Annotated in this window: 46 protein-coding genes, 1 tRNA gene, 1 other RNA gene and 1 pseudogene (1 of these 49 only partly in view); 13 read left to right on the forward strand and 36 right to left on the reverse strand. The window is 52.7% G+C overall.

Features of this window, described 5'->3' with window-relative positions; translation table 11 throughout:
• The 3 genes from metF to QGH09_06225 form a co-directional block, all read right to left on the reverse strand.
• On the reverse strand, positions 1–675 hold the 5' portion of the coding sequence (metF, locus tag QGH09_06215; protein HJO17775.1) for a methylenetetrahydrofolate reductase [NAD(P)H]. Its footprint begins 246 nt before the window's first position; only the first 675 of its 921 coding nucleotides appear in the window; the start codon lies at positions 673–675; its stop codon lies beyond the left edge, outside the window.
• A 127-nt stretch (positions 676–802) separates the two neighbouring features.
• On the reverse strand, positions 803–1384 hold the full coding sequence (locus tag QGH09_06220) for a hypothetical protein (GenBank protein ID HJO17776.1): 582 nt from the start codon (positions 1382–1384) through the stop codon (positions 803–805).
• Between the two features lie 38 nt (positions 1385–1422).
• The gene (locus tag QGH09_06225; protein ID HJO17777.1) at positions 1423–1743 is read right to left on the reverse strand and encodes a cupin domain-containing protein; all 321 of its coding nucleotides are present in this window, start codon (positions 1741–1743) and stop codon (positions 1423–1425) included.
• A 326-nt stretch (positions 1744–2069) separates the two neighbouring features.
• Between QGH09_06225 and QGH09_06230 the strand changes: the two genes are divergently transcribed.
• Positions 2070–2474, forward strand: coding sequence for an NfeD family protein (locus QGH09_06230; GenBank protein HJO17778.1), 405 nt, complete (start codon positions 2070–2072; stop codon positions 2472–2474).
• Here QGH09_06230 and QGH09_06235 read toward each other — a convergent pair.
• The 13 genes from QGH09_06235 to QGH09_06295 all read right to left on the reverse strand — a co-directional run bounded on the left by QGH09_06235 (position 2456) and on the right by QGH09_06295 (position 15461).
• Positions 2456–3400: an SDR family oxidoreductase gene (locus QGH09_06235; GenBank protein HJO17779.1), complete on the reverse strand. Its 945-nt coding sequence runs from the start codon at positions 3398–3400 to the stop codon at positions 2456–2458. The genes QGH09_06230 and QGH09_06235 overlap by 19 nt on opposite strands.
• 28 nt (positions 3401–3428) lie before the next feature.
• Positions 3429–3842: RNase P RNA component class A (rnpB, locus tag QGH09_06240), an RNA gene on the reverse strand.
• A gap of 224 nt (positions 3843–4066) precedes the next feature.
• Complete coding sequence (ligA, locus tag QGH09_06245; protein ID HJO17780.1) at positions 4067–6088, reverse strand: NAD-dependent DNA ligase LigA; 2022 nt, start codon at positions 6086–6088, stop codon at positions 4067–4069.
• 17 nt (positions 6089–6105) lie between these two features.
• Entirely contained in the window at positions 6106–7101 is a 996-nt protein-coding gene (locus QGH09_06250) for a polyprenyl synthetase family protein (GenBank protein ID HJO17781.1), read from the reverse strand.
• 120 nt (positions 7102–7221) lie between these two features.
• A complete protein-coding gene (locus tag QGH09_06255) occupies positions 7222–7998 on the reverse strand; it encodes a TatD family hydrolase (GenBank protein HJO17782.1) in 777 nt (258 codons plus the stop codon).
• A gap of 12 nt (positions 7999–8010) precedes the next feature.
• The gene (metG, locus tag QGH09_06260) at positions 8011–8397 is read right to left on the reverse strand and encodes a methionine--tRNA ligase subunit beta (protein HJO17783.1); all 387 of its coding nucleotides are present in this window, start codon (positions 8395–8397) and stop codon (positions 8011–8013) included.
• Positions 8398–8440: 43 nt separating this feature from the next.
• Positions 8441–9961 carry a methionine--tRNA ligase gene (metG, locus tag QGH09_06265; protein HJO17784.1) on the reverse strand — a complete coding sequence of 507 codons (1521 nt, stop codon included), beginning with the start codon at positions 9959–9961 and terminating at the stop codon, positions 8441–8443.
• Between the two features lie 14 nt (positions 9962–9975).
• Complete coding sequence (larC, locus tag QGH09_06270; protein HJO17785.1) at positions 9976–11235, reverse strand: nickel pincer cofactor biosynthesis protein LarC; 1260 nt, start codon at positions 11233–11235, stop codon at positions 9976–9978.
• A 209-nt stretch (positions 11236–11444) separates the two neighbouring features.
• Positions 11445–12272, reverse strand: a complete 828-nt coding sequence (gene dapF / locus QGH09_06275) for a diaminopimelate epimerase (GenBank protein ID HJO17786.1) — start codon at positions 12270–12272, stop codon at positions 11445–11447.
• Between the two features lie 33 nt (positions 12273–12305).
• Positions 12306–12878 carry a CPBP family intramembrane glutamic endopeptidase gene (locus tag QGH09_06280; protein HJO17787.1) on the reverse strand — a complete coding sequence of 191 codons (573 nt, stop codon included), beginning with the start codon at positions 12876–12878 and terminating at the stop codon, positions 12306–12308.
• A gap of 11 nt (positions 12879–12889) precedes the next feature.
• Complete coding sequence (gene dtd, locus QGH09_06285; GenBank protein ID HJO17788.1) at positions 12890–13339, reverse strand: D-aminoacyl-tRNA deacylase; 450 nt, start codon at positions 13337–13339, stop codon at positions 12890–12892.
• Positions 13340–13423: 84 nt separating this feature from the next.
• Complete coding sequence (locus QGH09_06290) at positions 13424–14467, reverse strand: glycosyltransferase (GenBank protein ID HJO17789.1); 1044 nt, start codon at positions 14465–14467, stop codon at positions 13424–13426.
• Between the two features lie 49 nt (positions 14468–14516).
• Positions 14517–15461, reverse strand: a complete 945-nt coding sequence (locus QGH09_06295) for a glycosyltransferase family 2 protein (protein HJO17790.1) — start codon at positions 15459–15461, stop codon at positions 14517–14519.
• A 262-nt stretch (positions 15462–15723) separates the two neighbouring features.
• Here QGH09_06295 and QGH09_06300 point away from each other — a divergent pair, with 262 nt between their 5' ends.
• The 3 genes from QGH09_06300 to QGH09_06310 are packed head-to-tail and all read left to right on the forward strand — an operon-like array spanning position 15724 to position 19603.
• A complete protein-coding gene (locus QGH09_06300; GenBank protein ID HJO17791.1) occupies positions 15724–17496 on the forward strand; it encodes a PQQ-dependent sugar dehydrogenase in 1773 nt (590 codons plus the stop codon).
• The gene (locus QGH09_06305) at positions 17489–18403 is read left to right on the forward strand and encodes an SMP-30/gluconolactonase/LRE family protein (GenBank protein HJO17792.1); all 915 of its coding nucleotides are present in this window, start codon (positions 17489–17491) and stop codon (positions 18401–18403) included. The genes QGH09_06300 and QGH09_06305 overlap by 8 nt, the downstream gene beginning before the upstream one ends.
• A 30-nt stretch (positions 18404–18433) precedes the next feature.
• On the forward strand, positions 18434–19603 hold the full coding sequence (locus QGH09_06310; GenBank protein HJO17793.1) for a histidinol-phosphate transaminase: 1170 nt from the start codon (positions 18434–18436) through the stop codon (positions 19601–19603).
• A gap of 49 nt (positions 19604–19652) precedes the next feature.
• On the opposite strand, the gene QGH09_06315 is transcribed toward QGH09_06310, so the two are convergent.
• Both QGH09_06315 and QGH09_06320 read right to left on the reverse strand, forming a co-directional pair.
• Positions 19653–20255, reverse strand: coding sequence for a VTT domain-containing protein (locus tag QGH09_06315; GenBank protein ID HJO17794.1), 603 nt, complete (start codon positions 20253–20255; stop codon positions 19653–19655).
• On the reverse strand, positions 20255–21061 hold the full coding sequence (locus QGH09_06320) for an inositol monophosphatase family protein (GenBank protein ID HJO17795.1): 807 nt from the start codon (positions 21059–21061) through the stop codon (positions 20255–20257). Before QGH09_06320 ends, QGH09_06315 begins: the two co-directional genes overlap by 1 nt.
• 181 nt (positions 21062–21242) lie before the next feature.
• On the opposite strand from QGH09_06320, the gene aroA reads away from it, so the two are divergent.
• The 3 genes from aroA to QGH09_06335 are packed head-to-tail and all read left to right on the forward strand — an operon-like array spanning position 21243 to position 23867.
• A complete protein-coding gene (gene aroA / locus QGH09_06325) occupies positions 21243–22556 on the forward strand; it encodes a 3-phosphoshikimate 1-carboxyvinyltransferase (protein HJO17796.1) in 1314 nt (437 codons plus the stop codon).
• Positions 22557–22599: 43 nt separating this feature from the next.
• The gene (locus QGH09_06330; GenBank protein HJO17797.1) at positions 22600–23100 is read left to right on the forward strand and encodes a shikimate kinase; all 501 of its coding nucleotides are present in this window, start codon (positions 22600–22602) and stop codon (positions 23098–23100) included.
• The gene (locus QGH09_06335; protein HJO17798.1) at positions 23085–23867 is read left to right on the forward strand and encodes a metallophosphoesterase family protein; all 783 of its coding nucleotides are present in this window, start codon (positions 23085–23087) and stop codon (positions 23865–23867) included. Before QGH09_06330 ends, QGH09_06335 begins: the two co-directional genes overlap by 16 nt.
• On the opposite strand, the gene QGH09_06340 is transcribed toward QGH09_06335, so the two are convergent.
• From QGH09_06340 to QGH09_06385, 10 genes are all read right to left on the reverse strand, one after another.
• Positions 23854–24024, reverse strand: coding sequence for a hypothetical protein (locus QGH09_06340; protein ID HJO17799.1), 171 nt, complete (start codon positions 24022–24024; stop codon positions 23854–23856). The two genes, QGH09_06335 and QGH09_06340, sit on opposite strands and share 14 nt — an antisense overlap.
• Positions 24025–24063: 39 nt before the next feature.
• Positions 24064–24405 carry a CcmD family protein gene (locus QGH09_06345; GenBank protein HJO17800.1) on the reverse strand — a complete coding sequence of 114 codons (342 nt, stop codon included), beginning with the start codon at positions 24403–24405 and terminating at the stop codon, positions 24064–24066.
• Complete coding sequence (gene ccsA / locus QGH09_06350; protein ID HJO17801.1) at positions 24398–25057, reverse strand: cytochrome c biogenesis protein CcsA; 660 nt, start codon at positions 25055–25057, stop codon at positions 24398–24400. The genes QGH09_06345 and ccsA overlap by 8 nt, the downstream gene beginning before the upstream one ends.
• 13 nt (positions 25058–25070) lie before the next feature.
• Positions 25071–25754, reverse strand: a complete 684-nt coding sequence (locus QGH09_06355; GenBank protein ID HJO17802.1) for a heme exporter protein CcmB — start codon at positions 25752–25754, stop codon at positions 25071–25073.
• Positions 25751–26515 carry an ABC transporter ATP-binding protein gene (locus tag QGH09_06360; protein ID HJO17803.1) on the reverse strand — a complete coding sequence of 255 codons (765 nt, stop codon included), beginning with the start codon at positions 26513–26515 and terminating at the stop codon, positions 25751–25753. Before QGH09_06360 ends, QGH09_06355 begins: the two co-directional genes overlap by 4 nt.
• 25 nt (positions 26516–26540) lie before the next feature.
• Complete coding sequence (locus QGH09_06365; protein HJO17804.1) at positions 26541–27767, reverse strand: hypothetical protein; 1227 nt, start codon at positions 27765–27767, stop codon at positions 26541–26543.
• Positions 27764–28348 carry a zinc ribbon domain-containing protein gene (locus tag QGH09_06370; protein HJO17805.1) on the reverse strand — a complete coding sequence of 195 codons (585 nt, stop codon included), beginning with the start codon at positions 28346–28348 and terminating at the stop codon, positions 27764–27766. The genes QGH09_06365 and QGH09_06370 overlap by 4 nt, the downstream gene beginning before the upstream one ends.
• Entirely contained in the window at positions 28326–30800 is a 2475-nt protein-coding gene (locus QGH09_06375; GenBank protein HJO17806.1) for a cytochrome c-type biogenesis CcmF C-terminal domain-containing protein, read from the reverse strand. The genes QGH09_06370 and QGH09_06375 overlap by 23 nt, the downstream gene beginning before the upstream one ends.
• A 93-nt stretch (positions 30801–30893) precedes the next feature.
• Positions 30894–31328, reverse strand: a complete 435-nt coding sequence (locus QGH09_06380) for a cytochrome c maturation protein CcmE (protein HJO17807.1) — start codon at positions 31326–31328, stop codon at positions 30894–30896.
• Between the two features lie 123 nt (positions 31329–31451).
• Positions 31452–32036: a Maf family protein gene (locus tag QGH09_06385; protein ID HJO17808.1), complete on the reverse strand. Its 585-nt coding sequence runs from the start codon at positions 32034–32036 to the stop codon at positions 31452–31454.
• Between the two features lie 391 nt (positions 32037–32427).
• On the opposite strand from QGH09_06385, the gene QGH09_06390 reads away from it, so the two are divergent.
• From QGH09_06390 to QGH09_06400, 3 genes are read left to right on the forward strand one after another with little or no spacing between them, the layout of a single operon-like run.
• Complete coding sequence (locus QGH09_06390; protein HJO17809.1) at positions 32428–33630, forward strand: acetyl-CoA C-acetyltransferase; 1203 nt, start codon at positions 32428–32430, stop codon at positions 33628–33630.
• Between the two features lie 54 nt (positions 33631–33684).
• A complete protein-coding gene (locus tag QGH09_06395) occupies positions 33685–34545 on the forward strand; it encodes a 3-hydroxyacyl-CoA dehydrogenase NAD-binding domain-containing protein (protein HJO17810.1) in 861 nt (286 codons plus the stop codon).
• Between the two features lie 13 nt (positions 34546–34558).
• Positions 34559–35008 (forward strand): GNAT family N-acetyltransferase, encoded by a 450-nt coding sequence (locus QGH09_06400; protein HJO17811.1) that lies wholly within the window; start codon positions 34559–34561, stop codon positions 35006–35008.
• 23 nt (positions 35009–35031) lie between these two features.
• Here the strand turns inward: QGH09_06400 and QGH09_06405 are convergent, their stop codons facing one another.
• From QGH09_06405 to QGH09_06425, 5 genes are all read right to left on the reverse strand, one after another.
• On the reverse strand, positions 35032–36396 hold the full coding sequence (locus QGH09_06405; GenBank protein ID HJO17812.1) for a DUF4340 domain-containing protein: 1365 nt from the start codon (positions 36394–36396) through the stop codon (positions 35032–35034).
• Positions 36396–39131: a Gldg family protein gene (locus QGH09_06410; GenBank protein HJO17813.1), complete on the reverse strand. Its 2736-nt coding sequence runs from the start codon at positions 39129–39131 to the stop codon at positions 36396–36398. The genes QGH09_06405 and QGH09_06410 overlap by 1 nt, the downstream gene beginning before the upstream one ends.
• A 12-nt stretch (positions 39132–39143) precedes the next feature.
• A complete protein-coding gene (locus QGH09_06415; protein HJO17814.1) occupies positions 39144–39920 on the reverse strand; it encodes an ABC transporter ATP-binding protein in 777 nt (258 codons plus the stop codon).
• A 90-nt stretch (positions 39921–40010) separates the two neighbouring features.
• A complete protein-coding gene (locus QGH09_06420; protein HJO17815.1) occupies positions 40011–41444 on the reverse strand; it encodes an amidohydrolase family protein in 1434 nt (477 codons plus the stop codon).
• A gap of 4 nt (positions 41445–41448) precedes the next feature.
• Positions 41449–43626: a multicopper oxidase family protein gene (locus QGH09_06425; protein ID HJO17816.1), complete on the reverse strand. Its 2178-nt coding sequence runs from the start codon at positions 43624–43626 to the stop codon at positions 41449–41451.
• Between the two features lie 337 nt (positions 43627–43963).
• Here QGH09_06425 and recA point away from each other — a divergent pair, with 337 nt between their 5' ends.
• From recA to QGH09_06440, 3 genes are all read left to right on the forward strand, one after another.
• Entirely contained in the window at positions 43964–44995 is a 1032-nt protein-coding gene (recA, locus tag QGH09_06430) for a recombinase RecA (GenBank protein HJO17817.1), read from the forward strand.
• Positions 44996–45045: 50 nt separating this feature from the next.
• A complete protein-coding gene (locus QGH09_06435) occupies positions 45046–45612 on the forward strand; it encodes a phosphatase PAP2 family protein (protein ID HJO17818.1) in 567 nt (188 codons plus the stop codon).
• Positions 45603–45678, forward strand: a tRNA-Phe gene (locus tag QGH09_06440). Before QGH09_06435 ends, QGH09_06440 begins: the two co-directional genes overlap by 10 nt.
• Before the next feature lie 88 nt (positions 45679–45766).
• Here the strand turns inward: QGH09_06440 and QGH09_06445 are convergent.
• From QGH09_06445 to QGH09_06455, 3 genes and pseudogenes are all read right to left on the reverse strand, one after another.
• Positions 45767–46105: pseudogene (locus QGH09_06445) on the reverse strand (tyrosine-type recombinase/integrase).
• A gap of 35 nt (positions 46106–46140) precedes the next feature.
• Positions 46141–48549 (reverse strand): DUF5916 domain-containing protein, encoded by a 2409-nt coding sequence (locus QGH09_06450; GenBank protein HJO17819.1) that lies wholly within the window; start codon positions 48547–48549, stop codon positions 46141–46143.
• A 270-nt stretch (positions 48550–48819) separates the two neighbouring features.
• On the reverse strand, positions 48820–49299 hold the full coding sequence (locus tag QGH09_06455) for an EVE domain-containing protein (GenBank protein ID HJO17820.1): 480 nt from the start codon (positions 49297–49299) through the stop codon (positions 48820–48822).
• Positions 49300–49477: the final 178 nt, after the last annotated feature.

Below are 49477 nucleotides of genomic sequence, written 5' to 3' on the forward strand. Positions count from 1 at the left end.
AATAGGAAGCACTCCAGGACAAATGGGAACCGTCACACCAAGCTTTTGCTCCATGTGATCTCTAAACCTGAAGAAGTCGGCATTGTCGAAGAATAGCTGGGTCAAAATAAAATCTGCCCCGCTCTCGACTTTCTGCTTCAGGTAACCCCAGTCCACTAGTTTTCCCTGCCGACACGCTATGTGCCCCTCAGGGAACCCTGCTGTGCCGACACAAAATGTTCCTGCACGCTGGATGAACTGAATCAGCTGATACGAATACTCAAAGCCATTCTCGGGTTTGATGAACGTTTCTTGGCCCACCGGCGGATCGCCACGTAACGCTAGGATATTTCTGATACCGAGGGACTTTGCCTCTTTAAGAATTCCAGCGATGTCGCTCTCCGTATGCCCGACACAAGTTAAATGAGCCATCGCTGTCAGTCCGTAACGCCGCTGAATTAAATCCACCAGGGTTAGCGTCTTAGTCCTCGTGCCACCTCCGGCACCGTAAGTCACTGAAACATAGTCAGGCTTCAGCATAATTAGCTCCGGTAGCGTGTTCTCTACCAATTTCCGATCACCCTCAACGGTCTTGGGCGTAAAGAGTTCGAAGGAAATCACCGGACGCTCGCTCAGCCGTCGACCCAAATATAGGTCCCGAACCAACTGAGCAGGAAAATCACCGGACCGCGTCATCAGGACAGTCTATAGAACCTATAAAAAATTCGCACCTAAACGCTATCTTCGGAATGTGATCGACCCTATTGAGCCCTCGAGCCAAAAGTGCCACCCATGTATTGAAGCGTTCTTCATCCTGAAAAGATCACCGATGAGTACCTAGTTTAGGTCGAAGAACCAGCGCCGCAATTGTTCCGCTGGCTAAGAACATGTAGACAGGATAGACAGCAATGGCGAAGGACCACGTCTCAATAGCAAAAAGATTTAGAGTGTTTCCAGAAATGAACAGGATCCAAGCTACCCGATCTTCGCTCTCAGGTGCGTGATAAGCCTTGCGAATGGTCGGCATTGCCCCGGCGAAATCAACAGACAAACCCATGACTACCGTGATGATTGGAGAATGAAACACCCACCAAACCAATAAACCTAAGGTGGCCCCAAGTAAGCAAGAGCGGTCAAACGAACTCCAGCCTCCTTCTCCATAACGGAGCGCCAAAACTGCAGTTAAGAGTGACCCCACAAAATAGCCAACAGCCACCCAAACCGTACTCTCAGCCCCAGACGCGTAGTAACTCGCAAGTAGAATTAGTCCATTAGTCGTCCATATCCACCAAGTGGCTCGATTGGGCTTCGTTGCACCCTTTATGATTGCAATTATGTACGGCACAAAAGCCGCAAGAGAAAGCAGGCCGGCAAGGAGTCCAACGTTTAGAGTAGATGTGGACATGGTTAATCTTGAGCCCTCCAGTGCGCCACGCTAAGTATCTATTGATAATCGTCTCGAACCGGACTCCAAACGTCGAACGCTCGACACAAGGTTAGAGCGCGCCCTTTATGAACCGTGTTGGAAGGAATCACAGCAACCGAGCCCTCTACCATTTGATGAGGCTGACCGTCGATCACCATCTCAAACTCACCACTGAGTATCGTTGTAATCTGTTCCTGTGAGTGCGAGTGCTCAGGCAACACTGCTCCCTCAGCGATGTCCCACCGAACGATCGTCATTCGATCGGTATGAACAAAGCGACCCTTGAAGCCCGGTATCTGCTCTTTTTCCACCAACTCGTCAAACATATTCACAGTCATTGATTACCCCTTTCTCTCTACTCAATATCCCGCCAAAGTGAGCACTATACAGCGACCACCGACCCAGCGCGGTCCGAACAGTGGTACGTGTAATACAATGCAGAGAATTACCGCCGTGGACCCTGTTCCGCGTGCGATGAAACGAGCGTGGCTTTATACCCGGAACCCATCTTGGAAATTTCGGAGTCTGTCGTGCCGGGAGGTGCCAATATGCAGCACTGTACGTGGAGGAAGCACTAATTTACTAGAATATTGGCCGGGCGTTAAAACGCCCGGCCTCCTCCGTTTCACCAGATTTTACCTTCGAACGGCTAAATCTCGATCAGGTGAAAAAGAGTTTCACTCAAACACCCATCGTTCGCTACATACTCCTTCAGCTCCCTGGTGCAGGATTAGTATTGGGGTTCCTGTGGTGGTTGCACGCCTCAGCGAGTTTGGCGCTATGGATCGCCGTCGCCATTTTCCTCTTATGGATTGGAAAAGACGTTGCCCTCTATCCAGTAGTTCGACGGGCATACGAATCTACCCCGCCTCCTCTCGAACGATTAATTGGTCTTCAGGCACACGTTATTCATGGCTTCGATCGCTCAGGATTGGTGCGCTTGGGGTCTGAATTGTGGCAGGCTGAACTCTTGGAAAAAAGTAGACCAGTCAGCGCCAACGATGTCGTTATTGTAGAGTCCACACGAGGTCTAACCCTAATGGTCTATCGTCAAGCTGATGAACTTTGACGGTACCACTCTACTGTGAGACGCAACCCATCCTCGAAGTTTACGGATGGTTGATATCCCAGCAGTTCCTTCGCTTTCGTGCAATCCGCTAGCGAATCCCGTACATCTCCGGGTCTGGACGATTCGTATATTGGTTCAATTTCCACGTTAATGATTGCACAGAGTTTCTGAAATAACTGATTGAGAGACACGCGGTCGCCAGTAGCCACATTGATTACTTCGCCACTCGCACGAGGTGCAGTGCATGCTGCGAGTACGGCCATCGCGACATTATCGATATAGGTAAAGTCCCGCGTCTGTTCTCCATCACCGTAGACTACCGGGGAATCACCCTGGAGAAGTGCTGTAATAAACCGAGCGATTACCCCTGAATACTGAGAATTCGGGTCTTGTCGAGGCCCAAACACATTGAAATATCGAATCGACACTGTCTCAAGACCGTAGAGTTGGGTAAACAGGCGAGAATATTCCTCGCCAACAAGCTTCTGGAGCGCATAGGGAGACCGCGGTGCTGGCTGCATAGTCTCTACCTTTGGTAACGTGGGTGCGTCCCCGTATGCCGAAGAGGAAGCTGCGTAGATAACCCGACGAACACCTGCCTCGCGAGCCGCTAAAAGCAGGTGAAGCGTGGCATCAACGTTGGCCCTGTGAGAGACCCATGGGTCCGTGACCGAGCGAGGAACAGAAGGGATCGCTGCCTGGTGCAGTACGTAGTCCACGCCCACAACAGCTTGACGTGCAATCTCAGGATTAGCCAAATCACCTTCAAGCAACTCAACGTTAGACAGTCCTAGCAAGTTCTCTCGATTACCCGTTACGAAGTTATCGACCACGCGTACAGCCGCACCACGGAGCACAAGATGCTCAACAAGGTGCGACCCGATGAATCCAGCGCCGCCAGTAACGAGATAAGTTTCGGAAGCCAAGGTTTAAAAGTCTAAAAGAGAAAAGGTCCGCCGCAGACGTGCAGTAAGCCGAATTCTGTGTCTCCAAGCCACCACCTAACAGCGATGGTACGGAGATAACGACCATTCCTCTAGCCCCACCATTACTGGTAAAGTCAAGCAACCTACCCGAAGGCTTCAGACGGGCAGTCCTCAAACGCCTTCCTATTTGGCCTTGCTCCGTGCGGGGTTTAGCCTGCCACCCGCCTTACGGCGGATGCGGTGCGCTCTTACCGCACCATTTCACCCTTACCCCAACGAGCACTCCTGAGAACGCTCGAATTGCGGCGGTATATTTTCTGTGCCACTTTCCTTCAGGTCACCCTGACCGGGAGTTACCCGGCGCACTGCCCTACGGAGTTCGGACTTTCCTCCCCGCCAACACGATTTCTCGTACCTGCGCGGCGGTCGTCTAGCGGTCTGCGACGGATTGTCAAAGAGCTCACTAACTAATTCGACGATTCCAACTTCAATCCTGCCACCCAGCTTCGTCTAGCAGCTAACAAACGAAGGGCGGCCGACAGTCGGAAACGTCAAACCATTCATCAAATAACCACTAACATTATGGGCACCCGCCAACCTAGCGTCAACCTTCTCAAGCAATCTCTGACCACAAATTCGGCACCAACCTGCAGGTCCTCATCCAAACTATTCAACCAGCAGGGTCCGGAACGCTTCTTCGTCGAGGATTGATGTTCCGCGCTCACGAGCCCTATCAACATTTCCGCCCGGCTCTTTCCCGACAATCAGAAAGGATGTCTTCCTGCTCACAGACGTAGTAACTTTTCCACCGAATTTCTGAATTGCTGACTTCGCTTCCCCGCGAGTCATCCCACTTAAGACTCCAGTAAGCACGAAGGTAAGGCCAGAGAATTTCTGACTCGCAATGGACTCTCCAATCTTCGCTTTACAGGTGAGGCCGGCGACTTCAAGACTCTCTATCAGCAAGCGATTATCCCGGTCCTGAAAAAATCTCTGCACCGACTGAGCTACGACCGGTCCAATCTCAGGAACCGCCTCTAGCTGTTCAATTGAAGACTTCATCACAGCATCTATCGAGCGGAAGGACCTGGCAAGCAACTGGGCCACACCTTCACCAACGTGCCTAATCCCTAGGCCATGAATAAGTCGCCAGAGCTCAACGGACTTGCTTTTCTGTAATTCATTCAGAAGTTTTGATGCCGACTTTTTCCCCACCCTATCAAGTGCTTCAAGCGCGCCAGCGTTAAGATTGTATAAATCCGCGACACTTTGAACCATGTCTGCCTCAATCAATTGCGCAACGAGAGACTCACCCAAGCCCTCTATATTCATCGCCTGGCGGGACGCAAAATGCAGTACACGCCTGGAGAGCATTGCCGGGCAAGAGGCATTGACGCACCTCCATACCACTTCATCATCTGCCCGATCGAGACTGCCATTACACTCTGGACAGCGACTCGGCATCTTGTACGGTTTAGGGGCAGCTGCACCTTTTACCCTTCGACTGATGACGGCTTTAACGACCTTTGGTATGACATCTCCGCCCTTTTCTATCACCACGATATCGCCCACGCGTAAGTCCTTACGGGCAATATCTTGATCGTTATGTAGCGTTGCTCTCGAAACCGTCGAACCGGCCAATCTAACTGGCTCGAAAAATGCAAAAGGAGTCACCGCACCTGTGCGCCCCACATTCACGTCGATACTGATCAATCGAGTGGTCGCCTGCTCCGGCGGGAATTTAAAGGCAACCGCCCAACGGGGAAACTTTGCCGTGGACCCAATCTGAAGCCGTTCTGCAAGAGAATCGACCTTGATCACAACTCCATCAATATCGAAACCTACGGTATAGCGGTTTTCCGACCAATACCGGCAGAAATCAAGCACGGCCTGAATGTCAGAACAGTGCCGCCAATTGGGCTCAACCGGTAAGCCCCAACTCTTTAACGCTTCCAGCTTCACATGATGGGTGCCACTTAAGACTCTCTCTGGACCTAGCACCTCACCGATATCGTAGATATAAGCACCTAGTCCCCGAGAGGCGACCAGGCTCGGGTCTAACGTTCGCATCGACCCAGCAGCTGCGTTTCTCGGATTCTGAAACGGAGATTCCCCAGAGGCCTCTCTTTCAGCATTAACTCGATTAAACGCAGCTCTTGGTAAATATATTTCTCCCCTCAACTCAATTTTCCTAGGAAAATCTCCGGCAAGACCCAGCGGCAAAGCTCGAATGGCACGAACATTCGAGGTCACGTCATCACCACTGACGCCATCGCCGCGGGTGACACCTCGATAAAGCAATCCATCTTCGTATGTGAGAGCAATGCTAAGTCCATCGATTTTCAGCTCAGCAACAAAAGACAGCTCCTTATCCTGGCCGAGCTCCTTTCGTAACCTCTCATCAAAATCGATAACTTCGTCTTCGCTGTAGGCATTCTCCAAGCTGAGCAGAGGTATAGCGTGCGGAACGGTCTTGAAGCCGTCAACTGGTTCACCGGCCACGCGCTGCGTTGGGGAATCAGGCGTCACGAGCGAAGGATGCTCTCGCTCAAGTGCCTCAAGTTGCTTCAGGAGATAATCAAATTCCGTATCGGAAATCTCGGGATCATGCAGAACATAATAACGCTCCTCGTGATGACGAATTGAGGCGCGAAGCCCGTCAAGTGTTATTGCCGCGCTCTTCGACACGATAAGGGAAGAACTCCTCAGTGTTCCCGAGCAAGCACGTAGTCCGGTAAGGCCATAAGCGCCTCACGCTCTGGCGACGGTGGAAATGCATTGAGGTTGCGCTGCGCCGCTTCAGCAGACTCCCGCGCCTTCTGATAGGCACTATCAATCACCCGATGTTGCGAAATAAGAAGTGAGAGCTCCTGCCATTCAGTTGGAGTCGCTGCTCCTGTTTCAACAATATGTCGCACCAGATCACTAGCACCCTTGCCATCCCTTTGAAGCAAATAGATTACTGGGAGGGTAACCTTGCCTTCTCGCAAGTCACTACCGATCGGCTTACCAAGCTCTGATTCGGTTGCGGTGTAATCCATTAGGTCATCAATAACTTGGAAGGCCACGCCCAGATTGAATCCGTACTCTCGGAGCGCCGCAGCCTGCTCCTCAGGCACCTGGCCAAGACGACCACCGATTTCAGCACAGCCACCAAACAGATAAGCCGTCTTTCGTCGAATAATATCGAAATGTTGTTCCTCGCTGATATCAACATCTCCGTTCTTGGTCAGTTGATACAACTCCCCTTCGATCATTCGCAGGGTAACCTCGCACAGCAACCTCACAACATCAAGCGAGTCGTGGCTCAGCGCCATACCCATTGATTTAATATAAAGGTAATCACCTAAGAGAACGGTTTTCTCATTGCCCCATCGTAGATGCACAGCCTCTTGGCCTCGCCTCACCTGGGAATCATCAACGATGTCATCATGGACCAACGTGGCTGTGTGAATGAATTCAACGACCGAGGCGAATAGGACCGCCTGATCGCCACGATAGGCCGCTAGGCGCGAAGCCATCAAAAGCAGAGCCGGTCGGATCCGCTTCCCGCCACTTCGTTGAATATATTTGCCAATTTGCGGGATCAATTCGACCCGCGATTCAACCTGGCGAGCGTATTCCCGCTCAACCGCTTGAAGGTCAGCGTGAATCGGTTGAAAAATCTGTGCGAGGTCAATCAGCGATTCAGTATTGGGCACACCAGAACTCGAGCGAAAGCACTTAAATGTCCAGCTCGAACATCACCAAAAAAGGATCACACCATACTCACGCGAAGAGTGTCAATGAGACAAAAGCTCCCCTTCTGGGTATGAAGGCAACTACACCCTGAACAGAGCACTGAAGTTCCGCTGGACCGCCGCCGCAATCAAACCCGGGTCGACCCTTCGGGCTCCCGCTACCACCTCAACGACTCTCTGTACCCAGGCAGGCTCATTCCGATGCCCTCGATGAGGAACAGGCGCTAAGTACGGTGAATCCGTCTCGACCAACAATCGGTCCTCTGGAATCCAACCAGCAATGTCCCTAAGCGCCTCAGCACGGGAGAACGTAACAATTCCTGAAAATGAAATATGGAGGCCGAGTGCCAGGGCTTGCTCTGCCGCCTTAGCGTCGCCTGTAAAGCAATGGAACACTCCGGCGACCTCATCGCCAGCCTCTCGAAGAATGGCCCAGGTGTCAGCCTCAGCTTCCCGGCTGTGAATAACCAGCGGCAACCTAAATTCTCGAGCCAACGCGACCTGACTAGCAAACACCTTTCGCTGAAGCTCAATGGGCGCGAAATCGTAATGGTAATCCAACCCGATTTCACCAATCGCTCGGACATCGTTCTGCTGTTCGACAATTCCGCGTACATGTGCTGCCAAGTCATCCTCTCGGCCAGCCCAGGTGCTCGCCTGATGCGGATGGATTCCGCAGGCAAAGCTCACTGAGGGCCATAAATCGCGTAAAACCTCTGCCCTAGCCTCTTCGTCAGCATCACCGGCAGCCAGAATGCACAATGCGGTCTCAACTCCAGCCTGTTGAGCCCGAGTGACCACCTCCGGTAAATCATCGCGAAAGGCTTCGTCTGCTAAATGACAGTGAGAGTCGAGCATAACGAACACTAATTACCGTACCCGAGTGCCAGGGAGCGGTGCTGGCTCATCAAAACTGATAAGCCAAGGCCTGTCGCCCTCAAGGTTTGCCGCAAGAATCATTCCATTCGATTCGACACCCATCAATTTCGCAGCCTTAAGATTGGCTACAACCACGACGGTCCGCCCAACCAACTCAGAGGGCTCGTATACCTCTGCGATCCCAGCAACAATCGTCCGCTGCTCTGATCCTAAGTCCACTTCAATCTTGATCAGCTTCCTCGATTTCTCAATCTTTTCAGCCGCAAGGACCTTCGCAACACGTAAGTCGACACCCATGAACGTATCAATAGTGATCCGAGAGTCATCCTCAGCAGCTGGTAGTTTCTCCTCATCTGGCTTTGGCTCTTGATTATTCATCAACCTGCACCCTTCCTATGTCAAAGGATTTCAGACTCAAACATCATCCTCTCGTCGATCGAGGCCACAACGCGGGGCCTCTAACGAGTGTCCGCTCTATCTGTGTTGACCATCTCGTTGCCTGATCGAATCGACGCTCTCCAGTAACCGCTGGGTCTCCCATACGCTCAAGGATAATTTCAGCCGACATAGGCATCACAGGCAATAAAAGAACGGCGGCAATACGTACAGCCTCGACTAACTCACTCAAGACTTGATGTAGTCGATCCGACTTCGATGAATCTCTTGCGAGAACCCACGGTTCGGTCTCAGCGATGAACTCATTGGCCGCATCAATAAGTGTGTAGGCTGCAAACGCCGCCTCGTGTAGCGCCAGACGTTCCATTGCCTCAGAATACTTTCGCACGGCTACTTCGGCCACTTCTGCAAGTCGTCCCGATTCAGAAGTCACGGGACCAAGGCGACCGTTCCTGTATTTCTCGGCCATTGCTACCACCCGACTTACCAAGTTGCCAAGATTGTTAGCTAGGTCAACGTTGTATCGCTCCTCAAATCGCTCATAAGAAAAATCTCCGTCTTGTCCGAAAGGAATTTCTTTCACGAGATAAAGCCGGAGCGCATCAACGCCGAGACGCTGCACCGCCTCAAGTGGGTCAATGGTCGTCCCGAGTGATTTGCTCATCCGCTCTCCGCGATGATGAATCCAGCCATGACCAAACACCTGGAGAGGCAACACCAACCCAGCACTCATTAGCATAGCTGGCCAAAACACACTATGAAATCGGGTTATGTCCTTACCCACGATATGCAGGTCAGCAGGCCACCACTTGTCACACAGCTCTGCATTACTCCCATAGCCAACCGCCGACGCATAATTAATGAGCGCATCAAACCAAACGTAAACCACGCTGTCTGGATGATCCGGCATGGCAATACCCCAAGCCTGGCCGGTGCGACTAACCGAAATGTCTTCGAGTCCACTTTCGAGAAGTCGCAGGATCTCATTTCTGCGCATTTCAGGTTGAAGAAAATTCGGATGCTTCTGGAAGTGGGTCAGGAGTGCATCTCGATATTTAGATAAACGAAAGAAATAATTCTTCTCCCGTAGCCATTTAGGCTTAATACGATGCAGCGGACAGTCACCATCCACTAAATCCTTCTCCTGCTTGAAGGCTTCACACGATACGCAGTACCAGCCTTCATAGAATCCTTCATAGAGGTCGCCGCTCTCCTTGATCCGTTGAAGCATTCTTGTTACACCGCTCTTATGCCGCTGCTCTGTCGTACGAATAAAATCATCGAACGACACCTGAAGGGCACTCCAAACGGCCCTAAACTCTTCTTCCATCTGATTGCAATAGGCGATTGGCTCCAGACCAAGTTCTTGCGCTCTCCGATGCACATTTTGCGAGTGCTCGTCATTGCCCATAAGAAAATGGGTGTTAACTCCACTCAGACGCTGGTATCGAGCAATCACATCTGCGGTCACCTTTTCGTAGGCCGTACCAAGATGTGGCCGACTATTCACATAGTCAATTGCCGTTGTCAGATAGAACTGAGGCATGGAATTAACCGAAACTAATCGCCTGAAGCCCTCTCGAGGTATGCCTTGTGCGCAAGCGCTTGCACCTCTTTCACTGGAATGTCGCAATTTGTCGCCAATCGGACACAATCCTCGAATTCTGGTGCAACGTTGATGATTCGCCCACCGCGCTGAGCAACCTTCACTCGCACAGGCCCAACTAGAGTGTCAACTGTTGTCGTGGAACGGTCTAGACACTCTCGAGTCATCTCAGAGAAGCGCAGACCAATCGACGTGCTTTCACGAAATATAATTTCGCTCAAAACCTCTCGGCGATTTGGAGACGCGATGACCGTGACCAGTGTTCCAGGTCGATTCTTCTTCATCTGCACTGGAACATAAAACACGTCAAGGGCCCCTCCATCATACAAACGATCCATCAATACGCCGAATAACTCTGGATTCATGTCATCAATTTCGCATTCCATGACCAAGACTCTTTGCAATGATGTGTCAGCCGTTGAATCACCGATCATTAAGCGTAAAACGTTCGGAGACCCTTTCTGATCACGCTCTCCGGCACCGTAGCCAATCTGTTTCACGCACATATCTGGTAATGGACCATACGATGACGCGAACTCCGTGACGAGTAAGGCCCCCGTCGGTGTAACTAATTCCCCCTGTACTCCACTCGAATAAATCGGAGCATTCTCTAATAACTGTGCCGTCGCCGGTGCCGGCACCGGAAATTCTCCATGCGCACAACTGATCGTTCCCGATCCCACATTTAGCGGTGACGCCACAATCATTTCAGCATTAAGCCATTCAAGGCCATGCACCGCCCCAACAATGTCAATAATCGAATCGAGCGCGCCAACCTCGTGAAGGTGCACTTCCTCCACTGGCATCTGATGAATTGAAGCCTCGACCTCGGCGAGACGCTGAAACAGGTGGACTGCCCGACCCTTCGCTTCGTCTGAAATTCCAGAAGAGTGAATTAGACGGTGAATCTCCTTTAGGCTGTGATGGGAGTCGGAACGACCGTGGCTAGTATCGTGATGATGATCATGAGTCAAGTCTGAATTACTTGGCTTTACTGACTGAATGTTGCCAGTCTCATGGAGCCTAAATTTGGTTGCGGCAATTCCGGCTCGGTCGACGCGCTCGGCCTCAATCGACCAGCCGTCCTTACCTAGTGCGAGGCTTCCAAGGGCGGTCCGTAAGTTATCGATCGGCAGTCCCACATCCAACAGAGCGCCGAGAAACATGTCCCCGGAAGCGCCCGAGAAGCAATCGAGATACACGATCTTTCCCATATTGAAACTCGCGAATCATGGACCAAGCCACGATCCACCAAAGCTCACTATAGCGCCGCCCCGGCCCTTAAGCCGAGTACCCGAAGACCTACTCGCTCGTTCCTGAGAGGACGCCACGCTCAACCATTCCCATCATCGTACTACACGCCAAGAGGATGGTCAGACTTCTAGGCTTGACAAAAAATAGCCAAATATCCCTTAGCGTGTTACTAGGGTCCTTGCCCAAGCCATTGGCCGGACCATACCAGTTCAGCCCAACCGGTTAGCGTGAGTCCGTCCTCATTCCAAACAACTCGCTGAGTACCACCGGGAGCTTCTATCTCTAAATCACGACCAGCGCCCCCAAAAGTTGCTGCAGCGACCGTAGCTGCACACGCCCCCGTTCCAGATGCCAGGGTGGGACCGACGCCTCGTTCCCAAATCAAAATCCTTACCTGGTTCGGCGATAGAACCTCCGCCAGTTCAACATTGGTGCCTTCTGGAAACATGTCGTGCAACGATAATGACGCGCCTAGTTTCAAAAACTTACTCCGTTCAGGAAGTTGCATAAGAACAACGCACTGCGGATTACCAACATTGAGCACCACGACTTCGTGAAGTTCGCCCGCAACATACAGACGCTCCTGTCGCACATCCTTGGGAGGTCCCATTTCCGCTTCAAACACCAAGCGACCGTCAACCACCTCTTGAAGCGTAACCGCTTTCGGTCCCGCATCTGTATCGATAACCATCTTCCTTCCAACCTCTGGCGAGGGGACCCAGTCACCTCCTGCTAGACCACCACAGGCGACCAAGGCTGCTAGACACCTTAAGCCGTTTCCCGACACCTCCGAATCACTACCGTCTGCATTCAGGAGAACCATCTGTGCACCGGCTATTGTCGGAGCGTAGAAGATAATGCCGTCGGCGCCAACACCGCTGTGTCTATCGCACAGCAACTTCGCCCATGCTCTCCGAACTCCTTTGTCAACAGAAGAACCTAAGGTCAAAAGAAAATCGTTGCCGTAAGCATGCCCCTTAAATAAGTCAAGTGTCATTTACTGTCCTTGGGAAAGGATAGAGACTCTGATCTAACCTGGAATGGTCTGCTGGTGCTCCCTAGGGCTCCAGCGAATATAGGTTAGTGCCGCGGCATCGTACAGCACGTGCGCCACAGTAGGTGCGAACCAGCCACCCGTTGCCTGAGCGAGTATGCCCAGGCCGCCTCCACATATTGCCGCCCATACGCCAAAGGCTATCTGGCGGCCACCGCCTATGTGTAATACACCGAACAGTAAGCTGGCTGGAATCAAACCAAGCTCTGGCTGCAAGACGCCTCGAAACAACAACTCCTCACCCAATCCTGCAGCTAAGCTAATACCTGCAATCTCTATAACACCGACACGTGCAAACAGTGGGCAAAACACCTCTCGGTGAATTTGCCTAAGGCTACAAACACCACGAACTTCTGGCGCCAACCGGAGAAGGTAGTAGTTGAGTAAGCTGAATCCGGCCGCGGTCAGAATACCGAAACCTAAGGCAGCACCGATACTTATAGTGCTAAACACCAAAGGCAAATCAGCAATCCACGTCCACGAACAAGCAACCAGTACAAGCACTCCTTCGCCACACAAGGCCAGCACTAGGAGTCTCTTTGCGGGCATACAGGAACTTCTCAAAATTGCTTTGCACTGTCCAAAAGAAGAGTTACCGGACCGTTATTCACTAAACTGACATCCATCATTGCGCCAAATTCACCAGTAGCGACCTTAACACCAGCGTCACGGATGCCCTCAATCACGGAATCATAGAGTGGTCGAGCGCTTTCTGGCGGCGCAGCTTCGTCGAACGAGGGCCGCCGGCCCTTCCGAACATCTCCATAAAGAGTGAACTGCGACACCACCATCACAGCACCATCGACCTCATCAACCGACAGGTCCATCTTTCCGTCACTGTTTTGAAATATACGAAGACCGAGAAATTTTCTAACAACATAGTCCACGTCATCCTGGTCGTCCGAACAAGCTGCTCCAAGAAGCACCAGCAAGCCTAGACCAATCTCTCCGATGATCAGGCCGTCCACCGCGACCCGCGCAGAAGTCACCCGCTGCACGACTGCTCGCACGTAAACCTCCAAAGGCGCTGACTGCTGGGCATGGCTACCGTCAATAGAGCATTACCTTCACGAACACTTCGACATTAATCAAACCTATGAAACAACTAGGCGGGCCACCACCTCTTCCCAGTTAAGTGCCTTGGCAACATCGTAACCGGCCGAACCGTACCGCTCCGCAAGATTCCTATCATCCATCAGGGTTCGGATACCAACCGCCAACGCCGCCGCCGTTGGAGAACACACGAGTCCGTTCACACCATGCTCAACCAACTCAGCTGGACCGCCGCTGTCGAAACAGGTAATTATTGCTTTCCTGGAGGCGAACGCCTCAACAGTAACGAATCCATAATCCTCTGCTAGGGGTGGAAAGCAGACCGCGCGACAACGTGATAAGTGGCCAAGTAATTCCGTCTCAGAAAGCCGCCCAAGAAGTTTCACGCGATCGGTCATGTGTAATTGCTCGATCCGCATTTGCAGTGCGTCTCGCTCTTCACCATCGCCGGCAATTAGACAGCGTACTCCTGCTGTCTCAGGCTGATTCAAGGACTCAAGAATTAATCCAATCCGCTTTAGCGGCGTAAGTCGTGACACTACGAATAGATAGTTCTCATAACCATCAGAGCGATACTGCCGCTGAGGAGGTGGTGGATACAATACCTTGGACGACACTCCTCCCCACTTGGCGAGCCGTCCCTGAATTGTTTTGGACTGCGCGAACATGCGATCAACCTGCCGAGTCAGTAGATAGCCATCGCATGCGTGCATTACTTGGCGACGAACGCTTTCCTTGATCACATTCCGATAAGAAAGAGAGCGCTTAAATGGTTCCCAGCGGTCATAGTACTCACGCATGCGATGATTAAGCCAGCAAGAGTGCTGAACGTGTCGAACCGCATAACTGGGAAACCGTAGGCTAATTACCTGATCAACAGGGCGACCGGAATGCACTTGGCACACGTCCGCACGCCAAGTCGTCCAATAGGCTGATGCTAGCGCTCCAAAGCGAGCCTCTGGTGTGTAGAGGATCGCTGCTTCGTGACCAGCCTCGCGCAGCGCTCGTTCGAGTGCCTGCGTAATGACAAGATGGCCACCCTGGCTCAGGGTCGGGTGGGAGGTAACAATCGTAATTCTTGACATCGGAGGCTAATTCCGCCGAATGGAGCGAAAGTGACCGACAATAGCCGTGTCAATCGATGATTTCCCGTATGGCATAGGTAGGCTTGTCCTGCGACTCGCGATAGGTTCGAGCCTGTAACTCCGCCAGCAGGCCAAGTGTCCCGAACTGAACACCGGTAAATATAAGCAGAATTCCGAATAGCAAAAGTGGACGATCGCCAATGTCTTGATTACCAAAGATCTTCACATACACTAGCCAGGAGGTCACCGACAAACCCAGCCCTCCCATTAGCAACCCGAGTAGCCCAAATATTTGTAAGGGACGCGTCGAGTAACTTACAAGAAACTTAACTGTGATCAGATCTAGAACAACCCTCACACTGCGCGAAAGACCGTATTTCGATCGCCCCCAGAGGCGGGGTCGGTGATTAACAACAGTTTCATGAATTCTGACACCGAGCTCACTCGCCAACACTGGGATAAACCGATGCATCTCACCGTAGAGCTTCAACGCCTTCACCACCTCGGAACGAAACACCTTCAGCGAACAACCATAATCGTGTAGGCGAACGCCCGTGGCCCAAGATATCAACCAGTTTGCAACCATGGACGGCAACCGCCGAGTGAGCCAAGCATCGCGCCTCGACCGACGCCAGCCACAGACTACGTCGTATCCATCCTCTAACCGAGCAATCAGCCTCGGGATATCTGCAGGATCATTCTGTAAATCACCATCCATCGTGACGATGACCGCACCGGTTGCATAAGCAAATCCCGCAGCGAACGCAGCTGTCTGACCAAAGTTTCGACGGAACCGAATGATCTTAATGCGGGAATCAGTCGCCCGAAGCTTCTTCAACTGATCGAGTGTAGCGTCATTACTTCCGTCGTCCACAAACACCAACTCGTAGTCGTGACCAGATGAGGAAAGAATTTGGTGCAATTCTCGATAAAGCTGGTCAATGTTCGGCGCTTCGTTGTGCACCGGAATTACAACTGATAGATCCTGGGCCATGAAAATCCGGCCTGATTATAGGCGCTGCAGAATCATCAGTCAATTCAAACTATTGTGAACATTGAGGTTATGCTCTTTGACAAGGCCTCGTCGACTGGCGCGATAGGTAATAACATAAGTCGAACACATCGTCCCATAGGCTCCGTGAATAATCATGTCTCGATCGGTCTCAATGAATATCTTCCTCCGAGCAAGAATCCGGAAGCGAGATTGCATAAGAGAACATACAATCGCGGTAAGATCCATCGGCCCCAAAAAGACGATGCATAGCCAATTGATTGGACCCATTGCCCAAAGAGAGCACTTTCGCGCTACTAAGACCTTATTGCTCAGTTTATTGTTGAGTCTGCTGCCGAACCCTGGCGAGGGCGCAGCCCAAGAAGTCCGTCTTGACCTGGAAAACCATGGAGGGCTTTTTCTACCCGAGGGCTTTGAAGGCCAGGCTCTTGTCAACCGGCTCGACGGTCAAGCTCGGCATATCGCCGTAGACAGTAATGGTGATGTGTACGTCAAGCTGCGCGAAGCTTATAAAGGACATGGCAACGCGGTACTCCGAGATACGGATGGAGATGGGCACATTGATGACGTCAGGTATTTCGGAAAATATCCTATGTATGGTCGCTATGGGACAGCCATGCGAATTCATAATGGCTATTTGTATTTCAGTTCACAAAAAATCGTTTACCGCCAAAAACTGAGCCCTGGCGAGATAACACCGGAGAGCGACCTAGAGGAAATCGTTATAGACCCAAATGAACCGCCTGAACGCGAACATGTGGGCAAGCCGATCGCTTTTGACAATGAGGGACATATCTTCGTGCCCTTTGGCGCGCCTTCCAATGCGTGCCAGGATCCCAAGAGAACACCGGGCCAACCTGGCGTGGATCCCTGTCACCAGCTCGACACCTACGGCGGCGTGTGGCGATTTGATGCTGACACACCAAATCAAAGCCAAGAGGATGGCGTCCCGTTCGCCACTGGTATTCGGAGTCTGGTTGGAATGGATTGGAATTCCGCAGATGGCAATCTCTATACTGTCATGCACGGGCGCGACGACTTAGTTCGAATGTTCTCTAACCATTTTGGTGGCTGGGAAAGCGCCCTCTTACCAGCAGAAGAATTTCTTCGGGTAACGGAAGGTGCAGACTTTGGGTGGCCCTATTGTTATTACGATCAGCTCCAGGACAAGAAAGTGCTGGCTCCTGAATATGGTGGCGACGGTCAGATCATTGGCAGATGCAGTGAGTACAACCTGCCCATAAGAGGTTTTCCTGGCCATTGGGCGCCCAATGACATCGTCTTTTATCGGGGAAATCAGTTTCCGGAACGTTATCAAAACGGTGCTTTTATCGCCTTCCACGGCTCCACGAATCGTGCGCCCTATCCCCAATCTGGCTACATCGTCGGTTTCGTTCCTTTTTCGGACGGGCAGCCCAGTGGTCCTACAGAAATATTTGCTGACGGCTTTGCCCGAGTAGATCCCATCGTGGAGGCTGGGGATGCCGTGTTTCGACCGACGGGGATTGCCATAGGACCTGATGGTTCGCTGTATGTGAGTGAAACCGAGCATGGAGCTATCTGGCGGATTCAATTTACAGGCGACAAGGCTTCGTTTGGGGACCATCAATTAGCAGAAATGGAAGCCCGCAAAGAGTTGAGCCATGTCCGCACTCCCGATCCCATTGGTGACAATCTTCAAACCACTGTCCTCACCGGAGGCGCTCTCACCTACGAGTCCTATTGCAGCACCTGCCATCAGTCGAATGGCGAAGGAGATGGCGCCCGCTTCCCGCCGGTTGCAAAGACCGACTGGGTAATGGGAGATAAAACACGTCTCATCGGTCTCATTCTGGATGGGATGGAAGGGGGCGCTCTGGTGAATGGCAAAACCTATAACAACGCCATGCCACAGCACAGTTTCCTTACCGACCAAGAAATTGCGGAAGTCCTGACCTATATTCGTAGGAGTTTTGGGAACAGTGCAAACGCCGTTACTGAAGAGGAAGTCCGCAGGCGCAGAAACATCTATGAATAGCGCATCACGTATCTGTTTAGTTGGAAGCTTCGTCCTAAGCTCCTTCCTATTACACGCTGCAATGGGCCAAACGCCCCTATTTGTTGCAGATCCTGTAACAGCAATAGGGGCTTTCACTGACGGCATCGAAGGGCCAGCCTGTGATGTGAACGGTAACGTCTATGCGGTCAATTTCCACCATCAAGGCACAATTGGAAGGATCGATGCAAATGGCGAAGGTGAAGTGTATGTCGAGCTCCCTTCAGGGAGCGTCGGAAATGGCATCCGTTTTGGACCAGGCAAGGTAATGTTCGTGGCCGATTATACCGGCCACAACATTCTGACCGTGTCGGGAGAAACCCGAACACTAAGAATATTTTCTCACGATGACCGAATGAATCAGCCAAACGATCTGGCCGTCGGGCCAGATGGCACTTTGTATGCGAGCGACCCGAATTGGTCACACAGCACCGGTCAGCTCTGGAGAATCGGTTTAGATGGACGCACTACCCGCTTGGCTGTTGATATGGGAACAACGAACGGTATTGAAGTCAGTCCAGACGGCAAGACGCTCTATGTGGGGGAAAGCGAACAACGACTGATTTGGTCTTTCAGGATCAACGCCGATGGCTCACTTTCTGAAAAGCAGATCTTTATGCGATTTTCGGAGCATGGACTAGATGGCATGCGAAGCGACGTGGATGGCAACCTTTTCATCACCCGTTACGGCACTGGGACTGTTCTAAAAGTGTCACCTCGCGGTGAGATTCTTCGGGAAATTGACGTCTTAGGAAGTCGTCCGAGCAACCTTTGTCTCGGTGGGCTAGATGGTCAGACCGTCTACGTGACCGAGGTAGAACATCGACGCCTTGTCCGATTTCATGTTGATCGCCCAGGCCTTGCATGGAGCAGACTCAAGGCGAATTGACCCGGCACCATTTTTATAAGGAAGAGCACTATGTCAATTTCACGCCGCAATTTCGTTCGCGCCGTAGGGCTCAGCGGCCTTGGTTTATCCATTGCAGGTCGTTCTCTAACAGCAGCAAATAATGAGTCGGTCGGTATAGCTCAACCGACAAACCGTCTCTACGATGCAGGTTTTATTAATCTCAGTTCCAATACGAGTCCTCGCGGGCCCAGCGAAGCCGTCCTTAACGTTCTGAATGAGCGAATTACAAAGGGACTTGGCCGATATCCAGAAAACGTAGGTGTTCTAACCGAAGCGATCGCCGCACGGGAAGAAGCTCAAGTAAACTCGACTTTCCATTGTTGTTTTTCGGATCAAGTCCTACTTAGCACTGGCTCCGGGGAAGTGCTCGTCGGGGCGGTTCGTGCGTTCGTGACACCCTCTCGACCACTAGTTATTGGCCATCCATCTTACGAGACACCGATCCGAACCTGTGAAGCCCTCGATCTACCCGTAAAGACCATCTCCGTTAGTGACACGTGGCAACTGAACCTAGACGAAATGGCCGAGGCTGCGCAAGGGGCCGGTTTGGTGTATCTCTGTAATCCAAATAATCCGACCGGCGTGGGTCACTCGCAAAGGGCTATTCGAGAGTTCGTCGAGCGAGTTGTGGAAGCTTCGCCGGACACCGCGATTCTGATTGATGAAGCTTATATCGAATTCGCCAAGGATCGCGCCATCTCTACTGCCCTAACATTAGCTTTGACGAATCCAAATGTCATGATCACCCGGACATTCTCAAAGATCCATGCAATGGCGGGCCTGCGGGTTGGATATGCAATCGGTCACGCTGACACGCTAGAACGCATGCGAACTGTCGCCCGCTTTGGTAGCGTAACTGTTCTTAGCGCAGCTGCCGCCCTAGTGTCACTGAGAGATTCAGACCGTATTGAATGGGAGATCTCAGAGAATCACAAGGTGCGAGAGTTTACCCTGAGCGCCTTCAGGGAAATGGGCTGCCGCGTAACTGATTCCCAGACAAACTTTGTCTGGGTTGATGTTAATCAATCGCCGGAGGCTTTTCGGGAAGCATGCTTTGCGCTTGACGTTTTAGTGGGCCGAGATTTTCCTTCGCCGAGTAATACCTATTCGCGTATTTCCCTCGGTACAATGGAAGAGATGCAGAAAGCGGTCGCTGTATTCAAGAAGGTGCTCAGTTAGACAGCTTAGACTTGAGAGCGATGAAGAAAACCTGCAAGTAAAACCTGTATCAGGTTCGCGACAGCCGGGCACTATGGCGACGCCATAAAATGTAACCGACCCCAATCACCAGGAGGACAAGTAAGAGCAATGAAAACACCGGCTTGCCAAAATGGCGCAAAAAGTCGATTGCTTGATCGCCATAGCGTACGGCGAGGATCCCGGCAATAAAATACCTGAGTCCTCTTCCGATGCCCACTACGGTGAGAAAGCCTGACCAGGGAATTCGAGCAACGCCACTCATTAGTACAAATATTTTAAAAGGTGCAGGCGGTGGAAGAAGCGCTGACACAAACAACGCCAACATCCCGTGACGATGGAATTTTGTAAAAGCCCGATCAATTTTGTCAGCAGAGAACCAGTTACGAAGGACTGCCTCTCCACCCCTGTAACCGGCCGCGTATACTAGAAAACATCCAGCAACAGAGCCAATAGTGGTCATCGCCACGTAATAGACCATTAATGACTCGTGCTGAGTCACCATCCAGATAACAAGAACGTCAGTAATTTCAGGAAGTGAAAAGAAGGACGAGTCCAGGAAAGCAAGGGCGAATAATCCTGGACCCCCAAGTGTCATCGCGAGGCCCTGCGTCCAAACGATGAACCGTTCCATTAATCTAACGCCTCAGTATGGTCCTTAATCACTGCAACCATCGCATCATGAATCAGTCCGTTCGAAGCCAGAACTTCGCCAGCGTGAACGTTGAACTTCCCTCCTGACAGCGCTGAAATCCGCCCACCGGCTTCCTCAACAAGCAACGCCCCAGCAGCGATGTCCCATGCCTGTAGCCGCTGCTCCCAAAAACCATCTAGTCTACCAGCAGCTACGTAGCATAAATCGAGAGCAGCCGAACCCAATCGACGTACCGCGCGGACCTGTCCCGTAAATTTGGCGAACAGGCCGACTACATCGTCGATCGTGTCATGGACGTCATAGGGAAATCCGGTACTTAACACCGAATCTACTAACTGCTCTGACGTTGATACCTTCAGTGGAATTCCATTAAGAAAGGCTCCACCACCGCGTTCCGCCGTAAAGAGTTCTCTCCGGGTTGGGTCATAGACAGCCGCTACTTCAAGTCGACCAGCCGCCTCAAGTGCGAGGGATGAGCAATAAATTGGTAGGTCGTGAGCAAAATTAGTTGTGCCATCAATCGGATCAAAGATCCATCGGAACTCTTGACTGTCTTTAATCGCATCTCCTTTATATTGCTCCTCAGCTAATACCAAATGACTGGGAAAACGAGAATTGATTAAATCTCGGAACATTTCCTCTACCGCCAGGTCTGCCTCAGTAACTAAATCAATAACGCCTTTCTTCTTTACCCGAACACCTCGGCCAAAATAGCTCAATTGAATTTCACCAGCCCGAAGGACGGCCTCGGTAGCCGTGGCTAAGAACGCTGGTGGGATGGACATGGCGAATTTATGATGCAGAAACTACCGGAGTGTCTAAACAGGTAGAGGAATTATATAGTCATTCAAGGTCGGTCAAGACCGTAAATACCTATCATGCCCTCGATGGAGAGTGCCTTCGACAACTCCCCTCGATTCAGGGAACAGCGACGGAAGTTAAGAGGCGGAATGTTATAGTTCGTACATGGAGAGCCCAACCTCCAGCTCGGTTATTGTTGAACCAGCCACTCGGCTCAGCGGTCTCGTCACTTGTCCGGGCGACAAATCAATTTCGCATCGCTATGCACTGATCGGCGCCTTGGCAACCGGCCGTACCACTGTCACTCGGTATGCTCCAGGCGCCGATTGTTTGTCGACACTAGAATGTCTGCGCTCCCTCGGCGTAAAGATCCTTCACCAGAGAGGCTCCGACGACGATGATTCTAATGTCCAAATTGAGGGACGCGGACTCAGCGGCTTAAGTGAAACTAGTGAAGACCTTAACGCAGGCAATTCTGGCACCACACTGCGATTATTGGCTGGCATACTGGCTGCGCAGCCGTTCAAAAGCACAATCACTGGAGACTTGTCTCTCTGCCGACGTCCGATGGGAAAAGTGATAGACCCACTGCGTGCCATGGGAGCAGATATACAGGCTGAATCCAATTGTCCTCCAGTGACAATACTTGGTGGCCAGTTACAGGGTGTCGCATGGAACCCCACAGTGCCGAGCGCCCAGGTCAAAAGCGCCCTCTTACTTGCCGGACTCAAGGCAACCGGACAGACCACTGTCCGTGAACCCACTCTGACCCGAGATCACACCGAACGTGCACTGACACTCTTTGGTGTCGAGGTAACCAGAGCTGGGCTCGCGGTCAGTGTCACGGGAAATACAACCCCTCGCGCTCGGAATGTCAGGGTTCCAGGTGACTTCTCCTCAGCTGCTGCCTGGGCCGTCGCCGCAGCAGGTCTTCCAGGATCAGAAATTGAAATCGCCGATGTTGGCTTAAACCCAAGTCGAACGGCCCTACTAGAGGTGCTCCAACGTGCGGGCGCCAAGGTCATTTCTGAAGTTCGTTCTGAAACGAACTGTGAACCTAACGGCCGACTGACCGTTGCCCATCGGACGTTGCAACCGATCGTTATTAGCCCTGTCGAGGTCCCTAGTCTTATCGATGAATTGCCACTTCTTGCTGCCCTCGCAACTCATCGTGGTGGAGGATTAATTGTGACTGGTGCCAGCGAATTGAGAAATAAGGAAAGTGACCGGATTACGGCACTCGTCAAAGGACTACGCGCACTGGGCGCCAACATCAGTGAGCAAAGTGACGGACTGACAGTGACGGGTGATTGCACTCTTACAGGAGGCACTGTTGACCCCGAAGCTGACCATCGCCTAGTTATGGCTTTCGCCATAGCAGCGCTCGGCGCCAGCGGGCCATCGACTATTCTTGGCGCAGACGCTGTGGGCGTGTCGTATCCTACATTCTTTGAGACCCTCAACTCCCTTAGAGAATAGAGCGTCAAATCATTAACGGATTACGAACAATACCTCGATTCCAATGCGCACAGAAAAAATCTATCTTGTTGGTTTCATGGCAACTGGGAAATCGAGTTTGGCCCGCGAGCTTGCCGAACGCCTAAAATGGCAAGTTGAAGATATCGATGACCAGATCGAAGCGCGGGAACACATGACAGTTAGTGAAATCTTTTCCCAGCACGGAGAATCTTACTTTCGCACAATAGAACGCGCAGTCCTCACAGAAATACTGCCGCTCACTCACACCGTTATCGCAACCGGCGGTGGCACATTCGTTGATCCTGATAACCAAATGGCGATCAACAGCAACGGCGCTTCAATTTGGGTCGACATCCCGTTAGCACAGATTATTACAAGGCTCTCGCAGGACAAGCGACGGCCTCTCGCCAGCAATCGTGCCCAATTGGAACAACTGTACGCCCTACGCCAATCCTCCTACGCTCAGGCACACCTTCGACTCGATGGGGCCGGAGCACCCGTTGGGGAGTTGGTCGATCGAGTAATAGATTGGCTCGGCTCCTAATGCGGTTCCTGATTTTGAGCGATATCCACGGGAACCTCGAAGCGTTAGACGCAGTTCTTGAGGCAGCGCCTTCGGCTTCATTCGATAGCGTGCTCGTGCTGGGCGACCTCGTGGGTTATGGTGCGAATCCGAATGAGGTCATCGATCGAATCTTCGACTTAAAACCAACCGTGATGATCCGAGGAAATCACGATAGGGTGGCCTCAGACCTAGGGAGCACGGAAGGGTTCAACGGCTTAGCTGCGGATGCCATCCGGTGGACCCGGAAGACTTTGACGACTATCAATCGCGCGCGATTGGCCAAGCTTCCAAAGGGACCCGTTGTAGTAAATAGAGAGATCGAAGTCTGTCACGGGACGCCTTTTGACGAAGACCACTATCTCACCAATGAGCGTGACGCAATCCTCGCACTACAGGTATCGAAACATCAGATTTGCTTATTTGGACACACCCACCTACCAGTAGCTCTCGAGCACAACGGGGGGAACCTCCGTATTGCGAGCCAAGATTTTGGAGAGACCCCTACTAAAACACCTAGCCAAAACCCTATCAAGATTATTCCTGGTCTTCGATATCTTTTGAATCCAGGCTCGGTTGGCCAGCCTCGGGACGGCGATTCCAGGGCTGCCTATGCCACACTTGATTCAGAAGCGGAAAACGAGTTCGTCTTCAAGCGAGTCAGCTACCCTATTTCAGCGGCACAGCAAAAGATCCTTAACGCTGGCCTGCCCGAACAACTCGCAACGCGGCTCGCTATCGGTCGCTGACTGGCTCGTTGCCTCCGGCTCTTCGCGCGGTCCGTTCCTCTCGCCGCCTTAACTCGGCAGCGTAGGCATCGCGTGCTACACGCGAACCAAGAAACCAACCAATCACGAGGCCGAGAAGCAAGACCGAAGGAATAAAGATGAAATGTCCAGACGTCATACCATCCATAAATCACTGGATGAAAAGTCGTGCTAATCGTTACCGGTCAGTTGTTCGATTAGCTAAACTAGCAAGTTCGCGCTCAACGCGTGCCAACCGTCGCCAAATCGACCACAAATAGATAAACATCGCGACCCAAGCAAAGGCGTAAGCCGCCACGAGAAGAGGCGCTGCCGGTAGCTGATCCTCAGCATCCAGCTGGTCTATTGGCACAAACTCGTCTTGTTGGGAGGGCTGCATCGATTGTGCTTGGAATTCTTCGGCTGAGGTTTCGATCACTCCGATACATAGACTCAGCAACAAGCACAGCACGGCGAGTCGCCTGACAGTTACCTTCACAACATCCCCTTTCAACCAACAGAGAGTGCCATTGCTAATCATTTAAGTCCCGATAGATTCGATCTAACGTTGCTCGCTGTGTTTCTAGACGAACCCGGGCCATCATCGCCAAACCGTAGAGCAGTAGAAAACCGACCAGGCTCCACCATAACGGTCCGCGCATCCCGGACACTAAAGTTGGAACCACGTTTGTTGTTGGGTGAATAGTCCGCCAAACATTCACTGACCAGTAAACAAACGGCACATTGGCCATTCCGAATATCGCAACGCCCGCGGCTAACTTCTCAGAACCTGGACCCCCGTACTCCCGCAGTAGTAGATAGGCGATAAAAATCATCCAGAGCACGAGGGCCATGGTGAGTCGCGCGTCCCACTGCCACCACACGCCCCATGCTTTGCGGGCCCAAAGAGGACCACTCACGAGACCAATCAGGCCGAACACCACCACCAACTCAGCTGAGGCAACCGCAATTCGGTCAGAGATGAGCCGTTCTCTACACAGAAACACCGCGCTGGCAATACCACAAACAAATGCCGCCACAAACATCGCCGCCCATGAGGGGAGATGAAAGTAAAAGATCTTCTGAACAAGACCCATTGTGGATTCATACGGTGCCCAGGCAATAAAAACTGGTGCACATACGAAAACTATCGTTGCCAAAACGATCACCGCTGAAAATATTCGATGCATCATCCCGTGGGCCAATTCATTCTGTCATGACCGGCTCAAAGGTCCATAACGAAAGCGTAATGAACACCACGTCGAAAAATACCAACATCCCGATCCAGGCACGTACCATCGCCACGTCTACTTCGGGCTGTAAGAGCACAGCGGTCCCCCGAACGCCAGCAATAATGACCGGAATTGTAATCGGATACAACAAGACCGGCAGCAACACATCCCGACTCCGTGCGCGAACGAGCATTGCACCGAACAGTGTCCCGACTGCACAAAACCCTAGAGTGCCCAGTGAAAAAAGTAAAAAAGTAAGAATCGGCTGGCGAAAAAGCGGCGCCTGAAACAGAAGTGCGACCAGAGGAACAACCACCACTTCAACCGCTGCCAACAAAGCCAGTATGCTAAGCAACTTGCCTACATAAATCGCGGGACGATCAACTGGTGCCAGCAAGAGCGCCTTCAAAACGTCATGATAACGTTCTCGTTCAAAGGTGCGACCCAGGGCGAGCGTTCCGGCGAAAGCAATGGCAATCCAGAGAATCCCTGCTACCGCATTCTCGACCGGGCGACCATCGCGTACAAAACCAAAGGCAAACACGAGCACAGTCGACACAGAGAAGAATAAAGTCGTCAGAAATAACTCCCGGCTACGCGTCTCAACTCGCAGGTCTTTTCGCATAATCAGGAGAGCGACCGTGAAGAACCGCTTCATTCCAGTCTCCTGGGCGTAAGTTCTCTCTGCATCGAATCTCGATATTGCGCACGTAGGGATTCACCGGCGCGGGATAATGGAAGCAATCGGCCAGCCCGCAGTAGCATCGCTCGGTCCAAGACTAGTTCTGCAACCTCGAAATCATGAGTCGCGAGAAAAACAATTCGCCCCTCACTCTTGAGGGCTTGAAGTCGCTCGACCAGCGCAGACGAGGAACTTTCGTCAAGTCCTGAAAATGGCTCATCGAGAAGCACCAACTGTGGTTCATGCAGCAGAGTGCGCTCAAGGGCGACACGTTGCCTCATGCCTCGAGAGAACCCCCCGACAAAATCATCACCTCGAGACGATAGCCCAGCATTTCGCAGCGCTTCATGCGAACGGTCCCCAACTTGGTCAAGTCCATAAAGAGCGGCAAAAAATTCAAGGTTTTCTCTGGCGGTCAATTCTGGGTAGAGCTGAAAATCATGACTAAGGAGCCCAATATTCCCGCGAAGAGCTGGACCTAGCTCCCGCGCCAATCCGCCACCATATCGAATTTCCCCACTGGAAGGGTCGAGTATCGTCCCAGCAAGGGCTAGCAGTGTTGATTTGCCAGCCCCATTCCCGCCGAGGAATCCAAGAATTTCACCGGTGCCACATTCAAGCGAAACATGCGCTAACGCTCGACGTCGGCCAAAATACTTTGAGACGTCGACAAACGCCACTCGATCAAATCTTAAAGATTCTTGAGTTGTTGAAATTGGATGAAGTGAGGACGCCATCAACTTTCTTCAATCGAAGTGCCTGTTAACCAGGTAGCCCAGCTCTGCCGCGCGGCATCTCAAGCGCATTAGGCTCTAGCCGCTGATATAGGCGTTCCAACTGCCCAAAGATTGTCTTGCGTCGAAGCGTGTACGGTCCATCGGCTAACGTTCCAATCCGATAAGTAGTTTCAACTTGCACCAGATCATCGTATAACCGGTCACGTCGGGCCTCTAATTTCTGACGTAGTGACGCATCATTCATGACGGTCATCGGTCTCGTCGATTTCCACAGACACCACATTACCAATAAGCCGACCAACACCAAGGCCACTCTCAGGGGAATCACGCTATGGTGTGGAAGACCGAGTAAGGAGATTGAAAAGGTTTCATTAGCTGCTAGCCTGGGTCCACCACCGACCATAAACGTACCAACCCTAGCATTCATTTCCCGACTCTGGGTGATCTGTGGCGACCTCAATTGCATGTCACCATGCTTCTCAGCAACTATCGCTATCTGGTCGACTGCCACCGGCATCGTCTGTTCGATTACTAGGTCACTCCCAGTATATGGAAGAACATAAGCTACATTGACGAGGGTCCGACCAGGCTGAAAGGAGCCGACTACCGAGACCCTGCGACCATCGAGCCGAGCTTGTGGGGTAGTACCTTCCAGTAGGACCGCCCCCTGTGCACCAAATGGTAAGTCGAAGTCCACCGGAACCACTGGTGCCACGGGAGCATCAGTTGTATTAACAGCTTCAAGTAGGTAGTAGACCTCCACAGCCTCGTCTGCCATCTCCACCACAAACCGGGTATCACCACCAAGGCTAATCACTCCTGGATTACTTGGCACGGTGGCCGCCACAGACGGCATTGAAGCCTCGGCAACAAGCATCACTCGAACACCTCCAAAGGCCGGAACGGCGAAAGTGCGGGAATCGAGTATCTCGTCTCCCACTTGCGCAGAGACTGAAACATTACTTCCGGCCTCAAGATCCTCAAACAAGGCGCGTCCGAACTCATCGGTGAAGACGGTAAGCAAGACTGCATCACTATGAAGTTCAACAGGATGATCAGTAATATTGTTTGAAAGTTGGCTTCGAATCAGACGAACGCTTACAGAAGCGTTTGGTAGTTCGCTTGAAGGTAAAGGCAGACCAGACATCTCTGATGGGTCCGGCATCGGAATCTGCGAATGCGCAATCATCGGAGACCCAAGAATCATTACCGCGGTAATTGCCGTGACCCACCGCACGCCAAGGCCAATCACAACGATGCTCCGCAATATTTACAGAATCTCGCATCAGCGTCATTGACCGTGGCACACACCTCGCAACTATATTCACCACCAACTGCTTCAAGGGGCTGCTCGAGAGGCCCGGCCGATGCAGAGTGCGCCGCTAATCGAGATTGCAATTCCCGTTCGATTGATTCGCTATAACCAGGGGTATCGGAATCAAGTTGGCGCATAAAGCTGATCGCCCGAGCCCGAAGTCTATTCGTCATCTCCTGAAAATCGTCTTCAGCCACCTTGCCCATTGCGCGGTCAAACTCAAGCTCTTTAATCGAACGAAGCACAAGCTGCTTCTCGCGTTCGACCGCAATCCGCGTCCGATTGCTCACAGCACTCGATTCCATTTCAAAATCTACGTCCACAAGTGGCCACAGGGTTCGCAAAAAGGCTAAGCCGCAAAGAGCTGCTGCGCCAATCGCAAGACTCACCAGGATGGTTGCTTCTGGAGTCGCATTGGACGACCGTAAAACGGCCGCGGTCGCCGCAAGTAGCGCACCGAGAACGAAGAAGTGCCAGGGACGGAAGGTAGAGCGATTAGTCGAGGTCTCGGAGTTCATCGTCCAGACGCGCTATTAACTGCGCATCACCGTCGTTCAAGATGCCAGCAGGTAGTGGTGCATCAGTAGCCTCACGCATCGACCACCGTAAGGCAACTGTTCCAACGCCAACTACGCCGGAAAGGCCGAGTAGATACGGAAACAGCCAGGCTAGGCGATTAAACCCTTGGTCCAATGGCATCGCGAGAGGCTCTTGACTGCCGTACATGGTGATGAAGTGTTGAAAAACATCCTCTTTTGTCTTGCCCTGATCGATCAACAGCGAAATTTCATCCCGCATCATAGCCGCGGTTCCACAAGTACATTCACCAACAAGTTTTCGCCCGCACGTGCCGCACATGCAAACGATCTCATGGTACAACTCCCGTTCGGCGGCACTGCGGGGCACTGTCGGTACTGTCTGGGCTGATTCAATATGCTGTGCATGTAAGGGGGCTGATGCCACCAACACAAAAAGCAGTAACGATGTCGTCGCCGCACCCATAGGAATTTTCGATGCCGCAAACGAAAATGCTTGCTCAGGCAGTAGGGCAATAACTGTGCCCAGCGCCATGATGCCGAACCCGAACCAAATCCAATTTACTAGAGGATTAACGGTGACCTGGAAGCTGGCCGACTGGTCCTGCATGTCGAAGGCAGCCATCACAATGTAGAGATCCTCAGAAATGCTTCGATGGATAGCCACTTCCGTCGTCGGCTCCTGCTCGTGTTTCCTGAAGAACCAGCGGGCCGGATACATCATCCCTATCTCTTCGCCCTCCTCGAACACCTGCAAGCTTCCCGTAACCATTTGCTTCTGACCATCGTCTCGTACACTAACCCCCTCGTGCCGCACAACGAATGCCCCTACCTCGACTTGTTGCCCCGGCGCGAGAAGTACCTGCTCTTCAAGCTTGTAGCCTTCACCTGCAAAGCCTAGAAACATAAGCACGATACCGACGTGAATAATGTATCCACCATACCGACGATGTGATCGCGCAACGAGGCCAGTTACGGATGTCAACACGTCCGCACCAGTAGCGTCCCGGCGAACACGCGTGCCACGGATAAATTCTTGCCCAATCGTCCCCAGGACAAAGGCACACAGCATGAAGCACACCCCGGATGCCCACACTCTGAACCCTAAGGCGTAGAGAACCCCTCCAGTCACAACCGCGGCCGTTATCGGCCAAAGAAATTGATTACCAAGGTTGGACAACGTCGATTTTCTCCAGGCTAAAAGTGGTCCAACGCCAGTCAAAAGAAGGAGCATTAAGCCAATCGGAAGCATCCATTTGTTGAAGAATGGCGGTCCAACGGTCAGCCGTTCACCCGTAATTGCTTCACTCAACGTCGGAAACATTGTGGCAAAGAGAATAAACACGGCGGAGAACAGCAAAATCCAATTGTTCAGTAAGAATGCCGCTTCACGAGAGGCCCATGAATCTAGTTCGTGTCGAGCCCGTAAGAGCGGTAACCGGTAAATAACTAAACCAAAACAAACTATTAAAATGATCGCCATGAAGACCCCAAACATCATCGCGAGCTCGGAGTCTTCACCAAACGCATGCACCGATTGCACCACGCCGGAGCGTGTCATGAAAGTACCAAAAATCGTCAAAAAAAACGTGATGATGACGAGGGTCACGTTCCATACCCGTAACATGCTGCGTCGTTCTTGTACCATCACCGAGTGGAGAAAGGCCGTCGCCGTAAACCACGGAAGTAAACCAGCGTTCTCAACCGGGTCCCAGCCCCAGTAGCCTCCCCAACCGAGCTCCTCGTACGCCCATATCATGCCGAGCGTCAAGCCGAGCGACAGGAAGATCCAAGAAAACATGGTCCACCGTCGAACCGCACGCAACCAAGAATCATCTAGGTGGCCCGTGATTAACGCCGACATACCAAAGGCAAATGGGATGGTCATCCCAACGAATCCGATGTAGAGCGACGGCGGGTGAATCACCATGTATGGATTCTGTAAAAGCGGGTTGAGGCCACGACCATCGGCTGGGACTTGAGTTAAATAGGTGGTAAATGGGTCCTTGTTGAGCACCATCACCAACAGGAAAAACATCTGTACGCAGGAGATGACCGTCACCACATAGGGAATTAGCTCGCGCTGTCGCTCGCGGTTTGTCGCAACGGCAATCGATCCAAAAACGGCCAGTAAAAAGACCCAGAACATGATCGACCCGTCGAGGCCACCCCAGTAGGAGGTCAGCTTATAAAACAGTGGTTGAGCCGAATCCGAATACCGATCGACATACTTAATTGAGTAGTTCTCAGTAACAAAGGCGTGCACCATGACCGCAGACGCCATCGTCATTAACGCGGTCAATAAATAGAATGCCCCAATCCCACTTTCAATGAGGCGCGCCGAACGTTGCCGCCCCCCGACAAAAGACGCTGTCGCCGCGTACGCACAAACCACAAATGCCGCTAACAGGAGGTATGAGCCGAGAGAAGCCATCGAGTCTGCGATCGACCAGTGAACGTAAGAAAGACGGGTCCTCGTTAAGTCCGCTCAGGAGGTAACCAAATAATAGCGCGGCGTTAGGCCAATCTATTGCCCGCCAGAAACGTTAGCGCCAGGCGGCACTGATCCGGCCTTGGGCTCGTACTTCGATGGACACTTGGCCATTACACCATTGGGAGCCACTACAAATCCATCAACTCCCAAGCGCCCTTTAACCACAACTTCAGCACCACTCTTGAACGTATCAGGAACAATGCCGCTGTACTCAGCTTTGATCACCTCGCCATTGTTCTCGATTTCAAAGCGGTAATCGAGGCTATCCGGTCGACGCATAATGGATTCGTTCACAACGAATCCATGCACCTGAAGGTTCTTATCCTGCCAAGCTGCCAGGTCCCCGGTCACCTCATCCACGTGCTTATAGTACTCAGTCCCCTCGCTGAGGGTGGACCACAACAAGCCACTAAAGGCTAAGGCCAACACGACCGAAGTAATCCCGATGCGAATAGCTTTATGACTCATAACGCGGTAAGTATTGCCGTAAGCTCTCCTCGAAAGAATAGCCTTAAGGGACTGAACCGTCAATGAATTGAGGGGTCCGGGCCTGCTCATCTACCGCAGCTCAGTGAAGCATTTTGGGCCGATTTATGGATTCTCCGACATCTGGGCCCCGTCAAATCCAAGTTCACCAAGCAGACGTCGGACCACCGCCAAGGGCAATCCGACCACATTCGAGTATGAGCCCTCTATCCGGTCGATGAACCGCGCCGCTAGGCCCTGAATCGCATAGGCTCCTGCCTTGTCTCGGGGTTCCCCCGAAGCTACATACCAGGCGACCTGTGCCGGTTGAAGGAGAGCCACGTGCACCACGGTGCGGTCGACCGCCCCGACACGCTGATTGGCATATCGCATCGATACCCCGGTGAGGACCTCGTGACTCCGTCCCGACAGCCTACCTAACATCCTGGCTGCATCTGCATCGTCAATAGGTTTTCCAAGAATGTCACCGTCAAGTACCACGCACGTGTCCGCACCCAGGATTACGTTGTTACTCGCAATGTCCGTCACGGCGTCAGCTTTAGCCGCGGCAAGCCTGGCAACATACAGTGCTGGAATCTCTCCAGGTAAGGGCGTCTCGTTAACAGTGCAAGGTTTGACCGAAAAAACATAGCCAGCTGCGGCCAGGAGCTCCGCTCGCCTAGGCGAAGCAGACGCAAGTAGCATTCGCATGGCTAGATGATACGATCACCATAGGGAACTTCCATATGATGCGTTCGATGGCTCCCCTTCAGGGCTGCGTGCCCGCCGTGCTGGCCAAGTTGCTGAACTGTCAGCCACATTCCTCAGCGAAGGTTCTTTTCGCTTGGCGTGCAGCGGTTGGTAACGCGATCTCCGGTGCAACGAAAATAAACCTCACGCCCGGAGGCACCCTTGAAGTACGCACCACTTCACAACATTGGCGTAAAGAGTTACAGCGCTCGAAACCGGTCATCCTTGGACGACTCCAAGCCATGTTAGGCCACCGACGGGTCACCCATCTCACCGTCACTGCACCAGTCGAGGGCCGCCCCCGACGCCACCATAACAACATTGCCAGCCCAAGATCACACTTGGACGATTCATGACAGGTGTACTGCGCGACTCCGTCATCGTCTCTGCTGTCCGACTCCCAACGGGAAAGTTCTTGGGTTCGCTCAAGCGATTTTCCGCACCGCAGCTCGGTGCCCTCGCTATCCACGAAGCCGTGCAGCGAGCAGGAATCGACATGAGCGAGGTTGATGAATGCATCCTGGGTAATGTCATCTCGGCAGGATTAGGCCAGAATCCCGCGCGTCAGGCCGCATTAGGGGCAGGATTACCTGATTCTGTCGCAGCCCTTACAATCAATAAGGTGTGTGGTTCAGGCCTAAAAGCTGTGATGCTCGCTTCACAAGGCATCTCCACGGGCGACGCCGATGTTGTGGTGGCAGGCGGCATGGAATCTATGACCCAGACGCCCTACCTTCTCAAACGCATGCGGGAAGGAGTCCGACTTGGAAACCACACCCTTATGGATTCAATGATCCATGACGGGCTTTGGTGCGCGTTGGAAAATTGCCACATGGGCATCACTGGAGAAGAAATCAGCAAGCGTTATGGAATAACCAGAGAAGAACAGGACGCCTATGCGCTTGAAAGTCATCGGAAGGCTGCCGCCGCCACATCGGAAGGCTGGTTCACTGATGAAATTCTTACGGTAGACCTCACAGGGAAGAATACTGAGTCGACAAAGCTTACCGTTGATGAATCAATAAGGCACGATGCGTCTTCTTCTACGTTAGCAAAGTTGAAACCAGCGTTTATTGAGGAGGGCACAGTCACGGCAGGGAATGCTCCAGGTGTCAACGATGGTGCCGCTGCTGTCGTCGTAATGTCCGCCACTGGCGCTACCGCTCTCAACTTGGAACCCATGGCGAGAATCGTGGCTCAGGGCGTCAGTGGAGTGCCTCCGCTCTCAGTTATGATGAGCCCAGTCGAAGCCGTGAGGAAGGTTGCCAAGAAGGCCGGCTGGGCACTCACCGACGTTGACCTATTCGAACTTAACGAGGCCTTCTCAGTACAAAGCATCGCAATCATCCGGGAGTTGGACCTCGACCCAAATCGCGTGAACATTCATGGTGGTGCAATCGCCTTGGGTCACCCAATTGGCGCAAGTGGTGCCCGTGTCCTAACGACCCTGCTTTACGCGATGAAGCTGAGAAACGTACGAAGGGGTATCGCCTCACTCTGCCTCGGAGGGGGCAATGGCGTCGCTCTCGCCGTTGAGCGAGAGTTAGCTGATTAACCAACCCCTATCAGTGCCCTGGCAACTCTTAGTATTCGTTACAATTCAGGCACCATGTCGATCAAATTGCCCATACAAAAAATCGGAGTCGTCGGCGCAGGCACGATGGGTCACGGAATTGCCCAGGTATTCGCGCAGGCAGGCTTCGAAGTCTGCTTACAGGACGTCCGGACAAATGCACTTGATCGAGCAACTAGCAACATCGCTCGAAGCATTGAGAAGCTGGTCGCAAAAGAAACACTTACCGCCAAGGATGCCGAACTGGCGCGGTTGCGGCTGACCACCACAACAGACCTTGACGCACTTTCTGACGTTAATTACGTCATTGAAGCAATCGTCGAAGACGTGACTGCAAAACGGGATCTGTTCAGAGCCATCGATGCCCTTGTTGCACCAGACGTGATCTTGGCCTCAAACACTTCGGCTATTGCAATCAACACGATTGCTTCAGCCACGACTCGACAACCTTGCGTCCTGGGCATGCACTTCATGAACCCTGTTCCACTAATGCCACTTGTTGAACTCATTCGAGGGCAGGCGACCTCTATTGAAACAGTCCGCCTCTCAATAGAATTGATCAAGATTATCGGCAAGACCCCGGTTGAAGCCGCTGACCGTCCTGGCTTTATCGCCAACCGAGTGTTGATGCCGATGATCAATGAGGCCATTTATGCATTAATGGAGGGGGTCGGCTCTGCAGAGGCCATCGACACCGTAATGAAGGTGGGCATGAACCATCCAATGGGTCCACTGGCACTTGCAGATCTCATCGGCCTCGATGTGTGCCTAGACATTATGAGGGTGTTACACGAGGGATTTGGGAACGACAAGTATCAGCCGTGCCCTCTCCTTTGCCAAATGGTCGAGGCCGGAACTCTTGGCCGAAAAACTGGCAACGGCTTCTACAAGTATTGATAAAATGGAGTGTGTGTCTTCAACACCTACCATTCACCTAGCTACATCAGATGGAGAGATCGTTGCCTGTCATCCGGTCATGTATGAACTGCGACCACACATCAACGAGCAAGAATTTGTCTCCAGGGTGCGCGCACAGACACAAGCTAATGATTTTCAAATGGCCTATGTCCGTAACCAAGAGTTAATTGTCGCTGTCGCGGGATTTCGAATCGGCTACAACCTAGCGTGGGGACGCTATCTATATGTGGACGATCTGGTAACGCGGGCCACCCATCGATCCCAAGGATTCGGAGCGATCTTGCTTCGTTGGCTGCACGACTTCGCACGCGAAGCCGGATGTGAACAAGTGCACCTTGACTCAGGGCTGCACCGTAAAGGCGCGCATCAATTTTACGAACGACACGGTATGCCAAACACCTCGCTGCATTTTCACAGCGTGATCAAATCCAACTCCGCCTGATACCGAACCCGGTTTTGTTAAAGCTAGTTGGCCTTTTCTTTGGTCACGTCCTCCCGCGTAAGTCGAACATCCTCAAAACTTTCAGACGAAATCACGTAGTACCAAGGGCCGAACCGATTATTAAGCTCAATGAGGCGCTCTTCACCAGCTAGGACCTGCGCCGCCCACTCGCTATGAATCTCGTGACGGGTCTTATTAGCACGGTCGTCATCGGAAAGGTCCTCATCCCCCTTTCCTTCAAAGTCCATATTCGCCGGCAGTGGCGGCTCAGGGAAACGGTCCCGCTCGAACTCCGCAGTGATAAACAGATAGCGATTCTCGCCTGGACCGCTGTCCGCTTCAGAGCTCGACTCCAGGCCAGCGGAAATTGCGCTACCTGTTCCATAGAGCACTTCCCCAAACCGAAGCGTGTACAAAATGCCTTTTGTTGTGCGCACGCGGAGCTCCCCTTCATTCGACCGAAGGTCACCCTCGCGTGTAAGGTAGTATCCCCGACTCTGCAACGAAACAACCTCAGCCCTCGTGATGCCGCCCTCAGCTGCTCGCCTTAGACTCGAGGACAAACCGTCAGGCTTAGGCCGCACCCCGACAATGGACAAACCATCAAGGGCTGACACTAGGCCACTCACCTTTGTCGAATCAAGTTCACGACTTTCGGAAGTTCGGCCATCATCGGTCCACGCCCCTTCAACCTTATTCAAGGTAACTGTGTCACGATCATTAATCGTTAGTGTGCGCTCATCAATCGCATAGTCATACAGCACGAGTTGATCAACGTTATCTTGCTCAACCAGAAGTAGGTCCTTCTCAATCCAATCAGAGAAGTTCGTCGAAAGGTCAATGTCCATGCGAACGGCATACACTCGCTTCTGATCGGGTAAGCGAACAAATCGAAAAGTCGGTCGATCCTCAACTTGGTTACCGACAATAAAATCGGCAAGCGTGACCTCGTTGTCTCCCCGTAGTGTGACTCGGGTCCCCCGACCTCGAAGCGATGTTCCCGCCTCATCGCTCGGGTCAAGCACACCAAGCGCCTCATGGTCAGCGAGGTTGTCTGAACGAAAGTCATCTCGAGTAATCCCGATCACCCCAGCTGCGGTCCGAGCCAGTCGATCAGCTCCATCTGCTGGATAGTTATGGTGCGACGGAATCGTCCACAATCCATTTTGATTAGTCACCTGAAATGGCTTTGCCGACGCGGTCTCTTCGTCAAACTCTAAGACTGAGAGTGTTCTCGCGATATTGGGATCGGTAAACTCGGGAAAGAATGGCTCACCCCGGTCAAGAAATACATCCGGAGAAACGAACCGCGGTGCCGTGGCTAATGCCAGCAAGGCGAGGATAACTGCTCCGACCCCAAAGGTAACTGTCTTCTGTGTCTCACTCATCACTTCACCCTATTCCGATGTGCGGCCACAGCACCTTCCCGCTCTCGTCGTTGGCGCCGCACAAAGATCATCACACCCAACGCAAACACTGGAATTGGTGGCAACAGAACTGCCAACATCCGAATTGAACTCTGAATACGACGAATTTGGAACTCCATCGTTTCCATACTGCCCTGAATTTTCGCTTCCTTCTCGGATTCGATATTCGCTCTCAGCACCTCAAAACGACGGTTCTCAACCTCCTGAAGATTCCTGGCCATTATTTCCTTGGCCTGGGCGTCGAGGTCGGTGCGGTTCTGCACCTCAGTAATTCGCTGGTCCAATCGGCCCTGCGCTTCAGCAAGAGCCTTCTCGGCTTCGCCCTCAGCTTGTGCCTCTTCATTCGCTCGCTGTTCAATGAAAGAGCGGGTTTGAGATTCAACGCGCGCCAGTGTTCGATGCTGAACACGCCGGTTACGAAGTGCGACGAACGATTCGTCCCCAACTAAGACGTCAATCGTATTAAGGAAGAACGTGACATTGTCGAAATTGAGATTTCCAGCACCTAGTCGACGGATCTGAAAAAACTGCTCCGAGATAAAATCAACGTCGGCAATCACAATTAGATTGACCGTATCCTGGGTTGCACCATCCGTTAAGTCTGTCTCCGGTTCCTCCGCCGTATCGTCTCCGGCACTCTCATCATCCTCGACAGCACTACTGTCAGGATTTGAGATTTCGCCACCTGACCTGACGTGTGCAGCGATTACGTACTCACTCGGATCAGCTTGATAACGCAGGTTTTGATTTAACTGCGCACCGAAGAATCCCCGTTGCACGACCTGGAAATATTGAAACGTTCCCGATACTCGACCAGAAGTCACCAGTGGTTGAAAATCATAGTCACTGCCAACAGCCTGACGTAAGCTGCCTGGATAAAGCGTGACGAATTCCTGAAGGGCTGTGCTAGCCGTGTGCTCACGATTAAATGGAGACTGCCCTTCATTTCCAAGTCCAACAAAAACCACTTCTGGTGGCAAGTGCGCCAGGTCAGGATGGGGATTATATGCATCCCAAACAACTTCCCCTGAGTTCCAGGCCACGCCGAGCCTAGAGAGCATTGCTTGTACATCACCTTTCGGTGTCGGAGGCGGTTGACCCTGCTGCATAAAGGGATTCTGGTTTGCCCCGGGTTCTTCGGACGGCGACAAGCTCAAGTCCACCGTCGGGATTGGGTCAACGAGCATCAAGGTAGGGTTCCCCTGAGTAACAAATTCTTCGACGTAATCCATTTCCTCCTGCGACAGCGACGATGGTAAAACAACCACCAGTCCGTCCACTTCCTCGGTAACCGGACCAGTGGGCGTTATCTCGACAACCTCATACTGCTTCCGGAGTTCCTCAACAACCGACCAAGCTGGACTACTTTGCATCGTTTGGAAGTCAAAGCCTCCAAACAATCGGATCGCTGAATTGACCACTCCAACCCGCTGCCGAGCAGTACCCGAAACAACTCGGATACTTCGAGCGATTTCGTATTCTGCGGGCAACCCGCGGTCAAAGAACGGAATCACCTGCTCCTCAGCACCGCAAGTGAACGCTAGGCCCAAGAAGACTTCGGTGAAGCCAGCACGCCCTCCTCCAAGGTCAGGAATTCTCCGCGGTGTAATACCGAAGGTTTCTCTTGCATCCCGAGCGGCATCAGTGAAGAGCTCAGTCGTTTCAATACGCAGCTGAACCCTCGCACCGCCTGCAGCATCGATTTCCCGAAGCAGTCCAAGCACAGTTTCACGAGTCTGAACCAGCTGCTCTGGAAGCGTGGGACTCACGTACGCTTGAATAAACACCGGGCGTTCGTCGGATAGGTCATCAAGAAGTGCTCGAGTTTCATTACTCAACGAGTGCAAACGCTCAGCCGTCACATCGAGACGCAGACTGGCTCGTGCCACGATTGCGCCGACACTGACCACAGCGATGATAATTGCCAAGGCCCGCACGGCCTGATGGGCCCACATCGGCATTGCATCTGTCGTGCTTGGCCAGTGACGGCGACCGACCAGCCGCACGTTAAGGAACAGAAAGACCGCGGTAACCGCACAAAAGAAATAAAGCCCGCTCAGGCTGACAACTCCCCTAGCAAAATCTCCAAAATATCCAAGCACGCCAAGGGGCGCGATTAGTCGTGCCAGATTCTCACTAAACAGTTCGACCGCCGAGGTCACACCCACCAACGCCGCACAGAACACCGCGCCGAGAATAAAGGCGATCGTTGCATTGGCCGTCAAAAGTGACCCCAGCATCCCAACAGCAATCAATGCAGCACCTAACAGCCAATAGCCAAAGTAGTTACCTAGCATCAGGCCAAGGTCGGGACTTCCCAGAACCACTAAAACCAGCACATGACTCAACGATAAGGCGAGCGACGCCGTGTACACCCCAAGCACGGAAAGATACTTTCCCAGCACAATTTCAATATCACGTGCCGGGAGAGTGAGTAGTAACTGGTCAGTGCCCAACTTTCGCTCCTCGGCCCATACCGCCATAGTTAGCGCTGGGACAAAGAACATCAGTAGATACGGAAACCACCGACTGAGTTGATCAAGGGTTGCTAAATTATTTAGGAAGAACTGGTCCTGCCAAAACGCCGCGGCCGCGCTCAGAAAGATAAACAGGGTGATAAAGACATACCCTGACGGATTGCTAAAATACATCCGCAGGTCTCGCCGGACGATCGCGCGAACGACCGTGGTATTCACATATTGCCCCATTTACGATGACGCCTCCGTTGCGGTATTTCCCATCTCCGTTGTCTGGGATGACACTGAAAGTTCGGTTAAACGGTGGAACGGTTGTTCTAGCGACCCATTCTCACGTAAATCATTTGGCGTGCCGTCGTAAACCAACTCTCCGTTATGGATAAACAACACCCGGTCAGCAATCGCATCCACTTCTTGCAGAATATGCGTTGAAATCAAAACAGTTTTCGTGCGTCCAAGCTCAGAGATGTTGTTACGAAATTCCCGGATCTGATTTGGGTCGAGACCAGCTGTCGGTTCGTCCATGATGAGAACGGTTGGATCGTGCAGAAGGGCTTGAGCAAGGCCGACGCGCTGGCACAAACCACGTGACAATTTACTAATTGGTTTCTCCCGCACCAACTGCAAAGAGCATAGCTCGACAATCTCATCAATCCGGCGTTTCAATTGACCCATTTCCATCTCGCGCGCCTCACCGAAGAATTCCAAGAGTTCAACCGGGGTCATCTCCGGGTATAAAGGGCCGTTCTCCGGTAGATACCCAAGCTGACGCGAGGCAGCAATCCGGTCTCGCTGCACGTCGTGTCCGGCGATCGAACCCTGCCCAGCACTCGGCGCCAGATAACCCGTCAGGAGTTTCATCGTGGTGGTCTTCCCCGCCCCGTTCGGCCCAAGGAAGGCCACGATTTGACCCTCAGGAATCGAAAACGACAGGTCCTTTACCGCAACGAAGGGGCCAAAGTATTTCGTTAAGCCCCTCGCCTCGATCATCAATCGATTGCCGCCCATGTATCCTCCATGCCCCCTCTGTCGCGACACCGCCCAAGCTGACCGCTCTACAGAAATCACGGCCACTACCTGACATGTGTCCCGACGCAGCTATCTCACTCCAACATACCCGGCGATCGACGCAATCAACTTCGCCGAATCAAAACCTACGCCATTCTTAAATACCGTCCCAATCTTCTTAATGTTTGCAGGATTGGCAGCCAAGTCAGCCTCAATAACAGCTAGGTCGGCAATTTTTCCCACCTCAATAGTTCCGATGCGATCATCCATGCCAAGGATTTTCGCTCCGTTAGCACTCATAACTTGAATCGCCTCGCCTGGCTCAAAACCTGCTTCGATCAAGAGTTCATAATTCCGTTGGTCACCAAAGCCCGGCAAAGCCGCTCCGTACCCAGTCGGGTCCACGCCAGCACCAAGTGTGCCGCCGGCTCTGAAAAAGGCTAGCTCGTACTCCATCGCCTTCTTGAAAACCGCAGGCGACGTTCCGTAGTCACCAGGATCACGCTCCGTGTAGCGTTGATTCTCAGCCAACACATCCTCAGCAACCTCAGGCGCCAGTACATCAAGGGACCGCTGGTCGATCGGCGGTCGTCCGGGAACCGACATTTCATAGACAGCCAGCGTGGATGTCATTGGCACGTTGTTATCGATCATCGCTCTGAACGTTGCCTGCACTTCTGGCCCGTCAATATCGAGATCATAGTAATCACGACGGAAGCCAGGTGGACACCTGTCCGGCTCCTTATTCGCTGCGTAGTCCGTATTCGCAAATAACCCATGCTCAAGGTTATCAATCCCAAGTGCCACCGCCTCACGGTAGGTCACTGAACACAAGTGCGCTGTGACTTTTACTCCGTGCTTGTGTGCTTCGTCGATCGCAGCCCCAAGCTCTGCCCGACCAATCTCCGTGTAGGCCTTGAACCACTGGACGCCTTCTTCCGCCCAATACCGCACAACCCGCCGCGCCGCCTCAGGGTCGCCAAGTCGGTTCATTGTACTGGGACCACTGCCACCGGTCAGATACGGTCCAGTCACAATGAGTGTTGGACCAGGGACCTCACCAGACTCAATCGCCTGCTTTAAGTTGAGCTCAGCATAGGTAGCGCGACTTCCGGTGGTCCTGATTGTCGTGAGCCCTGAAGCCAGATAGATGCGTGGCCCCGAGAAATCCAACTGAGCAACACGTCCACCAGCTGCTGTGTAGTAGCTGTGGTTGTGCATCCCCACAAGCCCGGGCACCACAGTATGACCGCTCAGCGTTAGCACCTCCGCGTTGTCTGGCACCGCAACCTCGGATGATGGGCCAACTGCCGTAATTCGGTTGTCGGTAATAACAACGGTCTGGCCCGGCCGCGGCTCCCCACCGGACCCATCGATCACAATAACGTCAGTCAGGGCAATAACCGGAGCATCGACCGACACAAACTCGCGCGTCAGGTTCGAGAGATCGCTCCGCGTTTGGGCGCCAGCCCACCCCGCCACGCTTAGGACGCCGACAATGATCATTAAGCCTTTGTTTCGCATACACCTATTCCTCCACCTCAAAGACAAATTTCATGCCGGACTCCAAATGTTCCGCAATATGGCAATGCACAATCCACCGCCCAGGATTTGAAACCTCTAACAGAATGTCAGTGACCGACCCAACCGGCAGCAACACCGTATCTTTCCATACAAGATTTGTGTTCGGCAAACCATCTTGAGCCACCACAAGAAATCGCTGACCATGGATGTGTAGCGGATGCTGCATCGCGTGAAACGCGAAGCGGTCATTGTGGAGGCGAATCTTCACGAGATCCCCGAGCCGAAAGCGCCAGTCAATATCATCGTTCTCACGTCCGGTGCTGGATTCACGTAAAATCCACCGAACTTCCTCAGTCGTGGTAAGCCAGTTCATCATCGGCATCGTGCCGGTCCACTCCACGGGATTGAAGTAGATTCCATCAAACCGCATCACCTCTTCAATGGGTCGAGCCAAATCAGCCGTCTCAAGTGTGAGCGTTAGCTCATAGTCAGCCGGCCTCCAGAATTGACTCCGATACTGATCAATATCAGCCACAACTTCTTCATGTCTATGCAACTTCGCAAAGCTTCCAGTGAAGTCCTCGGCCACCTGTATCCTCCCAACCTCAACGCGGCCAATAACCGTCCGCTCCTCTAGGAAACCACCGTATCGGTGGTTGATGCCCTGAACCCAGTTCACCATTTCCTCGGTACCTGTCGTAGTAAAATTGACGTCCACGATGTAACGCTCGGCTGGCGCTAACACAATCGAGTCCACCCAGACTTCGGACTCAAATTTTCCAAGGTCTGAACCAACCACCTTGATGGGGGCGCTTCCAAAGGAGACATTAAACGTTCGCGTGTTCGACGCATTTGTTAGAAAGAAACGCACTACTTCGCCGCGGTCTACTGAAAGGGAATAACTCGGCTCACCGTTGACTAAAAAGACATTGCCAAATCGGCCCATCAACGCATAGTTCGCGGAAGTTTCACCAAAGGCCACTGCACCTGACTCGTCCAACAGGAGGTCGTCGAGTATCAGCACTTCCTCTGTATTGACCACTGGAAGAGCCTCATCAACACTGTGGTCCACGAGAATGTTGCCCATCAGGCCTAGTTCTTGCTGGATGTCTTCCCGATGATGGGGGTGATACCAGTAAATGCCCGCGTCCCGAAAGAAGATTTCGTAGCGGAATGACTCTCCGGGTTGCACCGGGTCTTGCGTAACACCAGGCACCCCATCATACCGATTGTCCAGCCGCACCCCATGCCAGTGAATAGCCGTCGGTAACTCGGTGTGATTCGTAAAGTTTACAAAAATCGTCGTACGTTCCTGGACCTGAATGAGCGGCCCTGGCACTTGTCCGTTAAAGCCATACATGACGAGAGTTCGGCCGTTAATTGTTCGTCGGACGGGCGCTGCCTCAAGGTCCAGAGTCCCTCCGTTACCTAAACGCACGAGTTGCCGTGGCCGAGCTTCTGGTAGCGTAGAGGGGTCCACGGAGGGGAGAAACGGTGTCCCCTGAGGAACCAACCGTGCCATGCCCGAAAGCATCGGCACCGCCGCATGCATCGGCGGGATGGTCCACCCAGTCTCGTGACCGTGCTCGTGGGACGCCATCGAGTCAACCGACTGCTCCGCAAATGCCGAAGGCGCCTGCGCCAAAAGGTCGTGCGCTTCCATTAGGCTACTTGGCGATCGGCCACGCAGCACCAGCGACCCAGTCCGCTCGGTGACATCCCTGTCGTGCTCGAGAGTGACTAAGAGGTTGAACTTATTGAAGGCTGCCTCCCCTACTTGCGTCAGGCCGTTTTCAACTTCACCGAGTTTGACTGTTGGTGCAAATGACGGTGTGGTGACCCAGGCGATGTAAGCAGCCTCAGGCTCGAAGGTGTCGGCTGGCGGCAACCCTTCAATGTCAAAAATAAGGCCATGCCGAATATGGCCATCGGTTGTGACCGAAATGGAAAACGGTCCTGGAGCACGGCGCAATTGGACTGCCCCGGTCACACCAGGAAACTCATTCGTGGGATAGAGCTCTAAGCAATCCAGGCGTGGCAGTGAGACATTCCGGCCGCCTGTCCGCGGTAGGCATTTTCTCGAAGACCCGTTCTCTTGCCCCTGTGTTGGGGTCCCGAGCCACATCGCGAGGCACACCAGCCCAGCAAGTGGAACAAGCGATAAACGGCGGCCGCTACACATCAACTAAGCTCGAGACATCGACTGTGACCAAGCCTGAGAATTTATCCTAGGGACTCAAACAGTGCAAATCCTTGACGACGAGGCGCTAAGGCCAGAGTGACCGAGGATTTGAATCGATCATGGCGAAAGTCTATATTTCTGTAAGTTATTGATGAATATAGTGATATGGTTTTCATAAGTTATAGTTTCGCTTGACTTGCGGGCCACTCCTCCCTACAATATCTTGGGCGTTGACGGGTAATAACAATATTAAACCGTCTGCAGTTTCGTGAAGAATCGTGTAAGACCCAAGAGTTTGTAAGCGCACTCAACCCGCTGTCACTTCCCAAGGAGCATCATGGCCGTAGACCGCACCGAACGCGAGCGCACGAAGGCGATTGAAATCGCCGTTGGACAAATTGAGAAACAGTTCGGCAAGGGCTCCATTATGCGCCTCGGGTCAACTGACATTGTCGCACAACCGAGCATTTCGACCGGCGCAGTCAGTATTGACTACGCCCTCGGTGTCGGTGGGGTACCGCGCGGTCGAGTCACAGAAATCTTTGGTCCCGAAGCATCAGGAAAAACCACCCTGGCGCTTCAAGTCATTGCGCAGGCCCAGAAGGTCGGCGGCATGGCAGCCTTTGTAGATGCCGAACACGCGCTCGATTCCACCTACGCGAAGGCCCTCGGTGTCAATTTGGATGACCTCCTCGTCTCCCAGCCTGATAACGGCGAACAAGCCCTTGAAATTGTTGAGGTGCTCGTGCGCTCAGGTGGCGTTGATGTCATCGTGGTGGATTCAGTCGCCGCCCTTGTGCCTCGAGCAGAGATTGATGGCGAAATGGGTGACGCGCAGGTTGGGCTTCAAGCTCGGCTCATGTCGAAGGCCATGCGTAAGCTAACCGGAATTGTTTCCAAATCGAAAACCTGCCTGGTCTTTATTAATCAACTCCGCGAAAAGATCGGGGTGATGTTCGGCAACCCTGAAACCACGACCGGTGGACGCGCACTGAAGTTCTACTCGTCGGTTCGCATCGATATCCGTCGCATCGGCGCCATTAAAAGTGGCGACGTGGTGGTGGGCGGACGGACCCGTGTGAAGATCGTCAAGAACAAAGTCGCACCACCATTTCGACTGGCCGAGTTCGACATTATGTATGGCGAAGGCATCTCCCATGAAGGCGACCTGCTCGATTTAGCGGTTGAACGAAAGATTGTCGAAAAGAGCGGTACGTGGTTTTCCTACGGTGGTGACCGGCTTGGACAGGGTCGTGAAAATTGCAAGAACTTCCTGCGTGAGCATCCCGATACCGCAGCGGCGATCGAGGAAAAGGTTCGCGCTGAGCTCGGTCTATCAGCACCTGCGGAGGAGACCGTTACCGCGTAAGTTCGCCCAGGACAGTTTCCCTCAACGCCAGTCCACTCACCCATCTGGGCATGTTTGACACCCTCAGCAGGCTCGACGGCACAACCCTTAGCTGGGTCCTCTCACTCCCCCATCCCGATTGGGTAAACACAGTTACGACCGTGGCGAGTGCACTCGGCCAATGGGCTGTCATCTGGCTTGGCTTGGGAGCACTCCTCGCCGCCTTGGGACGGTGTTCCTGGATGGCGTATTGGCAACTCGTGCTGTCAATCCTTCTGGTTTTCCTCACCGTTGACGTGGTGCTCAAACCGATTGTGGCGAGAGTACGCCCGGCGGACTTCGATGCGGCAGTGGTGTCGACCATACCGACTCCCTCAAGCTACGCTTTCCCATCAGGACACGCAGCAACTGCTGTTGCAGGAGCCTACGGGCTCTCTCGCCTGCTCCCGCAGGCGCGATACGGATGGTGGCTTCTCGCGGTGCTGATTGCGGGGTCGAGGGTCTACCTCGGTGTGCACTATCCGTTCGATGTCCTGTGTGGCGGCCTTGTCGGACTCGCCTGTGCCATCTTCAGTACCGGTGGAACCGTATGGTATAGTCGCGACCCTGCAATCAGGGTTTCCCAAGGGCCGAGGTAGCTCAGTCGGTAGAGCACACGACTGAAAATCGTGGTGTCGGCAGTTCAATTCTGCCCCTCGGCACCATTTTCCCTAACAATTCTTTACGTTTCTGATCGACACAAAATCACGTCGGACACTTTGTGCAAACGATGTGCAAATTTGTCCAAAAAACTCAGCGCACAGCAGCCGTAAGTGGTGACTCAGCTACCTCATCAGATGGTTCTGCTGACGCTTCCATGCGTTCCAACGCTTCGACCATTCGCACAGGTGAAGTCTTCACATAGTGCGAGGTCGTGGTGATGTTCGCATGACCAAGAAACTCACGCACCACACTCAGGTCAGCTTTCGACTCCAGCAATCCACACGCGAATTCCCGACGCAGATCATGGAAGTGCAGATTACTGATTCCTGCTCGACGGCAGGTGTTTCGCCACTCGACTTCAACCAGTTTTTGATCGCCCTTCTGATCTGTTCGCTTTCGGGAACGCCATCGCGTTCCTTCAGCTTCCGAAGTCCGTCGATCAACTCTTGGTCGCTAGCAAAGTTTTAAAAGCGGAACAACTTTGTGAATTTAACGACGAAGCCACGGTTCTTCTGGAGTGGGAAGCCATGGTGGTCGGTTGCGCGGCCTTCGGAATAGACAACAAACAAGTCGCTGCCGGGTTCGTACTCCCATCGGAACCGGACATTGGTGTTGATTGAGTCGTTGCTGGAGTTGTACTGGACAAGCGCACCAGCAAACAGACGCGCAGACATCGTATAGGTCGCTCGCGTACTTAGAAGGTTTGTCGTGAAGGTGCCTTCAGGCAGGGCAATCCAGTTTCGCTGAAAGCGTGGCTCCATTGACAGTTTCGGGGTCACTTCCACACGGCCGTCGGCGCTGAAATGGGTACTATGACCGCTATAGAATCCACCGGTGCCAATGGTGACTCGCCCGGAAAGTTTCCGTTGCGGCCCGGCCATGTATGTAGCGTTTGTATTTTGCCACCTGTAACTGCCAACTCCCAGCACAACACCGTCAGCGATAGTGAAATCCCGAGGCAAGAATTCGTATTGATCCTTAGTGTTGATAATGATGCGGTCTCCACTCTCCATTTCGACTTGGAACCGGCCCTGATATTGCCGGGTTTCAAGCGTTCCGGTCGATATGGATGCGAGGTGTTCAACGCTCGCTTGCATCTCAAACTTCCTGATTAACGCGATTGACGGTGCGCGCGGTGAAAATTTGAGTTCCGCGCGATTCTTCCTAAAGTCATCCCGCCGCACAAAGCCGATCCCAGGATTAAAATTATCACCAACTTTCAAATGAGAGAGAGTGAATCCATACTTATCTCCCTCATTTTGGATGCGGCCTTGATAACTAGTCGTGTCCCCAGACAATCCTGGGCTATTTGTACCCGCCCAGAAGGTGCTCATCTGTAAATTTTGAAAGAATGCGAAGTTGGCGTCGACTCCGTAAGCTTGATTCGCGCCGTTGCCGTCGAGCGAGGCTGACCGATTTGTGGCCATGATCCCAATCGTGCTCCGGCGAAAGAGGTCGCGCCGGAGACGGACCACAGAAAAGTTTGTGGCAGCGGCTTTGAGGGACTGATCCTCGCTCGTCTGGATGTTGAGGAGGCCGACGGAGTATCGCCCGGCGCGGCCGGTCACGCGAGAACCAGCACGCATCGTGACCGGTTGTCCGTTTGCCAAACCAATGTTTCGACTGAAGAACAGGAGAGGGGTTTCACCGCCCCGGCCATAGCCACTGTTCACACCGCCGAAATTAAAAATGCCCTGACCTTCAAGAAAAAATTCACGCTTTTCTGGAAAGAACAGACTGAAGCGGGTTAAATTTACCTGCTGCATGTCGTCCTCAACCTGAGCGAAATCAGTGTTGACGGTGAAGTCTGCCGTCAATCCTTGCGTCAATCCGTATTTAGCATCAAAGCCGACATCACCAAGGAAATTGTTGTCTATTACGTTTATGGTGTTGCGTGTGCCCGTCACTGAGGAAATACCGAAGGGTTTTATTTCGAGATTCCGCGAATTGCTTGGCACAGAGATGCCGACCAGTGTGGCTGCATCGGACACCCGTTGCAGGGCTCCCCACGCTGCTGATCGTGGGATCGGTGACAGAAACGAATCCTCTTTCTTGGATTCCACACCGCGGCGGATGTTAATACCCCAAATCTGGCCCTCGCCAGGCTTGAAGCGAAGTGATTTGAATGGGATTTCCATCTCCACGTCCCAGTACTGGTCGGTTTGGTGAACTCGGACATCCCACACCGTGCTCCAGTCGTAATTTGCATTCCTTTCGTCGGTGATGAGTCCATCTCGCAGGCCACCGAGTGGATTCGTCTGGAAGAGATATCCGTTACGCCGATCGTAGAAGGTATCTAACACAAGGGAAAAATTGTCATTCTGGCCAATCAAACGGTTATCACGGCGTAATTCATTGGCTAATCTTTTATCTTGGCCAGTGTCCCAATTTCTGCCCGAGACATAGACATTCTTATCGTCGAAGAAGATCCACAATTCCGTCTTATCAGTCGCAGGCTCACCTTCGTCTGGTTCTTGCTGGATGAAATCCGTGACACTTGGCACAGTGGAATAGATTGGGTCATCAAGTCGTCCATCAACGTTTAACCCTTCGGGTAATCGCACAGCTCGCACGGTAACTCGGCCTTGAGAATCGCGAGAGACGACGTTTGGTGCGATGGGTGCTGGGGGACCGTCGATTGTTACGTCGGTGTCTGAGTCCTCGACGCCAGTTTCGTCTAATTGAACCTTATCCGATTGCTGCAGTTGCTGCTGCGTATAAGGAAAATTCTCGGCGGCCGCTAGTTCGAGTGTTTGCGTCGAGATTTGAGCGGCAGCCGTACTCACGCCGAACGACAACGTGAGCAAGCACCCCACGAAGGTGGTTATGCGCAAAGCGGAGGTACTGAGTGTGTTGAGGGGTTCAGATTTCATGAATGAGGTCGAGTGCGAGTAGGTATTTCCCGATATTAACAACTCATCATTGTAAACGACGTAGTGGTGTTGTTTGTTGCTAACTTTATTCCCAGTCTCAATATTATTGCCGGCCAGAATATCGACTCTCCTCGCCGATCCTGATCGAGAAGTTTTAACGGCAGTGCGTCCTCCAGTGGCTAGAGTCTACCGCTGACTAGAGGAGGGTTCAACGTGATTGAGGCAGGACGGCGTAAGCGTTAGAGCTTTGGAAGTGGTGGTAAGTGTCGTTCAGGAACGCTGGTTTGCCGCCCGACCGAGATGAACCACGATATTGAATTCCGCCTTTGTGACCGGTTGGATGGAGAGGCGACTCCCTTTCTTGGTAACCATCATATTGCGAAGGGCCTTGGTGGCTTTCAAGGTTGACAAGGGCAGAGTGTCTGGAAATTGCTCAACGAACGAGATTTCGACCATATGCCAAATCGGGTCTGTTTTGGTGCTCTTGGGGTCGAAGTATTTGTGGCCCTTTTTCCATGCGTAGTGATCGGGATGGGCCTCCCGTGAGACTTTCGCAATGCCGGTGACTCCAGACGGCTCTGCATTGGACGCATAGAATAGGATCGCATCTCCAACCTTCATTGTGTCGCGCATGAAGTTACGGGCTTGGTAATTACGAACCCCTTCCCAGCTTGTGGAACCATCACGCGCCAGATTTGCAATCGTGTAGGCCGTAGGTTCACATTTCATTAACCAGTAGTTTCGAGCCATTCGAGGTCATCCTACCGCTGGCTGACGGAGGGTTCAACATGCACCGTCGAGCGACACATCGCAACTAAAGCCAACAACTAGCCTCATCGTCGCTTGGCGACGGCCAGAATCATGTGGCTGATGTAGGCGGCAGGCATCAGGGAAGCAAAAGCACGGCGTGCCACGAAATACGCGCGTG

The organism is Vicinamibacterales bacterium (assembly GCA_036012125.1).
GTDB lineage: Bacteria > Acidobacteriota > Vicinamibacteria > Vicinamibacterales > UBA823 > UBA11600.

Coding starts and splice junctions, on each gene's coding strand:
- QGH09_06355 (HJO17802.1), bottom strand. CDS start 25,754: ATGAAGCGGTTCTTCACGGTCGCTCTCCTGATTATGCGAAAAGACCTG.
- QGH09_06360 (HJO17803.1), bottom strand. CDS start 26,515: ATGGCGTCCTCACTTCATCCAATTTCAACAACTCAAGAATCTTTAAGA.
- QGH09_06320 (HJO17795.1), bottom strand. CDS start 21,061: ATGTCCATCCCACCAGCGTTCTTAGCCACGGCTACCGAGGCCGTCCTT.
- QGH09_06310 (HJO17793.1), top strand. CDS start 18,434: ATGTCAATTTCACGCCGCAATTTCGTTCGCGCCGTAGGGCTCAGCGGC.
- QGH09_06380 (HJO17807.1), bottom strand. CDS start 31,328: ATGAGTCATAAAGCTATTCGCATCGGGATTACTTCGGTCGTGTTGGCC.
- metG (HJO17784.1), bottom strand. CDS start 9,961: ATGCCTCAGTTCTATCTGACAACGGCAATTGACTATGTGAATAGTCGG.
- QGH09_06425 (HJO17816.1), bottom strand. CDS start 43,626: ATGTGTAGCGGCCGCCGTTTATCGCTTGTTCCACTTGCTGGGCTGGTG.
- QGH09_06300 (HJO17791.1), top strand. CDS start 15,724: ATGCATAGCCAATTGATTGGACCCATTGCCCAAAGAGAGCACTTTCGC.
- QGH09_06305 (HJO17792.1), top strand. CDS start 17,489: ATGAATAGCGCATCACGTATCTGTTTAGTTGGAAGCTTCGTCCTAAGC.
- recA (HJO17817.1), top strand. CDS start 43,964: ATGGCCGTAGACCGCACCGAACGCGAGCGCACGAAGGCGATTGAAATC.
- QGH09_06225 (HJO17777.1), bottom strand. CDS start 1,743: ATGACTGTGAATATGTTTGACGAGTTGGTGGAAAAAGAGCAGATACCG.
- QGH09_06450 (HJO17819.1), bottom strand. CDS start 48,549: ATGAAATCTGAACCCCTCAACACACTCAGTACCTCCGCTTTGCGCATA.
- QGH09_06255 (HJO17782.1), bottom strand. CDS start 7,998: ATGCTCGACTCTCACTGTCATTTAGCAGACGAAGCCTTTCGCGATGAT.
- dapF (HJO17786.1), bottom strand. CDS start 12,272: ATGACACTTGACTTATTTAAGGGGCATGCTTACGGCAACGATTTTCTT.
- QGH09_06395 (HJO17810.1), top strand. CDS start 33,685: ATGTCGATCAAATTGCCCATACAAAAAATCGGAGTCGTCGGCGCAGGC.
- QGH09_06385 (HJO17808.1), bottom strand. CDS start 32,036: ATGCGAATGCTACTTGCGTCTGCTTCGCCTAGGCGAGCGGAGCTCCTG.
- QGH09_06435 (HJO17818.1), top strand. CDS start 45,046: ATGTTTGACACCCTCAGCAGGCTCGACGGCACAACCCTTAGCTGGGTC.
- QGH09_06405 (HJO17812.1), bottom strand. CDS start 36,396: ATGAGTGAGACACAGAAGACAGTTACCTTTGGGGTCGGAGCAGTTATC.
- QGH09_06390 (HJO17809.1), top strand. CDS start 32,428: ATGACAGGTGTACTGCGCGACTCCGTCATCGTCTCTGCTGTCCGACTC.
- QGH09_06330 (HJO17797.1), top strand. CDS start 22,600: ATGCGCACAGAAAAAATCTATCTTGTTGGTTTCATGGCAACTGGGAAA.
- metG (HJO17783.1), bottom strand. CDS start 8,397: ATGAATAATCAAGAGCCAAAGCCAGATGAGGAGAAACTACCAGCTGCT.
- QGH09_06375 (HJO17806.1), bottom strand. CDS start 30,800: ATGGCTTCTCTCGGCTCATACCTCCTGTTAGCGGCATTTGTGGTTTGT.
- QGH09_06280 (HJO17787.1), bottom strand. CDS start 12,878: ATGCCCGCAAAGAGACTCCTAGTGCTGGCCTTGTGTGGCGAAGGAGTG.
- QGH09_06290 (HJO17789.1), bottom strand. CDS start 14,467: ATGTCAAGAATTACGATTGTTACCTCCCACCCGACCCTGAGCCAGGGT.
- QGH09_06415 (HJO17814.1), bottom strand. CDS start 39,920: ATGGGCGGCAATCGATTGATGATCGAGGCGAGGGGCTTAACGAAATAC.
- QGH09_06295 (HJO17790.1), bottom strand. CDS start 15,461: ATGGCCCAGGATCTATCAGTTGTAATTCCGGTGCACAACGAAGCGCCG.
- QGH09_06315 (HJO17794.1), bottom strand. CDS start 20,255: ATGGAACGGTTCATCGTTTGGACGCAGGGCCTCGCGATGACACTTGGG.
- QGH09_06340 (HJO17799.1), bottom strand. CDS start 24,024: ATGACGTCTGGACATTTCATCTTTATTCCTTCGGTCTTGCTTCTCGGC.
- QGH09_06345 (HJO17800.1), bottom strand. CDS start 24,405: ATGATTAGCAATGGCACTCTCTGTTGGTTGAAAGGGGATGTTGTGAAG.
- QGH09_06220 (HJO17776.1), bottom strand. CDS start 1,384: ATGTCCACATCTACTCTAAACGTTGGACTCCTTGCCGGCCTGCTTTCT.
- QGH09_06370 (HJO17805.1), bottom strand. CDS start 28,348: ATGAACTCCGAGACCTCGACTAATCGCTCTACCTTCCGTCCCTGGCAC.
- QGH09_06420 (HJO17815.1), bottom strand. CDS start 41,444: ATGCGAAACAAAGGCTTAATGATCATTGTCGGCGTCCTAAGCGTGGCG.
- aroA (HJO17796.1), top strand. CDS start 21,243: ATGGAGAGCCCAACCTCCAGCTCGGTTATTGTTGAACCAGCCACTCGG.
- QGH09_06455 (HJO17820.1), bottom strand. CDS start 49,299: ATGGCTCGAAACTACTGGTTAATGAAATGTGAACCTACGGCCTACACG.
- larC (HJO17785.1), bottom strand. CDS start 11,235: ATGGGAAAGATCGTGTATCTCGATTGCTTCTCGGGCGCTTCCGGGGAC.
- ccsA (HJO17801.1), bottom strand. CDS start 25,057: ATGATGCATCGAATATTTTCAGCGGTGATCGTTTTGGCAACGATAGTT.